The organism is Clavibacter michiganensis (genome assembly GCF_002151125.1).
In the GTDB taxonomy this organism is placed as follows: Bacteria; Actinomycetota; Actinomycetes; order Actinomycetales; family Microbacteriaceae; genus Clavibacter; species Clavibacter michiganensis_C.
In genome coordinates this window covers 223,376-276,909 of record NZ_MDJZ01000017.1, presented here as the reverse complement: position 1 = coordinate 276,909, position 53,534 = coordinate 223,376, and the positions used below count along the sequence as shown (strand labels likewise).

Annotated in this window: 62 protein-coding genes (1 of these 62 cut by a window edge); 29 read left to right on the top strand and 33 right to left on the bottom strand. The window is 74.3% G+C overall.

Features of this window, described 5'->3' with window-relative positions:
* Positions 1-35 precede the first annotated feature (35 nt).
* From BFL37_RS13265 to BFL37_RS13250, 4 genes are all read right to left on the bottom strand, one after another.
* On the bottom strand, positions 36-497 hold the full coding sequence (locus tag BFL37_RS13265) for a MarR family winged helix-turn-helix transcriptional regulator (RefSeq protein WP_086515563.1): 462 nt from the start codon (positions 495-497) through the stop codon (positions 36-38).
* Positions 498-610: 113 nt separating this feature from the next.
* Positions 611-1,327, bottom strand: coding sequence for an HAD family hydrolase (locus BFL37_RS13260; protein WP_086515562.1), 717 nt, complete (start codon positions 1,325-1,327; stop codon positions 611-613).
* Between the two features lie 55 nt (positions 1,328-1,382).
* Complete coding sequence (gene nucS, locus BFL37_RS13255) at positions 1,383-2,078, bottom strand: endonuclease NucS (protein WP_086515561.1); 696 nt, start codon at positions 2,076-2,078, stop codon at positions 1,383-1,385.
* 9 nt (positions 2,079-2,087) lie between these two features.
* A complete protein-coding gene (locus BFL37_RS13250; RefSeq protein ID WP_241534099.1) occupies positions 2,088-3,050 on the bottom strand; it encodes a DMT family transporter in 963 nt (320 codons plus the stop codon).
* Between the two features lie 173 nt (positions 3,051-3,223).
* Between BFL37_RS13250 and BFL37_RS13245 the strand changes: the two genes are divergently transcribed.
* Positions 3,224-3,742 (top strand): GNAT family N-acetyltransferase, encoded by a 519-nt coding sequence (locus BFL37_RS13245; protein WP_086515559.1) that lies wholly within the window; start codon positions 3,224-3,226, stop codon positions 3,740-3,742.
* Here the strand turns inward: BFL37_RS13245 and BFL37_RS13240 are convergent.
* Positions 3,739-4,299, bottom strand: a complete 561-nt coding sequence (locus BFL37_RS13240; RefSeq protein WP_086515558.1) for a GNAT family N-acetyltransferase — start codon at positions 4,297-4,299, stop codon at positions 3,739-3,741. The two genes, BFL37_RS13245 and BFL37_RS13240, sit on opposite strands and share 4 nt — an antisense overlap.
* Positions 4,300-4,384: 85 nt before the next feature.
* Here BFL37_RS13240 and BFL37_RS14780 point away from each other — a divergent pair, with 85 nt between their 5' ends.
* From BFL37_RS14780 to BFL37_RS13220, 5 genes are all read left to right on the top strand, one after another.
* On the top strand, positions 4,385-4,561 hold the full coding sequence (locus BFL37_RS14780; protein WP_241534083.1) for a hypothetical protein: 177 nt from the start codon (positions 4,385-4,387) through the stop codon (positions 4,559-4,561).
* Between the two features lie 11 nt (positions 4,562-4,572).
* On the top strand, positions 4,573-4,977 hold the full coding sequence (locus BFL37_RS13235) for a hypothetical protein (RefSeq protein ID WP_241534082.1): 405 nt from the start codon (positions 4,573-4,575) through the stop codon (positions 4,975-4,977).
* A 49-nt stretch (positions 4,978-5,026) separates the two neighbouring features.
* Positions 5,027-5,542 carry an ASCH domain-containing protein gene (locus BFL37_RS13230; protein ID WP_086515557.1) on the top strand — a complete coding sequence of 172 codons (516 nt, stop codon included), beginning with the start codon at positions 5,027-5,029 and terminating at the stop codon, positions 5,540-5,542.
* A gap of 79 nt (positions 5,543-5,621) precedes the next feature.
* The gene (locus BFL37_RS13225) at positions 5,622-5,978 is read left to right on the top strand and encodes a hypothetical protein (protein WP_086515556.1); all 357 of its coding nucleotides are present in this window, start codon (positions 5,622-5,624) and stop codon (positions 5,976-5,978) included.
* A 31-nt stretch (positions 5,979-6,009) separates the two neighbouring features.
* Complete coding sequence (locus BFL37_RS13220; RefSeq protein WP_086515555.1) at positions 6,010-6,861, top strand: aldo/keto reductase; 852 nt, start codon at positions 6,010-6,012, stop codon at positions 6,859-6,861.
* A gap of 94 nt (positions 6,862-6,955) precedes the next feature.
* Here BFL37_RS13220 and BFL37_RS13215 read toward each other — a convergent pair whose 3' ends face one another.
* From BFL37_RS13215 to BFL37_RS13205, 4 genes are all read right to left on the bottom strand, one after another.
* The gene (locus BFL37_RS13215; protein ID WP_172403820.1) at positions 6,956-7,408 is read right to left on the bottom strand and encodes a Panacea domain-containing protein; all 453 of its coding nucleotides are present in this window, start codon (positions 7,406-7,408) and stop codon (positions 6,956-6,958) included.
* Positions 7,409-7,473: 65 nt separating this feature from the next.
* The gene (locus BFL37_RS14525; protein ID WP_143331608.1) at positions 7,474-8,322 is read right to left on the bottom strand and encodes a GAF domain-containing protein; all 849 of its coding nucleotides are present in this window, start codon (positions 8,320-8,322) and stop codon (positions 7,474-7,476) included.
* A gap of 189 nt (positions 8,323-8,511) precedes the next feature.
* The gene (locus tag BFL37_RS13210; RefSeq protein ID WP_241534081.1) at positions 8,512-9,840 is read right to left on the bottom strand and encodes an MATE family efflux transporter; all 1,329 of its coding nucleotides are present in this window, start codon (positions 9,838-9,840) and stop codon (positions 8,512-8,514) included.
* Positions 9,841-9,926: 86 nt separating this feature from the next.
* Positions 9,927-11,756, bottom strand: a complete 1,830-nt coding sequence (locus tag BFL37_RS13205; RefSeq protein WP_086515553.1) for a MinD/ParA family ATP-binding protein — start codon at positions 11,754-11,756, stop codon at positions 9,927-9,929.
* A 123-nt stretch (positions 11,757-11,879) separates the two neighbouring features.
* Between BFL37_RS13205 and BFL37_RS14835 the strand changes: the two genes are divergently transcribed.
* On the top strand, positions 11,880-12,365 hold the full coding sequence (locus BFL37_RS14835; protein WP_086515552.1) for a MarR family winged helix-turn-helix transcriptional regulator: 486 nt from the start codon (positions 11,880-11,882) through the stop codon (positions 12,363-12,365).
* A gap of 37 nt (positions 12,366-12,402) precedes the next feature.
* On the opposite strand, the gene BFL37_RS13195 is transcribed toward BFL37_RS14835, so the two are convergent.
* The 4 genes from BFL37_RS13195 to BFL37_RS13180 all read right to left on the bottom strand — a co-directional run bounded on the left by BFL37_RS13195 (position 12,403) and on the right by BFL37_RS13180 (position 16,426).
* On the bottom strand, positions 12,403-13,140 hold the full coding sequence (locus tag BFL37_RS13195) for a ZIP family metal transporter (RefSeq protein WP_086515551.1): 738 nt from the start codon (positions 13,138-13,140) through the stop codon (positions 12,403-12,405).
* A gap of 59 nt (positions 13,141-13,199) precedes the next feature.
* Positions 13,200-13,805 carry a hypothetical protein gene (locus tag BFL37_RS13190; RefSeq protein ID WP_086515550.1) on the bottom strand — a complete coding sequence of 202 codons (606 nt, stop codon included), beginning with the start codon at positions 13,803-13,805 and terminating at the stop codon, positions 13,200-13,202.
* Positions 13,806-13,840: 35 nt separating this feature from the next.
* A complete protein-coding gene (locus BFL37_RS13185) occupies positions 13,841-14,203 on the bottom strand; it encodes a biopolymer transporter Tol (RefSeq protein WP_172403819.1) in 363 nt (120 codons plus the stop codon).
* Positions 14,204-14,350: 147 nt separating this feature from the next.
* Positions 14,351-16,426, bottom strand: a complete 2,076-nt coding sequence (locus tag BFL37_RS13180) for a PhoX family protein (protein WP_086515549.1) — start codon at positions 16,424-16,426, stop codon at positions 14,351-14,353.
* A gap of 192 nt (positions 16,427-16,618) precedes the next feature.
* Here BFL37_RS13180 and BFL37_RS13175 point away from each other — a divergent pair, with 192 nt between their 5' ends.
* The 4 genes from BFL37_RS13175 (at position 16,619) to BFL37_RS13160 (ending at position 20,502) form a co-directional block, all read left to right on the top strand.
* Complete coding sequence (locus BFL37_RS13175) at positions 16,619-17,371, top strand: SDR family NAD(P)-dependent oxidoreductase (protein WP_086515548.1); 753 nt, start codon at positions 16,619-16,621, stop codon at positions 17,369-17,371.
* A gap of 146 nt (positions 17,372-17,517) precedes the next feature.
* Positions 17,518-18,516 (top strand): LacI family DNA-binding transcriptional regulator, encoded by a 999-nt coding sequence (locus BFL37_RS13170; protein ID WP_241534098.1) that lies wholly within the window; start codon positions 17,518-17,520, stop codon positions 18,514-18,516.
* Complete coding sequence (locus BFL37_RS13165; RefSeq protein ID WP_086515546.1) at positions 18,509-19,399, top strand: carbohydrate kinase family protein; 891 nt, start codon at positions 18,509-18,511, stop codon at positions 19,397-19,399. Before BFL37_RS13170 ends, BFL37_RS13165 begins: the two co-directional genes overlap by 8 nt.
* Positions 19,400-19,632: 233 nt before the next feature.
* Positions 19,633-20,502 carry an NAD(P)H-binding protein gene (locus BFL37_RS13160; RefSeq protein ID WP_086515545.1) on the top strand — a complete coding sequence of 290 codons (870 nt, stop codon included), beginning with the start codon at positions 19,633-19,635 and terminating at the stop codon, positions 20,500-20,502.
* Positions 20,503-20,530: 28 nt separating this feature from the next.
* On the opposite strand, the gene BFL37_RS13155 is transcribed toward BFL37_RS13160, so the two are convergent.
* From BFL37_RS13155 to BFL37_RS13145, 3 genes are read right to left on the bottom strand one after another with little or no spacing between them, the layout of a single operon-like run.
* Positions 20,531-20,887 carry a DUF202 domain-containing protein gene (locus BFL37_RS13155; RefSeq protein ID WP_086515544.1) on the bottom strand — a complete coding sequence of 119 codons (357 nt, stop codon included), beginning with the start codon at positions 20,885-20,887 and terminating at the stop codon, positions 20,531-20,533.
* Positions 20,884-21,252 (bottom strand): YidH family protein, encoded by a 369-nt coding sequence (locus BFL37_RS13150; RefSeq protein WP_086515543.1) that lies wholly within the window; start codon positions 21,250-21,252, stop codon positions 20,884-20,886. Before BFL37_RS13150 ends, BFL37_RS13155 begins: the two co-directional genes overlap by 4 nt.
* Entirely contained in the window at positions 21,249-22,226 is a 978-nt protein-coding gene (locus BFL37_RS13145) for a DMT family transporter (RefSeq protein WP_241534080.1), read from the bottom strand. The genes BFL37_RS13150 and BFL37_RS13145 overlap by 4 nt, the downstream gene beginning before the upstream one ends.
* A 71-nt stretch (positions 22,227-22,297) precedes the next feature.
* On the opposite strand from BFL37_RS13145, the gene BFL37_RS13140 reads away from it, so the two are divergent.
* Complete coding sequence (locus BFL37_RS13140; protein WP_086515732.1) at positions 22,298-23,239, top strand: LysR family transcriptional regulator; 942 nt, start codon at positions 22,298-22,300, stop codon at positions 23,237-23,239.
* Between the two features lie 16 nt (positions 23,240-23,255).
* On the opposite strand, the gene BFL37_RS13135 is transcribed toward BFL37_RS13140, so the two are convergent.
* From BFL37_RS13135 to BFL37_RS13100, 8 genes are all read right to left on the bottom strand, one after another.
* Positions 23,256-23,822, bottom strand: coding sequence for a TetR/AcrR family transcriptional regulator (locus BFL37_RS13135; protein WP_086515542.1), 567 nt, complete (start codon positions 23,820-23,822; stop codon positions 23,256-23,258).
* Positions 23,815-24,669: an alpha/beta fold hydrolase gene (locus tag BFL37_RS13130; RefSeq protein ID WP_086515541.1), complete on the bottom strand. Its 855-nt coding sequence runs from the start codon at positions 24,667-24,669 to the stop codon at positions 23,815-23,817. The genes BFL37_RS13135 and BFL37_RS13130 overlap by 8 nt, the downstream gene beginning before the upstream one ends.
* Positions 24,670-24,750: 81 nt before the next feature.
* Positions 24,751-25,617 carry an oxidoreductase gene (locus BFL37_RS13125; protein WP_086515540.1) on the bottom strand — a complete coding sequence of 289 codons (867 nt, stop codon included), beginning with the start codon at positions 25,615-25,617 and terminating at the stop codon, positions 24,751-24,753.
* Between the two features lie 226 nt (positions 25,618-25,843).
* Positions 25,844-26,779, bottom strand: coding sequence for a M23 family metallopeptidase (locus BFL37_RS13120; RefSeq protein ID WP_086515539.1), 936 nt, complete (start codon positions 26,777-26,779; stop codon positions 25,844-25,846).
* A gap of 85 nt (positions 26,780-26,864) precedes the next feature.
* Positions 26,865-27,449, bottom strand: a complete 585-nt coding sequence (locus BFL37_RS13115) for a DUF305 domain-containing protein (protein WP_086515538.1) — start codon at positions 27,447-27,449, stop codon at positions 26,865-26,867.
* Positions 27,450-27,550: 101 nt separating this feature from the next.
* Positions 27,551-28,036, bottom strand: a complete 486-nt coding sequence (locus BFL37_RS13110; protein ID WP_086515537.1) for a hypothetical protein — start codon at positions 28,034-28,036, stop codon at positions 27,551-27,553.
* A 260-nt stretch (positions 28,037-28,296) separates the two neighbouring features.
* Positions 28,297-29,595: an MFS transporter gene (locus tag BFL37_RS13105; RefSeq protein ID WP_086515536.1), complete on the bottom strand. Its 1,299-nt coding sequence runs from the start codon at positions 29,593-29,595 to the stop codon at positions 28,297-28,299.
* 76 nt (positions 29,596-29,671) lie between these two features.
* A complete protein-coding gene (locus BFL37_RS13100) occupies positions 29,672-30,052 on the bottom strand; it encodes a winged helix-turn-helix transcriptional regulator (RefSeq protein ID WP_172403825.1) in 381 nt (126 codons plus the stop codon).
* Between the two features lie 113 nt (positions 30,053-30,165).
* On the opposite strand from BFL37_RS13100, the gene BFL37_RS13095 reads away from it, so the two are divergent.
* The gene (locus BFL37_RS13095) at positions 30,166-31,029 is read left to right on the top strand and encodes an NAD(P)H-binding protein (protein WP_086515534.1); all 864 of its coding nucleotides are present in this window, start codon (positions 30,166-30,168) and stop codon (positions 31,027-31,029) included.
* A gap of 86 nt (positions 31,030-31,115) precedes the next feature.
* Here the strand turns inward: BFL37_RS13095 and mmuM are convergent, their stop codons facing one another.
* On the bottom strand, positions 31,116-32,018 hold the full coding sequence (gene mmuM, locus BFL37_RS13090; protein ID WP_086515533.1) for a homocysteine S-methyltransferase: 903 nt from the start codon (positions 32,016-32,018) through the stop codon (positions 31,116-31,118).
* Positions 32,019-32,147: 129 nt separating this feature from the next.
* Between mmuM and BFL37_RS13085 the strand changes: the two genes are divergently transcribed.
* Both BFL37_RS13085 and BFL37_RS13080 read left to right on the top strand, forming a co-directional pair.
* Complete coding sequence (locus tag BFL37_RS13085; protein WP_086515532.1) at positions 32,148-32,657, top strand: MarR family winged helix-turn-helix transcriptional regulator; 510 nt, start codon at positions 32,148-32,150, stop codon at positions 32,655-32,657.
* 44 nt (positions 32,658-32,701) lie between these two features.
* Positions 32,702-33,400: an HAD family hydrolase gene (locus BFL37_RS13080; protein ID WP_086515531.1), complete on the top strand. Its 699-nt coding sequence runs from the start codon at positions 32,702-32,704 to the stop codon at positions 33,398-33,400.
* Between the two features lie 3 nt (positions 33,401-33,403).
* Here the strand turns inward: BFL37_RS13080 and BFL37_RS13075 are convergent, their stop codons facing one another.
* On the bottom strand, positions 33,404-34,090 hold the full coding sequence (locus BFL37_RS13075) for a GntR family transcriptional regulator (protein ID WP_086515530.1): 687 nt from the start codon (positions 34,088-34,090) through the stop codon (positions 33,404-33,406).
* A gap of 148 nt (positions 34,091-34,238) precedes the next feature.
* On the opposite strand from BFL37_RS13075, the gene BFL37_RS13070 reads away from it, so the two are divergent.
* Positions 34,239-35,615, top strand: coding sequence for a purine-cytosine permease family protein (locus BFL37_RS13070; protein WP_086515529.1), 1,377 nt, complete (start codon positions 34,239-34,241; stop codon positions 35,613-35,615).
* The gene (gene biuH, locus BFL37_RS13065) at positions 35,612-36,343 is read left to right on the top strand and encodes a biuret amidohydrolase (RefSeq protein ID WP_086515528.1); all 732 of its coding nucleotides are present in this window, start codon (positions 35,612-35,614) and stop codon (positions 36,341-36,343) included. Before BFL37_RS13070 ends, biuH begins: the two co-directional genes overlap by 4 nt.
* A gap of 81 nt (positions 36,344-36,424) precedes the next feature.
* Here biuH and BFL37_RS13060 read toward each other — a convergent pair whose 3' ends face one another.
* The 3 genes from BFL37_RS13060 to BFL37_RS13050 form a co-directional block, all read right to left on the bottom strand.
* Positions 36,425-37,708, bottom strand: coding sequence for a uracil-xanthine permease family protein (locus BFL37_RS13060; RefSeq protein ID WP_086515527.1), 1,284 nt, complete (start codon positions 37,706-37,708; stop codon positions 36,425-36,427).
* Positions 37,709-37,824: 116 nt separating this feature from the next.
* Positions 37,825-38,226, bottom strand: a complete 402-nt coding sequence (locus tag BFL37_RS13055; RefSeq protein WP_086515526.1) for a hypothetical protein — start codon at positions 38,224-38,226, stop codon at positions 37,825-37,827.
* On the bottom strand, positions 38,210-38,407 hold the full coding sequence (locus tag BFL37_RS13050) for a helix-turn-helix transcriptional regulator (RefSeq protein ID WP_086515525.1): 198 nt from the start codon (positions 38,405-38,407) through the stop codon (positions 38,210-38,212). Before BFL37_RS13050 ends, BFL37_RS13055 begins: the two co-directional genes overlap by 17 nt.
* Positions 38,408-38,509: 102 nt before the next feature.
* Here BFL37_RS13050 and BFL37_RS13045 point away from each other — a divergent pair, with 102 nt between their 5' ends.
* The 5 genes from BFL37_RS13045 to BFL37_RS13025 all read left to right on the top strand — a co-directional run bounded on the left by BFL37_RS13045 (position 38,510) and on the right by BFL37_RS13025 (position 43,749).
* Entirely contained in the window at positions 38,510-40,492 is a 1,983-nt protein-coding gene (locus BFL37_RS13045) for a M13 family metallopeptidase (protein ID WP_086515524.1), read from the top strand.
* A gap of 11 nt (positions 40,493-40,503) precedes the next feature.
* The gene (locus BFL37_RS13040; protein ID WP_086515731.1) at positions 40,504-41,412 is read left to right on the top strand and encodes a serine hydrolase; all 909 of its coding nucleotides are present in this window, start codon (positions 40,504-40,506) and stop codon (positions 41,410-41,412) included.
* A 96-nt stretch (positions 41,413-41,508) separates the two neighbouring features.
* Complete coding sequence (locus BFL37_RS13035; RefSeq protein ID WP_086515523.1) at positions 41,509-42,261, top strand: histidine phosphatase family protein; 753 nt, start codon at positions 41,509-41,511, stop codon at positions 42,259-42,261.
* Between the two features lie 118 nt (positions 42,262-42,379).
* Positions 42,380-43,360, top strand: a complete 981-nt coding sequence (locus BFL37_RS13030; protein WP_431305861.1) for a 1,4-dihydroxy-2-naphthoate polyprenyltransferase — start codon at positions 42,380-42,382, stop codon at positions 43,358-43,360.
* A 119-nt stretch (positions 43,361-43,479) separates the two neighbouring features.
* Complete coding sequence (locus BFL37_RS13025; protein ID WP_241534078.1) at positions 43,480-43,749, top strand: hypothetical protein; 270 nt, start codon at positions 43,480-43,482, stop codon at positions 43,747-43,749.
* Between the two features lie 10 nt (positions 43,750-43,759).
* Here BFL37_RS13025 and BFL37_RS13020 read toward each other — a convergent pair whose 3' ends face one another.
* Positions 43,760-44,146 (bottom strand): DUF4229 domain-containing protein, encoded by a 387-nt coding sequence (locus tag BFL37_RS13020; protein WP_086515522.1) that lies wholly within the window; start codon positions 44,144-44,146, stop codon positions 43,760-43,762.
* Between the two features lie 139 nt (positions 44,147-44,285).
* Between BFL37_RS13020 and BFL37_RS13015 the strand changes: the two genes are divergently transcribed.
* Positions 44,286-44,708: a PLD nuclease N-terminal domain-containing protein gene (locus BFL37_RS13015; protein WP_086515521.1), complete on the top strand. Its 423-nt coding sequence runs from the start codon at positions 44,286-44,288 to the stop codon at positions 44,706-44,708.
* Between the two features lie 93 nt (positions 44,709-44,801).
* Positions 44,802-46,472, top strand: coding sequence for a 2-succinyl-5-enolpyruvyl-6-hydroxy-3-cyclohexene-1-carboxylic-acid synthase (gene menD, locus BFL37_RS13010; protein ID WP_241534097.1), 1,671 nt, complete (start codon positions 44,802-44,804; stop codon positions 46,470-46,472).
* Between the two features lie 27 nt (positions 46,473-46,499).
* Here the strand turns inward: menD and BFL37_RS13005 are convergent, their stop codons facing one another.
* Positions 46,500-47,234 carry a tyrosine-protein phosphatase gene (locus BFL37_RS13005; RefSeq protein WP_086515519.1) on the bottom strand — a complete coding sequence of 245 codons (735 nt, stop codon included), beginning with the start codon at positions 47,232-47,234 and terminating at the stop codon, positions 46,500-46,502.
* A 67-nt stretch (positions 47,235-47,301) separates the two neighbouring features.
* Positions 47,302-48,576 (bottom strand): isochorismate synthase, encoded by a 1,275-nt coding sequence (locus tag BFL37_RS13000; RefSeq protein WP_086515518.1) that lies wholly within the window; start codon positions 48,574-48,576, stop codon positions 47,302-47,304.
* 159 nt (positions 48,577-48,735) lie between these two features.
* Between BFL37_RS13000 and ubiE the strand changes: the two genes are divergently transcribed.
* The 5 genes from ubiE (at position 48,736) to BFL37_RS12975 (ending at position 53,448) form a co-directional block, all read left to right on the top strand.
* A complete protein-coding gene (ubiE, locus tag BFL37_RS12995; protein ID WP_086515517.1) occupies positions 48,736-49,470 on the top strand; it encodes a bifunctional demethylmenaquinone methyltransferase/2-methoxy-6-polyprenyl-1,4-benzoquinol methylase UbiE in 735 nt (244 codons plus the stop codon).
* Between the two features lie 33 nt (positions 49,471-49,503).
* A complete protein-coding gene (locus tag BFL37_RS12990) occupies positions 49,504-50,577 on the top strand; it encodes a polyprenyl synthetase family protein (protein ID WP_086515516.1) in 1,074 nt (357 codons plus the stop codon).
* A 90-nt stretch (positions 50,578-50,667) separates the two neighbouring features.
* Positions 50,668-52,038 carry an FAD-dependent oxidoreductase gene (locus BFL37_RS12985; RefSeq protein ID WP_086515515.1) on the top strand — a complete coding sequence of 457 codons (1,371 nt, stop codon included), beginning with the start codon at positions 50,668-50,670 and terminating at the stop codon, positions 52,036-52,038.
* 123 nt (positions 52,039-52,161) lie between these two features.
* The gene (locus BFL37_RS12980) at positions 52,162-52,845 is read left to right on the top strand and encodes a prepilin peptidase (protein ID WP_086515514.1); all 684 of its coding nucleotides are present in this window, start codon (positions 52,162-52,164) and stop codon (positions 52,843-52,845) included.
* A gap of 123 nt (positions 52,846-52,968) precedes the next feature.
* Positions 52,969-53,448 carry a MarR family winged helix-turn-helix transcriptional regulator gene (locus BFL37_RS12975; RefSeq protein ID WP_086515513.1) on the top strand — a complete coding sequence of 160 codons (480 nt, stop codon included), beginning with the start codon at positions 52,969-52,971 and terminating at the stop codon, positions 53,446-53,448.
* A gap of 20 nt (positions 53,449-53,468) precedes the next feature.
* Here the strand turns inward: BFL37_RS12975 and cls are convergent, their stop codons facing one another.
* Positions 53,469-53,534, bottom strand: partial view of a cardiolipin synthase gene (cls, locus tag BFL37_RS12970; RefSeq protein ID WP_086515512.1) — the 3' end only. 1,404 nt of this gene lie beyond the right edge of the window; the window shows 66 of its 1,470 coding nt (coding positions 1,405-1,470); its start codon lies beyond the right edge, outside the window — the gene reads right to left on this strand; it ends in the stop codon at positions 53,469-53,471.

Here is a 53,534-nt window from a genome sequence, read left to right as displayed (position 1 = left end):
CGGTGGTGCGGGTGATGCGGGGCGGCCGGATCCGCTCAGATGGTCTCGGGGAGCGCCTTCGCGTTGTCGATGACCTGGCTCAGCACGCCCTTCAGGCTCTCGAGCTGCTCCTCCGTCATGGAGAGGCGGTCGCGGATCTGCTGCGGGATGGCGACGGCCTTCTCGCGGAGCTCGCGGCCCTGGTCGGTGAGGCCGATCTCCAGCACGCGCTCGTCGGTGGCCCGGCGCACGCGCCACACGTGGCCCATGGCCTCCAGCCGCTTGAGGAGCGGGGAGAGCGTGGCGCTGTCGAGCTGGAGCTCGTGGCTCAGGTCCTTGACCGAGCGGGGCCCGCGCGCCCAGAGGGCGAGGAGCACGAGGTACTGGGGGTGGGTGAGCCCCAGCGGGTCGAGGATGGGTCGGTAGAGGGCGGTCACGCTGCGGGCGGCGACGACGAGCGAGTAGCTGACCTGCCTGTCGAGCGCGAGCGGGTCCTGCAGGTCCTGCGGTGTTGACATGGTTCCTCCGCGGGTCATTCTGTCACTCCGTGTTGCTAACCCCGGGGCGAACGGGGGTCTGCAGCCGGATCTGTGGAAAGGCTCCTGCTTGTGAGGGATTCGGAGTCGGGGGCTCAGGCGGCGGGTCGCGCGGCCGCGGGGACGAGGATCGCCTCGAGGTCGGCGGCCGTCTCGACGACCGCGATGGTGCCCGCGGCCTCGGCCGGGCCGCCGTATCCCCAGCCGACCATCACCGTCGGGATCCCGTGGGCCGCGGCCCCGAGCACGTCGTGCTCGCGGTCGCCCACCATCACCACGTTGCCGAGGTCGACGCCCGCCGCGCGGAGCCGACGCAGGGCCTCGTCGATGACGTCGGCCTTCGCGGATCGCACCTCGTCCTCGCTCCCGCCGCAGATCTCGGCGAAGAGGTCGGTGAGGCCGTAGTGGTCGAGCACGCGGCGGGCCTGCGACTCGGGCTTGCTGGTGGCGAGGGAGAGGGGGATGCCGGCGGCGTGGATCGCGCGCAGCACCTCGGGCACGCCGGCGTAGACCGAGCTGTCGAAGACGCCGCCGCCCGCGTAGCCCTCGCGGTAGTGGGCGAGCGCGCGCTGCTGGGCGGCGTCGTCCATGCCGGCGAGGTCGCGGAACGAGTTGAGGATGGGCGGGCCCACGTACTCGAGCAGGTGCGCGGGGGAGGGCACGGGCAGGCCCATGAAGACGAGCGTCCTCGCGAGCTGCGCGGTGATCCCGGGGGCGGAGTCGGTGATGGTGCCGTCGAGGTCGAAGAGGATGCAGCTCCAGGGCGCGGAGCCCGCGACGGGGGACGGCGTGGACGTGTCGGGTGCGGTCACCCGCCCACCCTACGAGGGTCGATCGGGTGCCCGCCGCGAGCGCCCCGAGACCGGATCAGAACAGGCGGGAGTGCCCGTCGTCCATCCCGCGCATGGCGTCGTAGTCGAGGAGCAGGCAGCGGATGCCGCGGTCCTCGGCGAGCGTGCGGGCCTGCGGCTTGATCTCCTGCGCGGCGTACACGCCCGTGACCGGCGCGAGGTGCGGATCCCGGTTCATCAGCTCGAGGTAGCGCGTGAGCTGCTCGACGCCGTCGATGTCGCCGCGGCGCTTCAGCTCCACCGCGACGGACCTGCCGGATGCGTCGCGCGCGAGGATGTCGACCGGCCCGATGGCCGTCATGTACTCGCGGCGCACGAGCTCGTGGCCGTCGCCCAGCAGGTGGATCTGCTCGGCCAGCAGCTTCTGCAGGTGCGCCTCCACGCCGTCCTTCACGAGGCCCGGGTCGATGCCGAGGTCGTGCGCGGTGTCGTGCAGCACCTCGTGGATCGAGACGACGAGCATGTCGGCGGTCTTCGGCTGCACGACGCGCCAGATCTCGCGGACGCCCGCGAGCGCCTGGTCGTCGTCGGGCTCGATCTCGACGATCGTGCAGGGCGGGCTCATCCAGTTGAGCGGCTTGTAGGAGCCGCCGTCCGAGTGGACGAGGAGGCTCCCGTCGGCCTTGACCATGAGGAGGCGGGTGGCGAGGGGGAGATGCGCGCTGAGGCGGCCGGCGTAGTCGACGGAGCAGCGGGCGATGACGAGACGCACCCGGCGAGCCTATCCGGGCGTCGGCGGGGTGCGCGTCGCGGCGGAGTCCGAGGCGGCGGCCGGTGCGGCGGTAGCGGCGGCACGGGCGGCGGATCCGCGTCCGCCGCGCCGCAGCCCCTGGGAGAGGAGCACCCCGAGGAGCACGAGGACGGCGCCGGCGGGCTCGTTCCAGTGCAGGGTCTCGCCGAGCACGAGGATCCCGAGCGCGACGCCGACCACGGGCGTGATGTACGTGACGGTCGAGGTGGCGGTGGGGCCCCAGGCGAGGAGCACGTTCATGTTCCAGAGGTAGGCGAGGCCGGTGCCGACCACGCCGAGCGCCACGAGGCTGAGCACCACGGGGAGGTCGAGCGACACGGGGCCGGTCGCGAGGAACGGGGTGGCGAGGATCATCGCGGCGGCGCCCATGCCGATCTGCATGAAGGCCGTCACGACGCCGGGCATGCCGCGGTGCGTGAGGAAGCGGCGGAGGTAGCTGAAGGTGATCCCGTAGCAGACGGCCGCGCCGAGGCACGCGAGCTGACCGGCCAGCTCCAGCAGGGGCTCGCCGGACGCGGCGGCCTCCGCGGACGGGGCCAGGCGCCACGGTCCGATGATCACGACGACGCCCGCGATGCCGAGCGCGATGCCCGCGAGCTGACGACGGCCGAGCCTCTCGACGCGGAACGCGAGGGTCGCGAGGAGCGCGGTCATGATCGGCGTGGTCGCGTTGTAGATGCTCGCGACGCCCGACGTGACGTGCTGCTCGGCCCACGCGAACAGCGAGTAGGGGATGGCGGATCCGACGACGCCCACCACCGCGAAGTGCAGCCAGACGACGCGCTCCTTGGGAAGCGGCAGGCGGCGCCAGGCGACGATGAGGCCGAGCGCGATGGCGCCGAGCACCAGCCGCGTCCACGCGACCTGGCCGAACGAGACGCCCTCGAGCGCGACCTTCATGAAGAGGAAGCTCGCGCCCCACACCGTGCCCATCGCGGCGAACTGCACGGCGACGCGGCGGCCGCCGGGGACCGCGAGGGTGGACGCAGGTGCGGCGGATGCGGAGGGCGTCGGGGCGCCGCGGGGGGTCACGTCGTCAGCGTATCGGCGCGTGCGGCGGCGGGCGTCGCCGGGTGGGTCGGCCCGACGCGTGGCAGGCTCGGGCGATGACGACGTCGCCGGCCCCCGTGCTCGTCACGGCGCGGTTCGCGCTCGAGCCGCTCGTGGTCGCGCACGCGCGGGAGATGGTCGGGGTGCTGGCGGATCCGGCGCTGTACCGCTTCACCGGGGGCGAGCCGCCGACGCCCGCCGTGCTCGAGGCCCGGTTCGCGCGGCAGGCGGCGGGGCGCTCGCCGGACGGGTCCGCGCGGTGGCTCGTGTGGATCCTCCGCGACCGTTCCTCGGGACGCGCGGCCGGGTTCGTGCAGGCCACCGTGACCGAGGAGTCCGGGGCGCGTGCGGCCGAGGTCGCGTGGCTCGTGGGGACCGCGGCGCAGGGATCCGGCGCGGCCGCCGAATGCGCGGCGGAGGTGGTCGCGTGGCTGCGGGAGGGCGGCGTCGGGACCGTCCGGGCGAACATCCGTCCGGATCACGCGGCGTCGCAGGCCGTCGCCCGGCGGCTCGGGCTCGCGCCGACGGACGTGCGCGTCGAGGGAGAGATCCGCTGGGAGCTGCGGGCGGGCTAGGTGCCGTCGGCGGACGGATCGCGGAGGTCGCGGGTCATCCACACGGTGTCGCCGTGCTCGGGATCCGTCGTGACGCGACCGCTCTCCGCGAAGCCCGCCTTCTCCAGAACGCGGAAGGAGGCGGTGTTCCATCGGCGGACCGTCGACCACAGCCGGGTGCGGCCGGTCGCGCGCGCGGCGTCGACGACGGCGCACGCCGCCTCCGTCGCGATGCCCCGGCCGTGTACGTCGCGCAGCAGCTCGAAGGCCATCTCCGGCTCCTCGACGGACGCGCTGCCCACGACCAGCCCGCAGTACCCGACGACGCCCGGCTCGTCCCGCCGCTCGACGGCGAGCAGCCCGATCCCCGTGCGGAGCGACTCCTCCGCCTGCACCGTCAGGCGGTCCAGGACCTCGTCGCGCGACGGGCGCCCCTCGGCGTCGATGCGGCGGTGCGGCGGATGGCGCGGGTCGCGCTCGGCCCAGAGGCGGTGCACGACGTCGACGTCGGACGGGCCGAGCGGCCGCAGCCGCAGCCGGGCGGTCTCGAGGAGCGCGGGCAGCGGGGACGCGGTCATCTCCTCACGGTACGTGGCGGTCCCGGCGGGTCGGCTGCGAGCCTCAGGGAGCGGATAGGTGGACGCCCCCCGATACCGTCGGAGCGTGCCCGACCTCGATCCCCGCCTCGTCGCGCTCTACGACGGCGACAACCCCGACGGACCCGACCACGACTTCGACCGGGCGCTCGCCGAGGAGGTCGGCGCGGCGGGGACGCGGTCGAGTGGATCCACGGCGACAGCCGCGCCCTCCCCGCCGGCCCCTTCGACATCGCGTTCCTGACCGGCAACGTCGTGCAGCACATCCCCGATCCCGAGTGGATCCGCACCCTCGCCGACCTGCGCCGCGCCCTCCCGGGCGGCACGCTCACCTTCGAGAGCCGGAACCCCGCGGATCGCGCATGGGAGCGCTGGGCGGGGCCCGCCACCACGCGCGACACGGCGCACGGCCCGCTGGAGGAGTGGGCGGACGTGGAGGAGACGGGCCCCGGATCCGTCCGGGTGGTCTTCCGCAGCCGGTTCGTCACGACGGGCGAGGTGGTCTCCGACGTCCAGCCCTTCGCCTTCCGCGACCGCGCGACCCTGGCCGCCCAGCTCGAGGCGGCCGGCTTCGACGTGGACGCGGTGCACGGCGACTTCGCGCGCGGACCGCTCACGGAGTCGTCGCGCGTGATGGTGTTCGTGGCGCGGGCGCGCTGACGGTCGGCGCACGCCGGCCGGCGTCGACCGGCGTGGGAGCATCGGATCCATGAGCGATGCGACCGCGCCCGTCTCCCCGCCCGACCTCCCGGCGGCCGCCCGGATGTGGGAGGCGTACGCCGTCGCGCACCCGCAGGCCGTCGCGGCCGGGCCCGAGCACACGGTCGAGCACTTCGGGGACCACGCACGCCTCGCCGACGAGCTGCTCGGGATCGTGCTGTCCGGGCGGAAGCGCGCCACCGCCGAGCTCGTCGCCGACTTCCTCGCGCGCGGCGACGACGTGCCGCGGATCGGCTCGCACTGGATCGCCTGCGACAGCACCGGGACGCCGCGCATCGTGATCCGCAGCACCGAGCTCCGCATCGGCCCCTTCACGAGCGCCGACGCCGCCTTCGCGCGCGACGAGGGCGAGGACGACCTGTCCCTCGAGAGCTGGCGCACGCAGCACCGCGTCTACTGGGAGCGCGTGAGCGCGGCCCGCGGCGTGGCGTGGTCGGAGGACGACGAGATCGTCTTCGAGCGCTTCTCGGTGGTGTGGCCGCCGGAGCACGCGGACCCGCGGTGACGGGGGAGGTGGCGGCGCGGCGGCGGCGGGCGCGACCGCGGCGATCCTGCTGATGGGCGGGCTCTCCGGGTGCAGGGCGGTGACGGCGGATCGCTGCCTGCCCGCTCCGCTCACGGCGTCGCCCGAGACGGTCGCGCCCGGCGGCACCGTGACCGTCTCGAGCCCGGCCGTCGACTGCGACCTGGGCTACGGATCCGGCCGCACCTACACGATCGGCATCGCGTCCGAGGCGCTCGCCGACGACGGCAGCAGCACCTTCGTGGAGGGCGAGGGGTTCGCGGTCGCGGCCGACGGATCGTTCCGCCGTGAGGTGGTCGTGCCCGCCGAGCTGCGTGCGGGACCGGCGTACGTGAGCATCCGGGGCAGCGCGTTCGACGACTGCGATGACGGCGAGTCGTCGTGCGCCGCCTACGTGGTGACGTTCACGGTCGAGTGACGTCCGCGCCCGACCGGCGCAGGATGGAGCGATGGCTGACACCGAGATCCCCCGCACCGCATTCCCCGACGGCCGCAGCGCGGTCGCCCTCGCGCAGGGCACCTGGAACATGGGCGACGAGCCCGCGGCCCGCGCGACCGAGCTCGACGCCCTGCGCGCCGGCATCGACGCCGGGCTCACCGCGATCGACACCGCCGAGATGTACGGCAGCGGCCGATCCGAGGAGCTGGTCGGCGAGGCGATCGCCGGCCGCCGCGACGAGGTCTTCCTCATCAGCAAGGTCCTGCCGTCGAACGCGTCCCGCCGCGGCACGGGCGAGGCGGCCCGCCGCAGCCTCGCGCGCCTCGGCACAGACCGGCTGGACCTCTACCTGCTGCACTGGCGCGGATCCCACCCGCTCGCCGACACGGTCGCCGCCATGCAGGAGCTCGTGGAGGAGGGCCTCGTCCGCGCGTGGGGCGTCAGCAACCTCGACGCCGTCGACCTCGACGAGCTGGCCGCGATCCCCGGGGGCACCGAGGCGCAGACCGACCAGGTGCTGTACAACCTGGCGCAGCGCGGGCCCGAGCGCGACGTGATCCCGTGGGCGCGTTCGCGCCGCATGCCCGTCATGGCGTACTCGCCGCTCGACCAGGGCCGGCTCGCGACGGATCCGACGCTCGCGGCCCTCGCCGAGCCCCTCGGCGTCAGCGCGGGCCAGCTGGCCCTCGCCTGGGTCGTCCGCCAGGCCCCGCACGTCTTCGCGACCGCCAAGGCCGCGACGGCCGCGCACGTCGCCGAGAACCGCGCGGCGCTCGACCTGGTGATCCCGGAGGAGACGCTCGCGGAGCTCGACCGCGCGTTCCCGGGGCCGACGCGGTCGGGCCCGCTCGCGATGTACTAATGGGCTTACCCCTATATCACGCAAACTTTCTGCGGAGCGTGACACATCGCAGCCGACTTAGCCCGCCAAGCCTATATTGCCCCTTCGAAGCCCTTCAGCGAGATGGCGTAAGTGTCTCGGTAAAGTAATCGCGCATCAGTTCTTGAGTTATAACTGCTCTTGATGGCGCGCCCTCTGGAACGTTGTGCTCAGATCGCGTCGTGCTCCAGGGTGTTCCGGGCTGATGAGTAAGTTCGCTGAGCTGAAGACCCGAAAGTGCGGCGAAGTTACTCAGCATAGCCTCTATGACGCGCTGCTCGGGCTTGGTTAGACTGTTCGCGTTGCCGTTCCAAGACGACACGTCACGGCGACCTTTGTGCCTCTCAAATAGTGGGTAGCAGACGGGTCCGCCCCTCCAGGCCTGAAATTCTTCCTCGAAAAGCGGTTTTTCCTGTAGCGCAAGAGACCACCCCTGCGCAAAAAAGCACAGTTTTTGAAGCTTCATTGTGGAGATGTTTTGGCTGAAGTGACTCGTAATAAATGCCGCAACATCGTGGACATTTGCCATAGCCATCCCTTTCCTTCTTAAGTGTAATCTGAGTATACACGTTATTGCTAATTATACAAATAAATTTACTGACTGCGAGAAAGTCCCAGATCAGAGACGGCTCGCGTTACTTCGGGACGTGTTTCAGTCGCCGCCTCAACAAGTTCTTCCATTCCGAGGACAACTAGTCTGGCGACGGTCTGGCCTACAGCGACATCCTCCGCAGTAAACCGTGTCCTGCCCCGCGTATCAATAGTCAGCATGCCTCGGGATGAACCTGAGCCCCGGAGTGGGATCAAGAAGAAGGACTTCCAGGAGGCGTTAGGTTCCCGTTTTACAACATGATCCGAATTGTCTGGATCATGAACGCAAATCGCGCCCGTTCCCTTGGCGGCATTGATGGCAGACTTTCCATGAGGAGAAGTGTTCTCGAACGACTCTCTTGCCAGATCAGCCCGCCCTCCCTTGCCAACAAGTCGTAGATACTCGTCGTCACCCACGGGGCCGTCTTCGGACTCTCTTGAGTCAAGCTCGTATATGCACACCCGGACGCCCTCCAAGGAAAACAATTTGTCAGCGCCGTGCACAATGGCATCAAAAAACACTTTGCGTTCTTCGTTGCCGCGCTTAGATTTGAGTAGCGTACTCAGCGCGGAGTGAATGGAGCTGAGGGAGTCGTTAAACAGCGTTATGCCTTTGGCGCGCTTGGTCTCATTGCGTTTGCTACTCGCTTGCACGGCAATGCCCAGGCCGATGCCACCAAATGTCCCTATGATGCCCAGGGTCAAGAGCGGTTCGCCTAGCGGCTCCGTGGCACGCAAGGCGTAGCCGAGAGCCAAGCTGCCGCCGATCGAAAGGATGGCAGTTATGGCTGGGGCGATCCATGTCCACCAGAGAGAGTTCCTCTTGGCGACAGGCAGGTTTGTGTTTCGCACGGCATCCTTCTGTGGCGAGCGGAGGCGTACTTCGACGCGCCCTTATGAAGAGCTTGCCTGGATGCAGTCTGGTTGGGAGCCCCCAGTACGGGTGCGTATAGCGAAGGTCGCTGGAGCATCACCCTGGCGTTGGGGCGGACTGAACATGGCTATTTAAGCGGGGTGAAGGGGCTCACCAGAAGCAGCGCGTCAGGCCCGCGCGACCCCCGTGACGATCCACCGGTCGCCGCGCGCCCGGAGGCCCAGCGTGAGGGCGCGCGCGCCGATGTAGACGAGGCCGAAGGCCGCCCACAGCGCGAGGAGCGCGGGGGTGGCGGCGACGCGGCCGGTCCCGGTGAGCCAGGCCACGAGGATCAGCGCGGGGGCGTAGATCGCGAGGTTCACGAGCCCGGCGAGCGCGAGGTACCGGGCGTCGCCGGCGCCGATGAGCACGCCGTCGAGCACGAACACGTACCCGGCGACGGGCAGGCCCACCGCGAGCACGAGGGTCACGGCGGTGAGCATGCGGTGGATCCCCGGATCGCCCGTGAAGACCGGCCCGAGCAGCGGCGAGAGCGCGGCGAGCACGAAGCCGAGGATCACGCCGAGGCCCACGCCCCACTGCACGAGCCGGCGGGCGACGGCCCGCACGCGCGGCACGTCGTCGGCGCCGAGGCCGTGGCCGACGAGCGCCTGGCCGGCGATGGCGAGCGCGTCGAGCACGAACGCGACGGTCGAGAAGAGCGTGAGCGCGATCTGCAGGGTCGCGAGCCCGGTCACGCCGAGGCCCGCGCCCACCGCGACCGTCGCGAGGATCGCCGCCCGGAGCGAGGCCGTGCGCACGAGCAGCCAGCCGCCCGACGCCGCCGAGCGCGCGACGCCGCGGATGCCGGGCCGCAGGGTCGTGCCGGTCGCGCGGGCGGCGCGCACCGCGATCACGACGAAGACCGCGGCCATGCCCCACTGCGCGATGACCGTGCCCCACGCGGATCCGGCGATGCCGAACCCGAGGCCGTAGATGAGGAGCGCGTTCAGCGCCGCGTTCGCCGCGAAGCCCGAGACGGCGACGACGAGCGGGGTGCGCGTGTCCTGCAGGCCGCGGAGGAGGCCGGTCGCGGCGATCACGAGGAGCATCGCGGGGATCCCGGCGAGCGAGATGCCGAGGTAGGTGCGCGCCGCGTCGACCACGGCGGCGGTGGCGATGGGATCGACGTCGGCGCCGCCGGTGTCGGCGAGGGCGCGCACGAGCGGATCCGCGAACAGGAGGCCCAGCACGAGCACCACGGCCCCGAGCGCGAGCGCGAGCCACAGGCCGTCGATGCCCGCGCGGATCGCCCCCGGCCGGTCGCCCGCGCCGAGCCGCCGCGCGACCGTGGGCGTCGTCGCGTACGCGAGGAAGACGAGCAGGCCCACGATCGTCTGCAGGATCACGCTCGCGATGCCGAGCCCGGCGAGCGGTGCGCTGCCGAGGTGCCCGACGAGCGCGGTGTCGGTGAGGAGGAACAGCGGCTCCGCCACGAGCGCGCCGAGCGCCGGCACCGCCAGCGCGAGGATCTCGCGGTCGAGCGGGCGGCGGATCCGCGGGCCGCGGCCGGCGGATCCGGCCGCGGGCTGGGACGCGTCCGTCAGCGGACCGCGTGCGCCAGGCGCTGCACGACCCCGGCGGTCGCCGCCGTGAACGCGCGCGCGACCACGGGGTCGAGCGACGCGAGCGAGATCGGGCCGCGCTCCGCGATGTGCGCGTCGTACGGGACCGTGAAGATCTGCGCCGGTCGGGCGTCGTCGAGGATGCGGTCGATTCGCGCGACGACCGCGGGATCCTCCGGGCGTCCGTCGTGCAGGCGGATGATGACGGCGTTGTCGGCGAGCATGGCCGCGTGCCCGCCGAGCTCGCGCAGGAAGTCGAGCAGCGCGACGGCCTCGAGCACCGCGTCGCCCGCGTTGAGCACGGGCACGACGAGCACGTCGGTGACCTCGATGGCGCCGCGGAAGGCGGACGACGACGGCTGGTTCCCGGAGTCCATGACCCGCATCGCGTAGTACTCGTCGATGAGGCGGGAGACGCCGATCACGTCGTCGCCCGTGAGCTCGCGGCGCGGCCCGACGGACGCGACGACGGAGGCGAAGCTCGTCTGCGGCGCCGTGTAGCCGGCGAGCTGCCCGGCGCTGTGGATCTCGTCGCGGTCGCGCACGAGCTCGCCGAGGCCGCGCTGCGGCTGGCCCTCGGCGCGGTAGCCGAGCGCGCCGGGATCGTCGGTGACCTCGACCACCGCGACGGATCCGCCGCGGACGGAGCCGAGCACGCCGCCGAGGATGAGGGAGGTGGGCGTCTTGCCGACGCCGCCCTTGCGGTTCGCGACCAGGACGCTGACGGCGCGCGACCACGTGGCCTGGCGGATGATGCGCTCGTCGCCCTCGCGACGCGCGACCTCCGCGTTCGCGGCGGCCTCCTCGGCGCCGGGACCGATCTTGAAGACGCCGCCCGTGACGGTGTTCACGAAGCCGCGGAAGCCCGTGCGCGCGATCGCGGGGCCGCGCGGCGCGCGCTGGCCGGTCTGCTCGGGGAAGAGGGTGAGGGCGCTCGACGCCGCGTCGGCGCGCGGGGTGCGCATGGCGTAGCGCTGCGGATCCGCGTCGGGGAACGCCGTGAGGTCGGTGCCGGGGCGGCGGGCGTCGGCGGGAACCTCGTCCTCGTCGGGAGCGGCCGGGAGCGACGCGACCGGGGTCGGCTCGGGGGCTGCGGCGGGCTCGGGCGCGGCGACGGGCTCGGGGCCCGCGGGGGTGATCGGGGCGTGCGGGGCGGCGGCCTGCGCGGAGGAGGCGCCGTCGTCCGTGCCGGGGACGACCGCCGAGTCGGCCTCGACCTCGGTCGACGGGCGCAGCGGCATGCGGAAGGGGTGCGCGTTCACGACGTGGGGCGCGGGGACCGTCCACGCGGATCCGACCGCCGGGGCGACGACCGCGTCGAACGCGGAGGGGGCGGCGGTGTCGTCCTGCGCGGGCGCGGGGAGCTCCTCGGCGGTGTCGTCCGCGTCCTCCGCGGCATCCACCTCGGCCTCGCGCTCGTCGTCGACGAACAGCTCGTCGAACGCGTGCGTGCCGACGACCTCGACGCCGTCGGTGCGCACGTCCTCGTCCTCGGTCTCGGAGCCCTCGGGGGCGCCGGGCACCAGGTCGTCGATGCCGTCGGCCTCGTCGTCGCCGGACGACGTGCCCTCAGCGGGAGCGGCGGCGGGGGATCCGGGACGCACGCGGTCGGGACCGAACAGGCCGCCCTCGGAGGTGCGGGGCACGGCGGGGAACGGATCCACCCAGCGGTGCGCGTCGCCGGAGTCGCCGGAGGACCGGTTCTGCTCCATCTCCTGCTGGCGGCGACGCAGCTCGCGTCGGCTGAGGATGGGGGGCTCGGACGTGCCCCCGCCCTGGGGGCCGGTCTCGTGCGTGTCGTCGGTCATGTGGCTCGCCTTCGTCGTCCCCGCCTGCGCGGACGAGGCTACCAGGGGAGCTCACAGGGCCCGGAACCGGGCGGCGGGGCCTCGGCGGCGGGGATGCGGATCCGCGTCGGTTAGGGTCTCCCCGTGATCCACGGAACCGCCGACGCGCCCGCCGCCGACGACCGCTCGGCCGCGGTCTCCTCCGTCGCCGCGGAGCTGGGCGAGGTCCTCGTGTCGATCCGCTCGCTCCGCCTCGAGCAGGCCGCCATCTTCCACCCCGGGCTGCAGCCCGGCGCCTTCGCCGTCGCGCGCTGGCTCGGCCAGGCCGGGCCGTCGTCGGCCGGCGCGGTCGCCACGGGCCTGCTCATGGACAAGAGCTCGGTCAGCCGCCATCTGCGGGTGCTCCGCGAGGAGGGCTACGTGCGGGACGAGCCGGATCCCGAGGACCGCCGCTCCACCATCCTCAGCCTCACGCCCCGCGCCGAGGACCGCCTCGCGGAGGTCCGGGCCCGCACGCGCGTGCGCCTGCAGAACAGGCTCCACGCCTGGGACGTGGAGGACGTGGAGCAGCTCGCCGCGATGCTGCATCGCTTCAACGCGTCGCCGCGCGACCCCGCCCCGGAGGACTGACGGCCGACGCCGCCCTCCGGCGGTCGCACCGCGGATCTCACCCCGCCTGGTGCACCGCGTAGCTCGCCACGAAGCCCAGCACCGTCACGAGCCCGGTGAGCGCCTGCGCCTTGCGGAACGCCTCGGGGATCATCGTGTCGCAGATCATGGCGAGGATCGCGCCGGCCGCGAACGCCATCACCACCGACTGCCCGCTCTCCGGCAGGCCTCCGAGCAGGGCATACCCGCCGAGCGCGGAGAGGGCGCAGACGAGGGCGATCCCGCTCCACAGCCCGAACACGTAGCGGGCGCTCCGGCCGCTCCGCTTGAGGTCCGCGGTGCTGGACATGCCCTCGGGGAAGTTCGAGATGACGACCGCGACGAGCACGCCGATGCTCAGCGCGCCGCCGCCCGTGAGGCTGAGGCCCTGCACGGCCGTCTCGGGCACGCCGTCGAGCAGGGCGCCGAGCGCGATCCCCACGCCGGTGCCGCCTCCGCCGCCCGCCTTCCCGTGGTGCTTCCTCCGGAACCCGCCGTGCTCGAGGACCTGGTCGAGCACCACGTAGACCACCGCGCCCGCGACGAAGCCGCCGAGGGTGGGGATCACGCCGCCGCTCGTCGCCGCCTCGTCGACCAGGTCGAACGACAGCGCCGAGATGAGGACGCCGGCGCCGAACGCCATCACCAGCGCGACGACCTCCCGCGGGACCTTCACGAACCACGCGACGAGGGATCCGACGACGAGCGAGAGCCCGGACAGCAGGCCGGCGAGACCGGCCAGGAGGAGAGGCGACATGGCTTCGAGGATGCTCCTCGTGCGGGGTGGTCGTCACCCCGACCACGCCGTCCCCGGGATCACCGCCCCGTGGAGACCCCCGCGTCGCGGAGCGCCAGGTCGGCGAGCTGGCGGACCACGCGCGGGTCGCCCGCGCGCCAGGCGGCGACGGGATCCGGGTGCGCCTTCAGCAGCGCCGCGGGCTTCCGCGACGAGAGCGCCCGCAGCGCGAGCAGCTCGGTGCCGCCGGGCGTCGCGGCGAGCGAGCGGGCGACGGCCGCGCGGCGCGCGAACGATATCCGGCGCAGCAGCCAGTACCGCACGATGAACGCGATCGGCACGAGGGCCACGAGCAGGCCGAGCACGAGCGCGACGGTCCCGACGAGCGACTGCTGGTCGCGGCCGGCCTGCACGAGGCCGGATCCGATGCCGCTCGCGTCCTCGAACGGCCCGCGCGCCGCGTCGCCCACGAGCGGCAGGCCGCCGAGCGCGTCGGCGGCGTCGGTCATCGCGCCGCTGAGCCGCGTGCCCGAGGTCTCCATGCTGCGGCCGAGGTCGCCGAGCGGGCGGATCAGCGCGGCCACCGCGATCCCCATCAGCACCGACACGACGATGCCCGCGAGCGCCGCGGTGTCGGCCGCGATCTGCCGGGCGCGGACGAGGGGGAGCGCGGAGTAGGGCTGCATGCGTCCAGCCTGGCCCGCGGGCCGACGGACGCGCGTCAGCTCGCCGGGTCGTCGAGCGCGTCGAGCTCCCGCAGCGCCTCGCGCGCCCGCTCGAGCCGCGCGTCCTCCGGCTCGTCCCACCAGCGCGGGCCGCGCTCGCCGAGGCCGTGCTTCGCGAGGCCGATCCGCTCGCGGGCCGCCGTCACCGCGTCGTCGTCTCCCGCGCGCCTCGCCGTGCGGACCCCCGAGCGCCCGCGGCCGAGGTGGGACGTCAGCGCGTCGACCATGTCGGCCGGCAGCGACGGATCCGTGCGCGGCCAGCGCCGACCGTCGACGACCAGCCAGCGCTCGTCCTCGATCGCGGCAGCCGATGCGGCCGACGCGGCCTCGTCGTCGGGATCCTGGGGGCGGTCGGTCATGATCCCGACGCTAGCCCCGGCCTCGGCCGGCGGCCGGCCGCGTGCGGCGACCGGCCATGCGCGAGGGCCGGGGCGCACGCACGCCCCGGCCCTCCGATCGGCCCCCCGATCAGCTCAGCGGGTCACCCCGCGAGCAGCTTGCGCAGGTCAGCCCCGCCACACCTGGACGACCGACGGACGCGGTCCGCGCCAGGCGCCCTTGGGCGGGGTGGCGCCGGCGGGCACGTAGTCCGGGAAGAAGGAGTGCTGCTCGGCGAACGAGCCGTCCTCTCCCGGGTGCTGCACGGCGACGAAGACCATGCCCTCCTTGTCGTGGATGACCGGGCCGCAGGTCTCCGCCTCGGTGGGCACGGAGAGGAACTGCTGCACGTGGCCGCGCTCGGACCCCTCCAGCGGCACCTTGAACAGGGCGTCGTTGAGGCCGATGGTGCTCGGGGCGCCGTCGGTGGAGATCCAGAGGTTGCCCTCGGAGTCGAACGCGACGTTGTCCGGGCAGCTGATGGGCGAGACCTTGTCCTTCGGGAAGCCCGCGAAGTAGGTGGACTCGTTCTTCGCCGGGTCGCCCGCGACGAGGAGCAGGTTCCACGTGAAGGTCGTGGAGCGGAGGTCGCCGCCGTCCTCGGTGATCTCGACGATGTGGCCGTCGCGGTTGGTCGTCCGCGGGTTCATCTCCGTGGCGCCCTCCTTGCCGGCCTTGCCGCGGTCGGTGTTGTTGGTGCACGCGACGTAGATCTTGCCGGTGATGGGGCTGGGCTCCACGTCCTCGCAGCGATCCATCTTGGTCGCGCCCACGGCGTCGGCCACGAGGCGGGTGCGGATGAGCGCGTCCTCGATGGTGAAGCCGGGGACGGGGCAGACGCCGTCGACCGCGATCGGGATCCACTGGCCGATGCCGTCGAACTGGCCGTCGGAGGGGAGCTGGCCGGTGCCGGTGATCTCCGCGACGGGCGAGTCGCCCGTGAAGCGCGCCACGTAGAGCGAGCCGCGCGTGAGGAGCTGCTTGTTCTTGCGGCGGTCCTGGCGCGAGGTGCCGGTGACCATCGTGTCGTGCGAGACGAACTTGTAGAGGTAGTCGAAGCGCTCGTCGTCGCCCATGTACGCGGCGACGTGGCCGCTCGTGCCGGCGATGACGTTCGCGCCCTCGTGCTTGAAGCGGCCGAGCGCGGTGTGCTTGACGGGCGCCTCGCCGGGCTCGAACGGGTCGACCTCGACGATGTAGCCGAAGCGGTTCGGCTCGTTCTCGTAGCCGGGGGTGCGGGCGTCGAAGCGGGGGTCGATGGACTCCCAGCCGCGACCCGTGGCCTTGTCGGCGAGGCCGTAGCGCTTGTCGGCGGCGGAGGTGCCGGCGGTGCGGAAGTAGCCGTTGAAGTTCTCCTCGCCGGAGAGCACGGTGCCCCACGGGGTGGTGCCGCCGGCGCAGTTGCCGAGGGTGCCGAGGATCGTGGTGCCCTTGGGGTCGTCCTTGGTGCGGAGCGCGGCGGATCCGGCGACGGGCCCGGTCACGGTGAAGGGCGTGTCCGCGGTGATGCGGCGGTTGCGGTGGTGGCCGATCGTGTAGGTCCACGGCTGGCCGACCGTCTTGCGGCGGAGCGCGACGACGGACATGCCGTGCGAGGCCTTGCCGATGCGGCGCTGCTCGTCGCGCTCGGCGTCGTCGGCCGCGGGCGGGAACATGATGTTCTCGTTCGTGTACTCGTGGTTGGCGACGAGCAGCGCCTCCTTGTTCCGGTAGTTGACCGGGATGATGTCGACGTAGTCGTTGTTGTAGCCGAACTGGCGCGCCGCGAGCTTGGCCGTCTGGTTGTCGGCGTCGAAGTCGTCGGCGTAGCTGAAGATCGGGTCGCCCCAGCGGATGATCGGCGCCCAGCGGTACCCGGTGGGCACGTCGAACTGGTCGACGGAGGCGTCGACGGGCGTGATCGGGGTGAAGGGCAGGTTCGACGCGGCCTGCGCGGCGGCGGCCTCGGCGCCGGGGGCGGCGGCGTTCTGCGCCACGAGGATCGCGAGGGCACCGGCGCCCGCGCCGCCGAGCAGCGTGCGGCGCGAGAGGGCGCGGCCGGCGATGTCGCGGAAGTAGGCGTTGTCGGTGACGTTCGGCACGGGCTTCGTGCACGCGTCGTCGCACTTGAGGTGGCAGGTGACGGTGCTGCGCTTGCCGCGGGCGTGGGGATCGCGCGACAGGATCGGCAGCAGCCGGTGGTGGGTCTCACGGGTGAGGGTCATGTGGGGTCTCCATCGATCTCGGGCGTCTCCTCCGGGCACGGCGGACGCATCACACTCGAAAGGTATTGACGCCCCCGGGCGCGCCCCCGACTCGTGGGTGGACGCCGGGTGAACCGGGGATGGCCGGATCGCGCGGGCGTACCGTCGAGGTGCGGCGCGGATCCGCGTCGCCGACACCCGAGGAGGATCCCCATGGCCAGGTTCGACACGAAGACCGCTCTCGTGACAGGCGGTGGCAGCGGCATCGGCGCCGCGATCTCCCGCGCGCTCGCCGCGGAGGGCGCGTCGGTCGTCGTCACCGACATCCGGCTGGAGGCGGCCGAGCGCGTCGTCGCCGAGATCGAGGCCGCCGGCGGCACGGCCACCGCGTTCCGCCAGGACACGTCGAAGGCGGAGGACTCGGAGGCCGCGGTCGGCCACGCGGTCACCACCTACGGCGCCCTGCACCTCGCGGTGAACAACGCGGGGATCAGCGCGCCCGCGGCCGACATCGGCGAGTACGACATCGCGGCGTGGGACCGCACCCGCGCGGTGGACCTCGACGGCGTCTTCTACGGCCTCCGCTACGAGCTGCCCGCGATGGTGGAGGCGGGCGGCGGCGCGGTCGTCAACATGAGCTCGGTGCTCGGATCCGTCGGCTTCGCCCAGAACGCGGCCTACGTCGCGAGCAAGCACGCCCTCGTCGGCCTCACCAAGGTCGCGGCGCTCGAGTACACGGCGCGCGGCGTGCGCACCAACGCGGTCGGCCCGGGCTTCATCGACACCCCGCTCGTGCGCTCCTCCCTCTCGGCCGACGCGCTCGCGTTCCTCGAGAGCCAGCACGCGACCGGCCGCCTCGGCACCGACAAGGAGGTCTCCGCGCTCGTGCTGTTCCTGCTCAGCGACGACGCGTCCTTCGTCTCGGGCAGCTACCACCTGGTGGACGGCGGGTACTCGGCGCGCTGATCCGCGGGTGACGGCGAAGGCGACGTCGTCGGGAGCGGCTCCGGCGGGTGCGAGCGGCTAGGGTCGCCCCATAGCGCAGAGAGCGAGACCGATCCATGACGGCGTCACCACCGCCCGGAGCGCCGCCCGCCGCGCCCCGCCCCACGATGAAGCACGTGGCGGACCTCGCGGGCGTGGGCATCAAGACCGTCTCGCGCGTCGTCAACGGCGAGCCCAACGTCTCCGCGGAGATGACCGAGCGGGTGCGGGCCGCGGTGGAGCAGCTGCAGTACCAGCCCGACCTCCACGCCGGCAGCCTGCGCCGCACCGACCGGCGCACCCGCACGCTCGGCCTCCTCGTCGGCAGCGTGGCCAACCCGTTCTCGGGGGCCGTGCACCGCGCCGTCGAGGAGGTGGCGAGGGAGCGCCGTGTCGCCGTCTTCGCCTCGAGCCTCGACGACGACCCCGACCGCGAGCGCTCCTCCGTCGACGCGTTCCTCGCCCGCCGGGTCGACGGGCTCATCCTCACCACCATCGCGCCCAGCCAGGCGTACCTCGGCGTCGCGGCGTCGCGCGGCACCCCGCTCGTGTTCGTCGACCGCGTGCCGGTCGGGCTGGAGGCCGACGCGGTCATCGTCGACAACGCGGACGGCGTCTCCCGGGCCGTGGCGCACCTCGCCGACCGGGGGCACCGCCGCATCGCGTTCCTCGGCGACCGGCCGGGGATCTCCACGGCCCGGGAGCGCGAGCGCGGCTTCGTCGACGAGATGGGCCGGCGCGGCCTGCCCGTGCTGCCCGGCCACGTGCTCGACGGCGCGTCCGACGAGCGCGTGGCCGCTGCGCTCGCCGAGCGCCTGCTCGCCCTGCCCGAGCCGCCGACCGCGATCGTCAGCGGGCAGAACCTCATCACCATCGGCGTGATCACGGCCCTCCGGCGGCACGACGCCCAGCGGCGCATCGCGCTCGTGGGCTTCGACGACCTGCCCATGGCGGCCCTGCTGGATCCGGCCGTCACCGTGATCGCGCAGGACCCGTCGGGCATCGGCCACGCCGCCGCCGAGCGCGTCTTCGCCCGGCTCGACGGCGACACCGGCCCCGCGCGGACCGTCGTCGTCCCCACCACGCTCATCGTCCGCGGCTCCGGAGAGGTCCCCGTCCATGGATGACCAGCCCATCGTCGTCGTCGGCGACGCCCTGATCGACCTCATCCGCGAGGACGGCGAGGAGACCGCCTTCGTCGGCGGGGCGGCGCTCAACGTCGCCGTCGGCCTCGCGATCCTCGGCCACCGCGTGCAGCTCGTCGCGATGGTCGGCGACGACGCGCACGGCGCCCGCATCCGCGCCGAGCTCGACGCGCACGGGGTCGAGCTGATCGCCACGGTCGGCCCGTCGGGCACCTCCGTGGCGGTCAGCGAGCGCGAGGACGGCGAGCCGCGGTACTCCTTCAACGAGGCCGCGTGGAACCGGCGCGTGCGCATCGGCGACGCGGAGCGGGCGGCGCTGGACGCGGCGTCGCTCGTGGTCGTCAGCTGCTTCCCCTACGACGACCACGAGCAGGCCGACGAGCTGCTGGCCGCCGTGCGGGATCCGCGCGCGCGCCTCCTCGTCGACCCGAACCCGCGCGCCGGCATGCTCCACGACGCCGCCCGGTTCCGCGCCGGGTTCGCGCGCGCGGCGGCGGAGTCGCTGCTCGTGAAGATCGGCGACGACGACACCGCGCTCCTCGGCCTGGGCGCGCTGGCCGACGCGCGCGCGGCGCTCCACGACGCGGGCAGCCGCCTCGTGCTCGCGACCGAGGGATCCCGGGGCGCCTCCGTGCAGCTCGAGGACGGGGCGGTGGTCGCGGCGGGCATCACGCCGGATCCGCGGCCCGTCGTCGACACCATGGGCGCCGGCGACGCGTGCCTCGCCGCCGCGGCCGACGCCATCGCGCGCCGGGGTGCGCCCGGCACGCCCGCGGAGGGCGAGGCGATGCTCCGCACCTGCATGGCGATCGCCGCGGCCACCTGCCGCGAGCACGGCGCGCTGCTGCGGATGCCGACGGCCTGAGGCGGGCGCAGGGCGCAGGGTACCGGTGCTCGGGGCCGTGCGATCCGGCTCCCGCGTGCGGCGTAGCGTCGACGCGAACGAATCGATCGAACCGCCGAGTGGGACCCTCTCGGCGGCGGTGCTCGAGCAGGTCAGCGCCGTCCTCCGTGACGCGTCTGCCGGCGACACCCTTCCTCGGCAGGCGGCAGCGGGCCCTGCGCCGCGCACCGATGGAGCAGACGAGGAGGATCACCATGAGCGATCCACGAACCCTGATCATCGGCGGGACCGGCACGGTCGGCTCGGCCGTCATCGCCGAAGCCCTCCGCCGGGGGATGACCGGGCTGAGGGTCATGAGCCGCGACCCGCGTCGGCTCGCGGACCTCCCCGGCGGCGTCGAGGGCGTGGTCGGCGATCTGGGCGATCCCTACGACGCGATGCCGGCGTTCGAGGGTGTCCAGCAGATGTTCCTGGCCCTGACGGGGACACGCACCGAGCTGTACGAGACGACCGTCGCGGTGGACCACGCCGTGGCGGCGGGGGTCCGCCGGATCGTCTACCTGTCCGTCCAGGACCTCGACCGGGCGCCGCAGGTGCCCCACAACTCCGCGAAGCTCGCGGTGGAGTCCCTCCTCGAGAAGAGCGGCGTCGAGGCCTGCTTCCTCCGGGTCAACAACTTCTTCCAGAACGACGTCTGGTACCTCGACGCGATCCGCGATGGCGTCTACCCGCAGCCCCTCGGCGGGGCGGGAGTCTCACGGGTCGATGTGCGCGACATCGCGGAGGTCGCGGTGAGCGCCCTGACCCCGGGGACGGAGCTCGCCGGTCCGATCGACGTGGCCGGCCCGACCGCGTGGACCGGTGAGGCGACGGCCGCGGCCCTGTCCGAGGCCCTCGGGACGACCGTGACCTACGGAGGAGACGACCTGGCGGCCTGGCGCGAGGCGTCCCTGGCCTCCATGCCCCCCTGGCTCGTGTACGACTACGAGCGCATGTACTCCGGCTTCCAGCGCGACGGCCTCGTCGGGAGCCCCGAGGCCATCGAGCGTCTCAGCGCGATCCTCGGGCATGCGCCCCGGTCCTACGAGGACTACGTGCGCGAGCTGCTGGGGTCCGCCGCGTAGGGCGGTGCGCCCCGGATCCGCCGCCGGCTCAGCGCGTGAGCGCGAGGGCGAGCGCGGCCAGGCCCACGCACGCGGTGAGCGCGGCGACGAGCGCGGGGAGCGCGCCGCCGGGGAGCGCCTCGGTGCCGGGCCCGGTGGATCCGGAGGTCAGGATCCGGTGCACGCGCCGGTACCGGCGGTGCGCGGTCGCGAGCACAACGAGGGCGGCCGCCACGCCGACCGCGGCGACCACGATGCCGGCCGGACCGAGGAGCGCCGGGAGCACGCGCAGCCCGAGCAGGGATCCGGCCACGAGCGCCAGCGCCGTGCGCCGCCAGGCGAGGGCGGTGCGCTCGGGCTGGAGGCCGGGGTCGAAGGGGTGCGCGGCCGGATCCGGGGCGCTCACGCCGTCAGCACGCCCAGCAGCACGAGCACGCCGGCGGCGACCACGGCGATCCCGAGGGGCAGGGACAGCGCGGCGGAGGGCAGCGGGCGGTCGCGGCGGAGGGCGCGCTCGGTGCGCATCCAGCCGATCCACGCCTGCGCCGGCGCGGTGATCCCGGCGACGATCAGCACGAGCGAGGCCGCGAGCCGGAACCCCGGCTGCAGCCCGAGCGCCAGCGCCTCCAGCGCGACGCCGCCGGCGAGGAGCGCGAGCGAGGTGCGGATCCACGCGAGGAACGTGCGCTCGTTGGCGAGCGTGAACCGCACGTCGGGCTCGACGCCCTCGCGGTAGACGCGGCGCGGGAAGCGGCGATCGGGGGCGGTCATGCGGCGGGATGGCGCACGGTCGGCACCGCGTCGGGCTGGGGCATGCGCCCATTCTCGCGGGATCCGGCGAGGGCGGCGTCGACGGACGCACGGTGCCGACGCTCGATCGCCTGGCCCGCGTAGCTCGCGGCGACGATGAGGGCGGCGCCGCACGCGCCCGCCGGCCCGATCGCCTCGCCCGCGACCACGACGCCCACCAGCAGCGCCCACACCGGCTCCGTGCCCATGAGGATGCTCGCCCGCGACGCCGAGGTCCGCCGCACGGCCCAGAGCTGCACCGCGAACGCGAACAGCGAGCACAGCACCCCGAGGAAGAGGACGCCCGCCCAGCCCCGCGCGTCGAGCGAGGCGGCCGCGGCGGGCAGGTCGGGCCCCGCCATCGCGGAGAAGAGGGCCGCGCACACGCCCATCTGCACGAGGACCACGCCGAGGGATCCCTCGCTCCGCCCGCGCGTGAGGTGCCCGCTCGCGGTGACGTGCACGGCCCGCACGACCGCCGCGGCGATCACCAGCCCGTCGCCCGGCGTCGGCGCGCGCAACCCGCCCTCGGAGACGAGCAGGGCGACGCCGACCACGGCAGCGACCGCCGCGACGAAGTACGACCGCGGCAGCCACGCGCGCGACGCGGCGCCCTCGAGCACGGGCGTCATCACGAGCGCCAGGCTGATCAGGAGGCCCGCGTTGGTCGCGCTCGTCAGGTGCACGCCCCAGGTCTCGAGGCCGATGACCGCGGCCTGCGAGCAGCCGAGCGCCGCCGCGATGAGGAGGCCGCGACCGCGGGGCAGCCGCTCGCGCCGGGCCAGGCAGACGAGCCCGGTCGCGACGGCCGCGACGAGGAAGCGCAGCGCGACGGCCGCGGGCACGCCCGTCTCCGCCGCGAGGTCCTTGGCCGCCAGGAAGCTCGCGCCCCAGACCGCGGCGACGGCCAGGAGCAGCAGGTCGACGACGGGCTCGGGGCGGGTGCGGGAGGTCACGCCCCCACTTTCCGGCAGTCGACCCGGAAGATTGACGGGCATCGTCTTCATCGATGCGTTAGACAGTGCTCATGGATCCCGCCCGCCTCCGCCTCCTCCGCGAGCTCGGCGACCGGGGCAGCGTCGCGGCCGTGGCGGTCGCGATGCACGTGAGCGCGTCCGCCGTCTCGCAGCAGCTCGCCGCGCTGCAGGCCGGCGTCGCCGTGCCGCTGACCACCCGGCGCGGTCGGCGCCTGGTGCTCACGGAGGCGGGGGAGGCGCTCGCCGCGGCGTCGGTGCGCGTGGACGAGGCGCTCGCCGCGGCCCGCGACGCCGTGGGGTCGTTCCTCGAGCACGACTCCCGGGCCGTCCGCGTCTCCGCGTTCCACAGCGCCGGGCTCGCGCTGTTCGGACCGCTGCTCGCCGAGCTGGCGGGGGCCGAGGGATCCGCCGCCGGGGTCCGCGTCGCGCTGGCCGACGCCGACGTGGCGCAGGGCGACTTCGCGGGCCTCACCGCGGATCACGACCTGGTCGTCGCGCACCGCCTCCCGCACGACCCGTCGTGGCCGACCGCCCGGCTCGTGGTCGTGCCGCTCCTGGTGGAGCCGCTCGACATCGCGCTGCCCGCCGGGCACCCGCTCGCCGCCTCCTCGGGCATCGCGCCGGACGCGCTCCGCGACGAGCGGTGGATCTCCACCCACGCGGGGTTCCCGCTCGCGGGCGTGCTCGAGCACCTGGGCGCGCTGATCGGGCAGGCGCCGCGCATCGTCCACCGCGTCAACGAGTTCTCGGTGGCGGCGCAGATCGTGCGGAGCGGCGACGCGATCGCCGTGATGCCCCGGACGACCGGCGCCCCGCTCGCGGTCGACGGGCTGGTGCTGCGGCCGGTCGTCGGCGCGACGCTGGTGCGCCACGTCGACGTGCTCGCCCGCCCGGACGCGCTCGCGCAGGCGCCCGTCCGCGCCGTGCTGGCGGCGCTGCGGCGGGTGGCCGATGCCGCGGCGGAGGCCGCCGAGCGGACCGCCGCGACCTGAGCCGTCGCGCCACGGGTCACGCGCGGTCCCGGAGCCCCCGGTCGATGAAGTCGAGCACCCACGCGAAGCTCTCCTCGATGTCGGTGCTCATCTGGAAGCTGTCGGACGCCTCGAGCGTGGCGAAGCCGTGCAGCACGCTGCGCAGGGTGCGGAGGGCGTGGATCCGGTCGGCCTCGTCGAGCCGGTACCCGTGCAGCACGGTGCCGAGCGCCTCGAGGGTGCGGTCGCGGGCGGGGATCAGCGGGTCGTCGTCTCCCACGGGCCGGGCGCGCACGCCCGCGGCGTACCGGCCGGGGTGCTGCCGCACGTAGTCCCGCAACGAGTGCGCCGCGCCCGCGAGCGCGTCCACGCCCGCCCGGCCGCGGGTCGCGTCGCCCATGGACGCGGCCACCTCGGTCGCGCCGAGCACGGCGATGCGGTGGACGAGGTCCGCCAGCGACTCGACGTGCTTGTAGAGCGACGGCGTCCGCACCCCGAGCCGCTCGGCGACGGCGCCCATGCTCAGCCGGTCGAGTCCGATCTCGTCGGCGAGCGTCGCGCCCGCCTCGGTCACGGCGGCGGCGTCGAGGCCGGCCCTAGGCACGGGAGTCCGGGGTCGCGGTGCGCAGCGTGCGGTCGAGGAAGGGCAGCAGCAGGTCGACGACCCGGTCGGGCGTCTCGGTGTGCGGGTAGTGCCCGGCGCCGTCGATCACGGCGAGCTCGCCGAGGCCCGCGGGCAGGTCGGCCAGGATCCGCTCGCCCTCGGCGCGGGGGTCGGCCCAGTCGGGATCCGCGCTCCCCTCGACCACGAGCACGGGGCAGCGCACGTCGGCGAGCTGCCGGCCGGCGTCGGCCGGGCTCATCTTCGCCATCGCGCGCAGGGTCGCCATGCGCTCGGGCCGCGTGAGGGCGCTCCGGATGAGGGAGCTCTCGGAGTCCCAGTCCGCGGGCTTCGTCGGGAACGCGAGGTCGAGGTACCGCATCCACGCGGTGAGGCTGCCGGTGAGGAGCACGCGGCCGAGCTGCACGGTCGCGGCGCGATGGGTCCGCACGCGGAGGAGCCCGCGGAGGTCGGCCGACTGGGCGCGCGTGAAGGGCGCGAGCTCGACGACGCCGGCGATGAGGTCGGGCGCGGTGGCGGCCGCGATGGTCGCCGCGCCGCCGCTGATGGACTGGCCGACGATCACGGCGGGTCCGCCGAGGTGGCGCACGAGGGCGACCAGGTCGCCGGCGATGTCGGTGCGGCTGTACCCGGTCCAGCCGGTGCTCGACTCGCCGCAGCCGCGGATGTCGACGTTCGCGACGCGGTAGCCGGCGGCCACGAGGGCCGGCACGACGAAGCGGTAGGAGCGGCGGCTGTCGCCCATGCCGTGGGCGAGGACGACGAGCGGGCCGTCGCCCTCGAGGTCGTAGGCGAGGGTCTCCGCGCCGATGCTCAGTGCCTGGATCATGTCGTCCTCCGAAGTGGCTAATGGGAATAGCCATAAGCTAACACCATTAGCCGCGGTGCGCCAGGGGCACCAGGATCCGGCTCAGCCGCCGATGCCCTCCAGCTCCGCGAGCGCGTCCTCGGGCAGTCGGATCCGGGCGCCCGCCACGTTCTCGCGCAGGTGCTCGACCGACGACGTGCCCGCGATCACGAGCACGTTCGGCGACCGCTGCAGCAGCCACGCGAGCGCGACGGGCAGCGGCGCGGAGCCGAGATCGGCCGCCACGCGCGCCAGCGTCTCCGACTGCAGCGGCGAAAAGCCGCCGAGCGGGAAGTACGGCACGTACGCGATGCCGTCCGCGGCCAGCTCGTCGATGAGGGCGTCGTCGTCGCGGCGGGCGAGGTTGTAGTGGTTCTGCACGCTCACGATCGGCGCGATGGCTCGGGCCTCGGCCACCTGCGCGGGGCTGACGTTGCTCACGCCGAGGTGCCGGATCAGGCCCTCCTGCTGCAGCTCGACCAGGGCCGTGAACGGCTCCTCGACGGATCCGTCGGTCGGGCTGTCGAACGCGCCGACGCGGAGGTTCACGACGTCGAGCACGTCGAGGGTCAGGTGCGTGAGGTTGTCGTACACGGCCTGGCGGAGCTCGGCCGCGGAGAGCGCCTGCGGCCAGCGGCCCTTCGCGTCGCGCAGGGATCCGACCTTCGTGACGATGTGCAGGCGCTCGGGATACGGGAACAGCGCCTCCTCGATGAGCGCGTTCGTGTGGCCGGGCCCGTAGAAGTCGGCCGTGTCGATGTGCGTGATCCCGAGTGCGACCGCCTCGCGCAGCACGGCACGGGCGGCGTCCGGATCCGCGGGCGGCCCGAACACGCGCGGCCCGGCGAGCTGCATGGCGCCGTAGCCGAAGCGCGTGACGGTGAGGTCGTCGGCGAGGGGGAAGAGCCCTCCGGGCAGGTCGGTCGGCATGGCGATCCTCTCGGGTGGCGCGGCGGGCGGCGTGCGCCGGGCGATGTGCGCCCACTCTCCCGCGGGGGCCCGCTCCGGCGCCCGCACTCGCAGGAGCCCGTGAGCGGATCCGTGCGCGAGTGCGGGCCGCGCCGCTGAGCGTCGTCGGAGGGCGAGCGCTCCGCATCGGCGGGCGAGGTCGAGGTCCGTGCGGGCCCGCCGGGAGGGGGCCCGCAGGGACTCGGGCTCATCGGACGTGGGTGCTGAGCCACCGGTAGGGGTCGATGCGCGTGGACCCGTAGGCGAGCTCGAAGTGCAGGTGCGGGCCGGTGCTGGCACCGGTCGTGCCGACCCGTCCCACGGGGGTGCCTGCCTCGACGACCTGGCCGGCGCGCAGGGGGACGGATCCGGACTGCATGTGGGCGTACGTGCTGCTGATCCGCGTCCCGTCGACCTCGTGATCGATGACGACGTGGACGCCGAGCCCCGAGTTCGAGCTCACGACCTGTCGGACGACGCCCCGAGCGATGGACTGGATGCCGGCGCCGTTCCCGGGGTCGAAGTCCAGGCCCTGGTGGTTGGACGAGCAGCCCGAGCACGGCGACGCACGTGGGCCGTAGGGGCTCGAGATGCGCATCGACGACGGGATCGGCCAGCGCACCTCGGTGCCCCCGGGGACGGCGGACGGCGCGGCGCCGGCGCCGGACGTGGTGCCGAGCGTCTGGACGGGGACGACGGGCGGGGGCGGCGGAGGCGGCGGCAGCGTGACGGAGAAGCCGGGCTCGCTGGTGACGGTGTACGCGGCTCCGTCCACCTGCAGGGTCTGGATCTCACCGGTCGCGGGGTCGTGCACGGTCACGGCACCGCCGGCGATGTCGTCGGGAACGGCGTAGGCGGGGAGGCCGTGGGTCACGGCGATCGCGCCGGCGGCGAGCATCGCGCCGAGCGCGGTCTTCCACGGGCTGGTGCTGCTGCGCCGCGCGTCGGTCGCCGGCGTGGTGTGCGCCTGGATGGTGCGGGCGCGGCGGCGTGCCTCCTGCTGCCAGGTGAGGGGCCGACGGGCGATCGGGGCGGGTTCGGGCTGTTCGAACGTCGCGCGTCGAGGAGAGGTGACGCGAGCCGGCGGCGCGACGCGGGCACGGCGCCCGTTCGATCCGTGCGCGGAGGGTGTCTCGGTGTGCACTGGGGCCTTTCAGGGTGCAGGCGGGCATGACGGCATCACGGTGCGGCCGTCTGCGCCGCGGAGAGCGGAAGAGGAGGAGCGGACGTCAGGAGTCGAGCAGCGCGCGCATGCGGGAGATCTCGTCCTCCTGCGTGGCGACGATGCCTTCGGCCATCTCGATGGCGTCCAGGTCCTGGCCGTCGTCGATCTCGGTCTGCGCCATCTCGATGGCACCGGTGTGGTGCTCGATCATCCGGGTGAGGAACAGCCGCTCGGCCTCGGCACCCTCGGCGGCGTCGAGCTCCTGCATGTCGGAGTCGGACATCATGCCGGCCATGCCGTGGTCCATGCCGGACATCGGATCGATGCCCCACCGGTCCGCCCAGCCGGACAGCTGCTCGATCTCCGGGACCTGCGCCTCCGTGATCTCCGTCGCCAGGGCGGTCACCTCGGGGCTGATGCCGGTCTTGCCGAGGAGCATGTCGCTCATCTCGATGGCCTGCTCGTGGTGCGGGCGCATCATCTGGACGAACATCTCGTCCGCAGCGTTGACCTGCGTGCTGGTGGCCTCGGCGGGCGCGGAGGCGCTCGTCGCAGGTGTCGTCTCGGCGCCGCTGGTGGCGCAGCCGGTCAGCGTCAGCGCGGCCGCGAGGGCGACGCCGGCGCCGAGCAGGGGGGTGGTGTTCTTCATCGTCTGTCTCGTCCTGTCCATGCGATCGGGATGGCAGGGCCGGATCCGTGCAGCGCACGGCGCCGCGGATCAGCCCGGGTCTCTGGTCGATGCAGGACGGGTCAGATGCGGAAGACGGACAGCGAGGCGGGTGAGGGCGGGGCCGGCGACCACGCGCCGTCGGACGCGATGCGGGGAAGGACTCGACGACCGAGCGGGTCGTCGACGTGAGGGGCGAGGCGGAGCATCCGGAGGAGGGCGAGGCCGAGGGCGCCGAGGAGCATGAGGGTGGCCGATGCCACCAGGACCACGCCGCCGAGCATGGCTGCGGAGGGGAAGTCGGATGCGGACGCCTCGGCGACGAAGGCGGGCTCCATCGCGATGTCGGGGCGGCTGTCGCCCACACCGTGGCCGGTGCCGTGGGCATGCAGGTCACCGGCGGAATGCACATGCGGCGTACCCGGGGACTCACCCCAGCCCTGCGCGGTCGGGCTCATCACGACGAGGCCCACGACGACCGCGATCAGGGCGACCAGCTTCACCAGGAGCCCGAGGAACGGGGTCGCCGCGAGGCGGTCGTGCAGGGTCGGAGTCGACACGGTGACCATGCGGACTCCTTCCTGTCGCCGCGGGTACTCGGCGTACGTTACCCGATCGTGATGCGGAAACCACGCGGACCGCAGGTGTTCGCATCCACTCGCCCGCTGCTCGCCACCGCCCCTCGCGCGGGGTGATGCCGGCTGGCCGACGGATCCGCACGCGGACCCCGGGGGGAGCATCCGGATGCCCCGGGGGAGGGGGGCCCTCGGCGGTCGGTCCGCACGGGCAGGGCGACGAGGCGCTCGGAGCGGATCTGCGTGCGGTCGCCCTAGGAGGAGGCGGCGGGTCCCGTCCCCGGCGCCGCCTGCGCCGCCGGGTGCGCCCTCCGCGTCGCCAGCACGCGCGAGAACACGAGCACGAGGAGCCCCGCGGCCGGGATGAAGATCAGGCCGAAGCGGAGCGACGAGGCGTCCGCGATTGCGCCGACGACGGGCGGCGAGACGAGGAAGCCGAGCCGCAGCAGCCATCCGACGATCGTGAGGCCGGTGCCGGGCTTGAAGCCGGGCAGCTCGTCGGCTGCCTGCATGGCGGCGGGGATGAGGGTCGCGACGCCGAAGCCCGCGACGCCGAACCCGACGATCGTGCCGACGATGCTCGGGAACGCGAGCGCCGCGCCCATCCCCACCAGCACGAGCACGCCGCCGAGGCGGGCGATGGCGCGCTGCCCGAAGCGGTCGACCATGCGGTCGCCGAGCATCCGGCCGATGAACTGCATGCCCTGCAGCGAGATGAAGCCGAGGCCGGCGACGAACGCCGAGGATCCGAGATCGCGCGAGAGGTAGATGGCCGACCAGGTGCTGCCGGCGTCCTCGACGATGGCGCCGCCGGACGCGATGATCACGAGCGCGAGCAGCACGCCGTACTTCGCGACGAGGCCGAGCGCGCGGGGGGAGGCGGCGCGCGCGAAGTCGCCCTCGGGATCCGGCGCGTGCGCGTGCGCGGCGCCGCCCTCGCCGGGCTCCGGCTCCGGCCCCTTCAGCAGCCACGCGAGCGAGGCGACGGCCAGCGCGCTGAAGACGACCGCCGAGATGGAGAGGTGCACGACGAGGGGCAGGCGGATCTGCGCGGCGGCCGCGCCCATGAGCCCGCCGGCGACCGCGCCGATGGACCACACCGCGTGGAAGGAGTTGATGATCGACCGCCCGTACAGCCGCTGCACGCGGAGCGCGTGGGAGTTCTGCGCCACGTCGGTGATGGAGTCCATGGCGCCCGCGAGGAACAGGGCGCCCGCGAGCACGAGCCAGCCGGGCGCGAGGCCGGCCAGGAGGATCCCCATGGAGGCCACCACGGTCGCCGCGACCGCCACGCGGGCCGAGCGGAACCGGCGGATGAGGACGCCCGCGGCGAGCCCCGCGATGAGCGCGCCGAGCGGCGACGCCGCCACCGCGGCCCCGAAATCGAGGTTCGCGAGCCCGAGCTCCGCCTTGATCGACGGGTACCGCGGCAGCAGGTTCGCGAAGATCGCGCCGTTGGTGAAGAAGAGGATGCCGACGGCGACGCGCGCGCGGCGGACGTCGCGGGTCGGGGCGGGCGTGCGCGACAGCGTCGGCGCGGACGGGGAGGGCATCGTCGGTCTCTCTCTGGCCGGGTGGCGCCGTGGCGCGAGGCGGGTCGGCGCCGGTCCCTCGGCTGCCGGGACAAGCCTAGGGTCGGCGGGACGCGAGCGGGGACGTGTCCTCGGTGACGTCCATCACGAGGTCCATGAGCGGCACGAGCCGGGCGCTCACCTCGTGCCCGAGCTCGGTGAGCCGGTAGTCGACGCGCGGCGGGATGGTGGGCTGCGCCTCGCGGAGGACGAGCCCGTCGTCGGCCAGCGTGCGGAGCGTCGACGCGAGCATCTTCTCGCTGATCCCCTCGACCTCGCGCCGCAGCTCGCCCCAGCGCCTCGACCGCTCGCCGAGCGCGAGCAGCACGAGCACGCCCCACTTGCTGGTGATGTGGTCGAGCAGGGTGCGCGACGGGCAGTTCGCGGGGTATCGGCCGTCGGTCACGCCGGGTCGTTCGCGGGTGACGCGGAAGCTCATGTCGGGCATCCACCCAACTTACCGGAAAGTGGGTACCTCCCTGTGGGAAGGTACTCGGCGGCGGGGCCGTTGTCCCCGGCAGCACCGCACACCATCGACTCGAAAGGCATCCCATGACCATCGTCGTCACCGCCGCCACCGGCCGCCTCGGATCGCGCATCGTCGCGTCCCTCCTCGCCCGCGGCGCCGCCGCCTCCGACGTGCTCGCCACCGCGCGCCGCCCCGAGGCCCTCGCCGACCTCGCGGCGCAGGGCGTGCGCACCGCGCGCCTCGAGTACACGGACGCCGAGAGCGTCACCGCCGCGATCCAGCCCGGCGACACGCTCGTGCTCGTCTCCGGCAGCGAGGTCGGCCAGCGCGTGCCGCAGCACACCACCGTCATCGAGGCCGCGAAGGCCGCGGGCGTCGGCCGGATCCTCTACACGAGCGTCCTCCGCGCCACCACGACGGAGCTCTTCATCGCGGGCGAGCACAAGGCCACCGAGGAGGTGCTCGCCGCCTCGGGCGTGCCCGTCACGCTCCTCCGCAACGGCTGGTACACCGAGAACTACGCGGGCACGGTGGACTCCGTGAAGCAGTCCGGCGGTCTCCTCACGAGCGCGGGCGACGGCGTGGTCGCGAGCGCCACCATCGCCGAGTTCGCCGAGGCCACCGCGGTCGCGGCCCTCGACGACTCCCTCGCCGGGCGGACCCTCGAGCTCGCGGGCGACCAGCGCTGGACGCAGGACGACCTCGCCGAGGCGATCTCCGGGATCCTCGGCCAGCCCGTCCCCGTGTCGCAGGTGTCCGCGGAGGAGCACGCGCGGATCCTCGGCGACGCCGGCCTCGACGAGGGCACCGTCGGCTTCGTCGTGGGCCTCGACGCCGCGACGCGCGCCGGCCAGCTCGACGACACCACGGGCGACCTGTCACGCCTGCTCGGCCGCCCCACCGCGTCGCTCGCCGAGGGCCTCCGCCAAGCGGTCGCCGGCGCCTGATCCCGCCCGGATCCGCGCCCGAGGCGGATCCGCACGCCACGACGGCCCGTCCCCTCGCGGGGCGGGCCGTCGTCGTGCGCGCGGCCTCAGCCCAGCGCGTCCCGCATCCGCCGGATCTCGTCGGGCCCGACCCGGCAGCAGCCGCCGACGAGGGACGCGCCCGCCCGGATCCACGCGCCCACATCGGGTAGCGCCGGGTCGCCGCCCCAGGCGCGCGCGACCGCGTCCCAGCGCTCGCCGGAGTTCGGATAGACGACCACCGGCCGGTCGGTCACGCTCCGGGCCGCGGCGATCGCGGCGGGCACCTCCTCCGGGTGCGCGCAGTTGATCCCCACGGCCACGATCTCGTCGGCCTCCTCGGCGAGCCGGAACCCCTCGGCCATCGGCTCGCCCGACCGCAGCCGCCCGCCGGCCACCGTGAACGCGAGCCACGCGGACGCGCCCGAGCCGCGCGCGAGGTCCACGAGGGCGCGGCCCTCGTCGAGGCTCGGGATCGTCTCGCACGCGAGCAGGTCGGCGCCCGCGTCGGCGAGCACGGCGAACCGCGGGGCGTGCCAGCGGCGGAGCTCCGCCCGCGAGAGCCCGCTGGATCCCGCGTACTCCGAGCCGTCGCCGAGCGTGGCGCCGTGGGGGCCGACGGACGCGGCGATCCACCGGTCCCGCGGTGCGCCCGCGTCGTCGCGCGCCACCTCGTCCCGCGCCTCGGCCGCGAGCCGCACGCTCGCCCGCAGCAGCGCCTCCGTGTCGGCCGCGCTCAGCCCCCGCGCCGCGAACGCCTCGAAGCCCACCTGGTACGACGCCGTGATCGCCACGTCCGCCCCGGCGCGGAAGTACTCGGCGTGCGCCGCGCGGACCGCGTCGGGCTCGTCGGCGAGCACGCGAGCGCTCCACAGCGGATCCGTGAGGTCGTGCCCGCGCGCCTCCAGCAGCGTGCCGAGCCCGCCGTCGAGCACCAGCGGGCGGTCGGGCAGGGGGAGCGGCCGGGTCATGCGCACATCCTGCCGGAGCCCGCTCCCGGATCCACCGTCCGCGACGCCCCGCGGCATCGGCCGTCGCCGCGGGACCGGCCCGCGACGTGCCGGAGCCCGGGTAGCGTGGACGCGACGGTGGGAGTCCCGATGAAGGATGACGACGACGTCGACCTGGTGATCGACGCGTGGGGTGCGGCCATGCCCGACGTCGACTTCGCGCCGCTCGACGTGGTGTCCAGGCTCCGGCGCCTGCTGCCGCAGATGCAGCGCATCCGCGAGGGCGCGTTCGCCGCCGAGGGCCTCACCACGAGCGAGTTCGAGTTCCTGTCCGTGCTCCGCCAGCAGGGCGACGCGGGCCTCACGCGCGCCGGGCTCGCCGAGCGCCTCGGCACCGACACGGGCAGCCTCGTGCACCGGGTGAACCGGCTGACCGCGCGCTCCTTCATCACGCGCGAGGAGGATCCGGCGGGCGGCCGCAGCCGGCTCGTGGTGCTCACGCCGTTCGGCATCGAGCGCGTCGACCGGGCGATGCGCCGCCTCGTCGCCGACGAGGACGAGGTGCTCGCCGACCTCAGCCGCGAGCAGATCGCGACCCTCATCGACAGCCTGCGCGTGATCGCCCGCACCACCGAGCGGCTGCGCACGCGCCGGTCCTGACCTCGGGCAGGTCGCGCGGAGGTCCGCCGGAGCACGATGGACGGATGGCAGATACCGCACCCCTCCCGCCCGCCGTCCTCTTCGACATCGACGAGACCCTCATCCACACCGGCGGATCCGGCACCCGCAGCTGGGCCATGGCCTTCCGCGACGTGCACGACGTCGCGGCCGACATCGGCGAGCACTCGTCGGCGGGGGAGACGGATCCGCAGGTCGGCGCCGCCACGTTCCGCGGCGTGATGGGCCGGGATCCCGAGCCCGCCGAGCTCGCCCGCCTCTACGCCTCCTACCTCCGGCACCTCGCCGACGACATCCGCGTCTCCGAGGGCTACCGCGTGCTCGACGGCGCGGAGGCGCTGCTCGACCGGCTGGCCGACGCGGGCGTCGTGCTCGGCGTCGTCTCCGGCGCGATGGAGGGCGCGGCCCGCACGAAGATGGAGCCCGCCCGGCTCGGCCGGTTCTTCGTGTTCGGCGCCTACGGATCCGACGCGCCCGACCGCGTCGACGTCGTCCGCCGGGCCATCGCCACCGCCGGCACCCTCCGCGGCGCCGAGCCCGCGCGCGGCGAGGTCCTCGTCGTCGGCGACACCCCGAACGACATCACCTCCGCGCACGACGCGGGCGCGACCGCCGTGGGCGTCGCGAGCGGCCACTACTCGGCCGACGAGCTGCGCGACGCGGGCGCGGACCTCGTGCTCGACTCCCTGGAGGACCCGGCGCTGGAGCGGCTGCTCGGGCTCTGAGGCCTAGCCCGCGGTCGCGGCCGCCGCGGCCTCCTCGCGGAGCAGCGCCTCGAGCGCCGCGCACGCGTCCACGCGCGTCGCGTCGATGTGCCGGCGCGCGAGATCCGCCGCGCGCTCGCCCTCGCGCCGCTCCACCAGCGCCAGCAGCTCGCGGTGGTCGGCGAGCGAGTCGGGCCTGCGCGCGCTCGCGGCGGGCAGGTAGTGGAAGCGCACGTGCTTCGACATCGACACGACGACCTCGGCCAGCGCGCTGTTGTGCGCGGCGCGGGCCAGGGCCACGTGGAAGTCGTGGTTGAGGCGCGCGAGGTCGGCGGGATCCGCGCTCCGCTCCTGCAGCCGGATCACCCGCTCGAGCTCGCGGAGGTCGTCCGACGTCCGGCGTCCCGCGGCGAGCTCGACGGCCCGCGGCTCCACGAGCGCGCGCGCCTCGAAGAGGTCCACCAGCTCGGACAGCACGCGCGGCCGCACCGACATGCCCTCGTGCGCCCGGTGCACGACCCAGCCGTCGGTCTCGAGCGCCCGCAGCGCCTCGCGCACGGGGATGTGGCTGGTCCCCATCCGCTGGGCGACCTCGTCGGCCTTCACGCGGGATCCGGGGGCGATGACGCCGCCGAGGATCTCCTCCTCGAGCATCACCCGCACGCGCTCCGCGGCGCCGAGACGGGCGGGGACCAGGGCGGGAGCGGGCACCGTCCGATTATAGGATCCGCGGCCGAGCCACCACCCAGACGTGTTTCACATCCCGGAAACACGGTAGAAACGCACGCGTGGCGGCGCCCTGTTCCTATAGGACGCAGCCGGATCCCCACCGGCGTCCCTGACCCGCCGAGGAGGCCCCATGTCGCACCCCGCCGCTCCGCCGGCCGCGCGAACCGCCGTCGATCCCGAGCCCGACCCCGACGCGCGCGCCGCCTTCTCCGAGTACGAGTCGGAGCCCGTGCCCCCGCACGCCCGCCGCCGCACCGCCTCGGTCGCCGCCGTGTGGCTCGGCTTCCCGATGATCCTCACCTGCGCCGTGTTCGGCGGCCTCGTCGTCCACTCGCTCGGCTTCTGGCCGGGCATGGGCGCCATCGCGGTCGGCACCCTCGTCCTCATGGTCTACGTCGGGGCGCTCAGCTACCTCGCCGGCCGCAGCGGCGAGAGCTTCGCGCTCATGGCCATGCGCACGTTCGGGGCGAAGGGGTACGTCGTGCCGGCGGGCTTCCTCGCCACCGTGGTCATCGGCTGGTTCGCGTTCCAGACCGGGCTCACCGGATCCACGCTGCACGGCAGCCTCGGCTGGGACCAGACCGGCACCACGCTCGCGGCCGGCCTCCTCTTCGTCGCGGTCACGCTGCTCGGCATCCGCGCGCTCTCCTGGATCGGCGTGGTCGCCGCGCCCCTGTACCTCGTGCTCGGCGCGGTCGCCGTCGTCATCGTCGCGACGCGGCCGGGCGGCGCCGAGCTGCAGACGGCGCCCGCGGCGGGAGCCGGTGCGCTCAGCTTCGGCGCGGCCGTGACCCTCGTCGTGGCGCTCTTCGCCGACTCGGGCACCATGACCGCCGACTTCACGCGCTGGGCGCGCTCGGGTCGGCAGGCCGTGCTCGCGACCCTCGCCGCGTTCCCCTTCGGCAACGCCGTCGCGCTGGCGGTCGGCGGCCTCGTCGTCGCGCTGGGCGGCGCCGCCGAGCCGGGGACGGCGGGCGGCGACTTCCTCGGCATCCTCGTCGCGCAGGGCGGCGCGCTGGTGCCGCTCGCCGTGCTGTTCGTGGTGGTGAACCTCGGATCCGTGTGCGCCCACTGCCTCTACAACGGCGCCGTCGGCTGGAGCCAGCTCACCGGGATGCGCATGCGCCGCACGACGCTCGTGCTCGGCGCGGTCGGCGTCGTCCTCGCGGTCGCCGGCATCTGGTCGTACTTCGAGACGTGGCTCAACCTGCTGGGCGTGATCGTGCCGCCCATCGGCGTCGTGCTCATCGTCGACCAGCTGGTGCTCGCGCCGCGACGCGCGGCGGCCGGATCCGTCGGCGCGCGCGGTGCCTGGCGCGCCCCCGCCTTCGTCGGCTGGGCGGTCGGCGCCGCGGTCGCGCTCGTGGCCCACGCGTACGCCGACTTCCTGTCGACGGCCGTCGTCGGCATGGTCGTCGGCGCGGTCGTGCTCGTCGTCGCGGACGCCGCTGGGCGGGCGCGCGCCCCGCTCGGCGCGGCCGTCGAGGCGGGGGAGGCCCGCTCGTGAGCGCGGTCACCGTGCCCGCGACCGTCGCGGGCACCACGGCCGTCGCGGCGGATCCGTACGCCTGGCCCTACGACGGCGCCGTCGACGTCGCCCGCACCGCCGTGGTCTGCATCGACTGGCAGGTCGACTTCTGCGGCGTCGGCGGCTACGTCGACCGCATGGGCTACGACCTCGCCCTCACCCGCGCCGGCCTCGCGCCCACCGCCCGCCTGCTCGCGCGGGTGCGGGCGCTCGGCATGACGGTGATCCACACCCGCGAGGGCCACCGCCCCGACCTCTCCGACCTGCCCGCGAACAAGCGCTGGCGGTCGGAGCGCGCGGGTGCCGAGATCGGGAGCGTCGGCCCGTGCGGGCGGATCCTCGTGCGCGGCGAGCCCGGCTGGGAGATCGTCCCCGAGGTGGCCCCGCTCGCGGGCGAGCCCGTGATCGACAAGCCGGGCAAGGGCGCCTTCTACGCGACCGACCTCGACCTGCTGCTGCGCTCGCGCGGCATCGACCGGCTGATCCTCACGGGCATCACGACCGACGTCTGCGTCTCCACGACCATGCGCGAGGCGAACGACCGCGGCTACGAGTGCCTGGTGCTGTCCGACTGCACGGGCGCCACGGATCCGGCGAACCACGAGGCGGCGCTCCGGATGGTCACGATGCAGGGCGGCGTGTTCGGCGCGGTCGCCACCTCCGACGACGTGCTCGCCGCCCTCGGTGGGGCGGCGCCGCGCTCCTGACGGGCGGGATCCCGTCGACCGCCTCCGCGCGGGGCGGGATCACCCGCGGACGCCGGGCCGAGGGTGGGCGGCCGCTGCCCGCTAGTCCGTCCCGCGCAGCCGCGCGACCGTGTGCATCACGTGGTAGATCACGATGGCCGCGATGGTGCCGAGCGCGATGCCGTTGAACGAGACGGTGCCGAGCGTGAAGGTGAAGGGCGCGATCGCGACGATGAGCGCGGTCGCCGCGGTGAGCTGGTTGACGGGCTTCGAGAAGTCCACCTTGTTGTCGAGCCAGATCTTCACGCCGATGATCCCGATGAGGCCGTACAGCGCGGTGGTCACGCCGCCGAGCACGCCCGGCGGGATCGTGTTGATGACCGCGCCGACCTTGGGCGAGAGGCCGAGCAGCACGGCGAAGGCGCCGGCGACCCAGTAGGCGGCGGTCGAGTAGACGCGCGTCGCGGCCATCACGCCGATGTTCTCGCCGTAGGTCGTGGTGCCGGATCCGCCGCCGAGGCCCGCGAGCACGGTCGCGATGCCGTCGGCCAGCAGCGCGCGGCCCGTGAGCTTGTTGACGCTCGCGTCGGTCATCTGCGCGACGCCCCGGATGTGGCCCACGTTCTCGGCGACCAGCACGAGCACGACCGGCAGGAACGCGGGCAGCAGCGACCAGAACTGCGGCGTGATCTCGGGCGCGTGGAACTCGGGCAGCCCGATCCACGCGGCGGCCTCGATCTTCGAGAAGTCGATCTCCTGGCGGATCGCGGCCACGACGTACCCGACGACCACACCGAGCACGATGGAGAGCCGGCCGAGGATCCCGCGGAACAGCACGGTCGAGAGGATCACCGCGGCGAGCGTGATGGTCGCCGTCACGGGCGCGACGACGAAGTTGTCGCGGGCGGCGGAGGCGAGGTTGAAGCCGATGAGCGCGACGATCGCGCCGGCGACGACGGGCGGCAGCAGCGCGTCGATCCAGCCGGTGCCGGTGAGCTGCACGATGCCGCCGACGACCGCCAGCATCACGCCCACCGCGACGATGCCCGCGAGGGCCGCTCCGATGCCGCCCCCGCCCGAGGCCGTCGCCGCGTTGGCCGCGAGGATCGGCGCGATGAACGCGAACGAGGAGCCGAGGTAGCTGGGCAGCCGGTTCTTCGTGATGAGGAGGAAGAGGATCGTCCCGATCCCGGAGAAGAACAGCGTGGTCGTGGGCGGGAAGCCCGTGAGCACCGGCACGAGGAACGTCGCGCCGAACATCGCGACGACGTGCTGCATCCCGAGCCCGACGGTGCGCGGCCAGGTGAGGCGCTCGCCGGGGCCGACGACCGCGGAGGCGTCCACCGCCCGTCCGTCGCCGTGGAGGGTCCAGATCTGTCGGGCCATGCTCGCCTGCTTCCGCGCGGGTGTGTGGGGAGACGCCCCGATCCGCGAGCGTAGCGAGGCCGTGTTGCGGTGGCGTTTCGCGGGGCGGATCCGGCGGCGGTCCGGTGCGCGCTGCGTCAGCTGCGGCGGACGACCACCGAGTTCGCGATGCCCCACACGATGGCCAGCGCCATCGTCTGCCCCCAGATGAACCAGTCGATCCGGCCCATCAGCGTCGTGACCACGAACGCCGCGACCGAGATGACGAGCGCCGCGACCCCCACGACCGCGAAGCCCTGCTGCGCCAGGCGCCCGTCCCGCTCGTCGCGGTACTCCAGCCCGTTGATCCTGGTGACGTCGCGTGCTCCCGGCCGGGCCGCGTACAGGGCCCCCGCGAGGCCCAGGACGCCGAAGACGGTCAGCACGACCGCTCCGGGCACGTTGCCGGTCACCGCGCAGATCAACGCACCGGCGCCGAACACGGACACCAGGATCACGTTCACGCGGGAGATCCCGCGGCGTTCAGTCGTCTTCGACATGGAAGACCTCCTCGACGGATCGGTGGAAGAAGCGGGCCGTCCTCACGGCGAGCGCGAGCGACGGGTCGTAGCGGCCCGTCTCGATGGCGTTGATCGTCTGGCGGGAGACGCCGAGCTCCGCGGCGAGGGCCTGCTGGGAGAGGCCGGCCGCCGTCCGGAGCTCCCTCACCTCGCTGCGCATGGATGACAAGCTAGCTTGACACCCCGGGAGTGTCAAGCGCGCTTGTCACCGTGGCCGCAGGCTCCCGGCGGCGGCAGGGTCGACGCGCCTAGGCTCATGCCCATGAGCGCCGAGACACCTCCGACCGGGATCCGCACCGACGAGCTGGACGAGGGGGTCCGGCCGCAGGACGACCTCTACCTCCACGTGAACGGCCGCTGGCTCGACCGCACCGAGATCCCCGACGACAAGGCCCGCTGGGGCTCGTTCCACCAGCTCGCCGAGGCGGCCGAGGACGCCGTGCGGGTGATCATCGAGGAGGCCGTCGACGCCGAGCCCGGCACCGAGGAGCGGAAGACCGGCGACCTCTTCACGAGCTTCATGGACGAGGAGCGCGTCGAGCGCCTCGGCGTCGAGCCGATCCGCGACCAGCTCGACGCGGCGGCCGCCGTCGCCGACGTCCCGTCCTTCCTCGCGACCCTGGGCCGCCTCGAGCAGACCAACGTCAGCGGCCTGCTCGGCCTCTTCGTCGACAACGACCCGGGCGACCCCGAGCGCTACATCGTCCAGGTCGAGCAGGGCGGCATCGGCCTCCCCGACGAGAGCTACTACCGCGAGGCGGGCCACGCGGCCGTCCGCGACGCCTACCGCGCCTTCGTCGAGAGGATGCTCGGCCTGGCGGAGCTGGACGATCCCGCCGGCCGCGCCGACCGGATCCTCGACCTCGAGACCCGCATCGCCGCCGCCCACTGGGACAACGTCCGCACCCGCGACAGCCAGGCCACCTACAACCTCGTCACCTGGGCTGACCTCCGCGACCTCGTCGCGAAGGCCGCCGGCGCCGACCTCGACGTCTGGCGCGACGCCCTGGAGGCGCCCGCCGCCGCGCTCGACGAGCTCGTGCTCCGCGAGCCGTCGTTCGCCGAGGGCCTCGGCGCGCTGCTGACGGACGCCGAGGTCCCGGCGCTCCGCGACTGGCTCACCTGGCAGGTCGTCCGCTCCAACGCGGCCCTCCTCCCCAAGGCCTTCTCGGAGGCGTCGTTCGACTTCTACGGCCGCACGCTCACGGGCGCGCCCGAGCAGCGCGTGCGGTGGAAGCGCGGCGTCTCGCTGGTCGAGGGATCCATGGGCGAGGCCATCGGCCGCATCTACGTCGACCGCCACTTCTCCCGCACCGCGAAGGCCGAGATGGACGTGCTCGTCGGCCACCTCGTCGAGGCGTACCGGCAGTCCATCTCCGGCCTCGACTGGATGACCGAGGAGACCCGCGGCCGGGCGCTCGAGAAGCTCGAGAAGTTCACCCCGAAGATCGGCTTCCCGGACACGTGGCGCGACTACTCGGCGCTCGAGATCGACCCGACCGACCTCGTGGGCAACGTCCGCGCGACCGCCCGGTTCGAGACGCGCCGCGAGCTCGCGAAGATCGGGGCCCCGCTCGACCGCGACGAGTGGTTCATGACGCCGCAGACCATCAACGCGTACTACAACCCCGGCTTCAACGAGATCGTGTTCCCGGCCGCGATCCTGCAGTTCCCGTTCTTCGACGAGGCGCGGGATCCGGCCGCGAACTACGGCGCGATCGGCGCGGTCATCGGCCACGAGATCGGCCACGGCTTCGACGACCAGGGCTCGCGCTACGACGGCGACGGCCGCCTCACCGACTGGTGGACCCCGGCCGACCGGGCCGCGTTCGAGGAGCGCACGGCGTCCCTCATCCAGCAGTACGACGCCCTGGTGCCCGCGCAGCTCACGGCCGAGGACGCGCCCCACGTCAACGGCGCGCTCACGATCGGCGAGAACATCGGCGACCTCGGCGGCCTGTCCATCGCGTGGAAGGCGTACCTCCTCTCGCTCGAGGGCGCCGAGCCGCCGGTCATCGACGGCCTCACGGGTGCCGAGCGCTTCTTCCTCTCCTGGGCGCAGGCCTGGCAGCAGAAGGGCCGCGACGCCGAGGTGATGCGCCTGCTCGCCATCGACCCCCATGCGCCGAACGAGTTCCGCTGCAACCAGATCGTCCGCAACATCGACGCGTTCTACGACACGTTCGACGTGCAGCCGGGCGACGGCCTCTGGCTCGACGAGGGGGCCCGCGTCACCATCTGGTGACGCGCCGCGCGATGGTCGCCGCCGGCGAGGATCCGCGCCGCCGCCCCCGCCACGCCGGGGGCGGTCCGGCGCGCCACGCGGGGGAGGAGCCCACCGACGGCTTCCGCCCCGCCTTCCGCGCGCTCGGCGGCCTCGCCCTCGACGGGATGCGCGTCGCGGCCCGCGCGATCGACCTCGACTCGGGCGAGGTCGTGCTCGAGGTCGACGACCACGTCGCCCTGCCCGCCGCGGGCCTCGGCCGCGTGCTCCTCCTCATCGAGCTCTCCGCGCGCATGACCGGCGGCGACCTCTCGCCGCTGCACCTCGTCGACCGCGGACCCGACGACGAGGGCGGCACCGCGGGCCTCTGGCGCCACCTCGTGGTGCCGTCGCTGCCCGTCACGGACCTCGCGTCGCTCGTCGGCGCGACCGGCGACGCGGCGGCGACCAACGCGCTCCTCGGTCTCGTCGGCCTCGACGCCGTCCGCACGCGCGCCGAGTCCCTCGGCCTCCGCCGCACGGCGCTGCTCGACGTGGCGCGCGGCACCCGCGGGCCGGACGACGCCCCGCAGCTCTCCGTGGGATCCGCCCGCGAGCTCGCGTCGCTCTTCGCCTCGCTCGTGCACGGCGAGGTCGTCGACGAGGAGACGAGCACGCGCGTGGTCGGCTGGCTCGCGCTCAACACCGACCGGTCGCTGGTGGCCGCCTCCTTCGGGCTGGATGCGCCGGTGGGCCGCGGCGGCGAGCACGGCATGGCGCTGGTCGACTGCACGGGTGTCGACGCGGGCGTGCGCGCCGAGGCGGGCGTGCTCCGCGGGCCGCGCGGCGCGGTCGCGTACGCGGTGATGGTGCACTTCGACGACGCCGACCTCCGCGCCCGGCTCGCCGTCCGCGACGCCCTGGGCGTGGTCGGGCTCGACCTGCTGGAGCACGTGCACTGAGCCCCGCGGATCCCGTCGCCCATCGGCCGCGGATCCGCCCGGGCGTAGAGTCGGTTGTCGTCCGCCACCCGCCCGGACGACGGAGGAGACCCCCGCATGACCGGCATGAACCCCGCCACCGCCAAGCGCCTCGCCCGCGACGACGTCGCGCCCGTCTACGCGGAGGTGGATGCGGCCATCGCGCGCGCGGAGATCCCCGGCACCCCGGAGTGGCAGGAGAAGGTCCGCGGCCGCATCGTCATGGTGCGCCACGGTCAGACCGAGTGGAGCGTCAACGGGCGCCACACCGGCACGACCGACATCCCCCTCACCGAGACGGGCGAGGAGCAGGCGCGCGCGGTCGGCGAGGTGCTCGCCGGCACGGAGTTCGGTCTGGTGCTCGCGAGCCCCCGGGCGCGCGCGCAGCGCACGGCCGAGCTCATCGGCTACGGCGACCAGGCCGAGGTCGACGACCGCCTGGTCGAGTTCGACTACGGCGCGTACGAGGGCCGCACGACCGCCGATATCCAGTCCGAGCGCGGCCACTGGGACCTCTGGACCGACGGCGTCCCCGCGGGCGACACCCCGGGGGAGACGTCCCAGCAGGTCCGCGACCGCGTGCTCCAGGTGCTCGAGCGCGTGCTGCCCGTGCTCGAGTCCGGCCAGGACGTGCTGCTCGTCGCGCACGCCCACGTGATCCGGTCCCTCGCCGTCGCGTGGGTCGGCCTGCCCGCCGAGGCCGGCGGCATCCTCACCCTCTCCACCTCCACGCTCAGCGAGCTCGGCTTCGAGCACGGCCGCCACGCGATCATGCGCTGGAACTGCCCGGCGGACGGCTGGGCGCCGTCGCCCGTGGGCGGCAGCCGCTAGCCGCCGGCCGCCCGGGTCGTCCCGCGGGCCTGCCCGGTCGCGCGTCGGCCGCCCGCCCGAGTGCGGACCGATCGCCCGGCGCGGTCGGGCAGGGGCCCGGCGCGTAGGATCGCCCCTCGTGGCACAGAAGAAGAAGCGCATCCGGCAGGCCCCCTCGTCCGCAGCACGGACCCGTCCCGGATCCCCGGCCAAGGCCCGCTCCGGCAACCCCGCGCAGGTGCGGAAGGCCACCGCGGGCGACTGGATCTCCGGCGCCCGCATCCGCACCCTCCCGCTCGCCGTCGCCCCCGTCGCGATCGGCACGGGCGCCGCGCGCGCGATGGGACCCGACGGCCTCGACCTCGGCCTCGCGCTCCTCTGCCTCGCCGTCGCGGTGCTGCTGCAGATCGGCGTGAACTACGCCAACGACTACTCCGACGGCGTCCGCGGCACCGACGACGTGCGCGTCGGCCCCGCCCGCCTCACCGGATCCGGCGCCGCGAAGCCCCGCACCGTGCTCACGGTGGCGCTCACGTTCTTCGGCCTCGCGGCGGTCGCCGGGCTCGTGATCGTGCTCATCACCGGTCACTGGTGGCTGCTCGCGGTCGGCGCCGTCGCCATCGTCGCGGCCTACTTCTACACGGGCGGGAAGAAGCCGTACGGCTACGCCGGGCTGGGCGACGTCGTCGTCTTCGTGTTCTTCGGCCTGGTCGCGACGGCGGGCACGCAGTTCATCCTCATCGGCCGGATCACGGGCGAGGGCTGGCTGGGCGGCGTCGCGGCCGGCGGCTTCGCGTGCGCCGTGCTCATGGTCAACAACATCCGCGACATCGAGCAGGACGGCAAGGTCGGCAAGCGCACCCTGGCGGTGCGGCTCGGCCCGCGCGGCTCGCGCATCGTCTACTGCATCGAGATCGCCGTCGCCTACGGCATCGTCGTCTTCTTCTTCCTCTTCTACCCGAAGGCGCTGCTCGTGCTGTTCACGCTCGTGCTGGCGCTGCCGGCCGCGATCATCGCGTGCACGGGACGCACCCCCAAGGAGCTGATCCTGTCGCTGCAGCTCACGAGCATGGCCGCGCTCACGTTCGGCCTGGGGCTCGGCGCCGCGTTCGCGTTCTGAGCGCGGCGGATCCCGACCTCGTCCGGGCGCTCGCCGCGGACCACGAGACCTGGACCACCGACGACCCCCGGCTGCTCGCCCTGCGGCAGCGTGAGGGCGCCCGGCGTCGAGCGGTCCTCGTGGTCGACGCGGCACTCGGCGCGTGGTGGGCGGAGCGGACGGCGGCGGATCCCGAGCGGGCGGCCGCCGCGCTGGCAGCCCGCGTCGCGCGGGCGATCGCGGACGCGGACGCGGGAGCGGGGGAGAGGTACCTCGTGCTCGACAGCGGTCGCCTCACGCCGTCGACCCGCACCACGCCGCCCGCGGTGCGCGACACGACGCCGTCGAAGGGCGGCCGGTGGGTCGCCTACGTGCCCCTGGAGCGGGACGGCTCCGCGGACCCGGCCTGACCCGCGCGCCTCAGCTGCGCTCGGCCTCGCCGTCGGCGCGCGGGGCCGCGGAGGCGGTGTCGGCGGATCCGGCGCCCGGCGTGCCCGCGACCCCGGTCGCGACGTCCGGGGCACCCGCCGTGCGCGCCCGGCGCTCGGCCGCGTCGACCGCGGCGTCCTCGGAGTCGTCGTCCTCCACGGGCTTGCGGCGCCCGGCGGCGACGGCCGCGAGATCCGCCGCCATGGCCTCGCGCTGCTTGCGCAGGAAGATGTAGGACCCGCAGAACGACACCACCGCGCCGATGACGGCGGCCAGCGGCCAGAAGTCCGGGCTCACGGCGACCACCAGCCCGAACGGGACGGCGAACAGGAGGATGCGGACGACGGTGTAGACGAGCCAGTAGCGACGGGAACTCACCGGGCAAGCATAGGTCGGGCGCCTGTGCGGGCCCCTCGCCCGTGGGGTGCACCACCGCCCAGCCCGGGTCCGGCCCGCGCCCTCTTCCCGCTCGCTGGACGCCCGGCGTCCTCCCCGGTTGCGGAGCTACCATCGGGAGATGCCCCGCCTGCTGATCGGTCTCGCCGTCGTGATCGTGTTCTTCACGGTCTTCGTCATCGTGGACACCTCCCTGACGCCGCGGACCCGCATGCGCGGTCTCCCGAAGCCCGCCTGGATCGCGGTGGTCGTCCTGGTGCCCGTCATCGGCGGCATCCTGTGGCTGACCGTCGGCAAGGACCGCACCGACCTGGCCCGTGCGTCGGGCCGCCGTCTCGGCCCGGACGACGACCCCGACTTCCTCTCCGGCCTCGGCCGCACCCGGTCGGAGGAGGAGCGGATCCGCCGCCTCGAGCAGGAGCTCGCCGACCTCGACAGCGACGGCACCGGTCCCGACGACCCGCAGGAGCCCGGCACCGCGGGCGGCCCGACCCGGCCGAACCGCGACGACGACGACCGCGCGCCCGGCCGCCGGGACGCCTGACCGCCGGTGATCGAGACCCGCTCCCACCTCGCCCACCAGCCGTCCTCCACCTCGCCCCGCACGGGCAACCCGTCCACGGATCGCGCGCTCGCGATGCTGCTGGCGCTCGTGCGCGAGGGCGTCACCGACGTCGTCCTCTGCCCCGGATCCCGCTCCCAGGCCCTCGCGCTCGTCGCGGCGGAGCTGGAGCGCGTCGAGGGCGTGCGCCTGCACGTCCGCATCGACGAGCGCGCCGCCGGGTTCCTCGCGCTCGGCCTCGGCGTCGAGTCCGGCCGCCCGGCGCCCGTCATCACCACCTCCGGCACGGCCGTCGCGAACCTGCACCCGGCCGTGCTCGAGGGCTGGCACTCGGGCGTGCCGATGCTGCTCGTCACGGGCGACCGCCCGGCCGAGCTCCGCGGCATCGCGAGCAACCAGACCACCCGCCAGCCCGGCATGTTCGGCGACCGGGTCGCGTGCGTCGACGTGCCCGCGCCCGAGGAGACCGACGACGACCTCGCGCGCGACGCGGGTCTCGCGCGCGACGCGTACCGCCGGGCCCGCGACGGGCGCACACCCGTGCACGTCAACGTGGCGTTCCGGGATCCGCTGTCCGTCGCCGTGCCGGACCTGACGGACGCCGTCGCGGAGGCGCGGGCCGCCGCCTCGGTCGCCGACACCGCCGACACGGCGCCCGCCGCCGACGTCCTCGACCTCCCGCACGGCCCGCGCACGCTCGTCGTCGCCGGGCACGCCGCGGGCGAGGCCGCCGAGGAGCTCGCGCGCGCCGGCGGCTGGCCGCTCGCCGCCGAGATCTCCAGCGGATCCCACTTCGGCCCGAACCTCGTCGTCTCGTTCCGCGAGCTGCTCGCCCGCGAGGGCTTCGGCGACCGGGTCGAGCGCGTCATCGTGTTCGGCCACCCCACGCTCACCCGCGAGGTCCCGCTGCTCGTGGGGCGCGAGGACGTGGAGGCGATCGTCGTCGGATCCACCGGCGGCGAGGACTACGACCCGCGCCACCGCGTCACCGCCCACCCGGCCGCCGTGCGCGTGGTGGGCGAGCCCGAGGATCCCGCCGACGCCCGCCGCTGGCTCGGCACCTGGGTGCAGGCGAGCCGCGCGATCCTCGACGAGGCCACCGCGGCCGAGTCCGCGCCGCTGCTGCCCTCCGGCACCACGCCCGCCGAGCGCCGGGACTTCGCGCGCGCCGAGCTCGCCGCCGTGCGCGCCGACGTCACCCGCCGCCACCTCGTGCGCGCGCTGTGGCAGGCCACCTGGCCGCACGACCGGCTCGTGCTCGGGGCGTCGCGCCTCATCCGCGAGGCCGACCGCGCGCTCCCCGGCAAGCGCGTCCGCGTGCACGCCAACCGCGGGCTCGCCGGCATCGACGGCACCGTCTCCACCGGCCTCGGCATCGCGCTCGCGTCGCAGGCGGGATCCGGCAGCGCGGCCGCCGGGATCACGCGGGTGCTCGTCGGCGACCTCACGCTCCTGCACGACGTCGGCTCGCTGCTCATCGGCACGGGCGAGCGTATGCCCCGGATCCAGGTCGTCGTCGGCAACGACGGCGGCGGCACCATCTTCGACGGCCTCGAGGTCTCCCGCACGGCCGCTCCCGACGCCGTCGACCGCGTGATGTTCACCCCGCAGCGGGTGGACCTCGAGGGCCTCGCCCGCGCCTACGGATGGGCGTACCTGCGCGCCGCGACGCACGGCGAGCTGGAGGCGGCCCTCACGACCGCGTCCGAGGCGCCGCTCCTCATCGAGGTGCCGCTGGCCCGGTAGCGGACCCGCGCCCGCGCCGCTCCGCGGTCAGGCCGGGATCGCTCCGCGCCACGTGCGCAGCAGCTCGCGCTCGGAGCCGGTGAGGTCGGCCGCGTCGAAGAGCGCGTCGAGGTCGATCCCCGCCATCGCCTCCCGGAACGCCGCCTCGCTCGTGGTGCCGCGCTCGGCGAGGAAGGCCTCGATCGCCGGCTCCATGTCGGGCTGGCCGGTGTTCGTCGACCGCTCGGGGCCGCGACGGATGGACTCGAGGTAGTCGTCGACGATGTCGTCCTGCTCCGCGCCCGCCGCGAGCAGCAGGAGGAGCGCGACGAGGCCCGTGCGGTCGCGACCGGCGCCGCAGTGGAAGAGGACGCCGCCGGCGGGGGCGTGCGCGATCGTGCGCAGCGCGGCGCCGGCCCGGTCCGGCAGCTCGGCGAGGTGCGGCAGGTAGTAGAGCGGGGTGCCGACGAGGCCCGTGTCCCAGTACGGCACCCAGAACGCGGGGTGGTCGTCGAGGCCGTCGAGGTCGACGTGCACCACGTGGATCCATCCGGGGCGCGGATGCGTGTCCCGCGCGCGCTCGGCCGGCTGGCGGAGGTCGAGCACCGTGCGGTAGCCGAGCTCGCGCAGCCGCTCCCAGCCGGCGTCGGCGATGAGGTCGGCGTCCTCGCAGCGGGCGAAGGCGCCGGTGGGCGTCGTGCCGCCGTCCCGGAGGCGGATGCCGCCGAGGTCGCGGGCGTTGACGAGGCCGTCGATCGGGAGGGTGCGGTCGGATGCGGTCATCGTCCGAGTCGAGCACGCCGGCGCGCGGGCACGCGTCCGACGAGGGAGTGATCCTCGTCTTCCGGACCTAGCCGAGCGCCTCCACCACGGGCCGGAACTTCATGGCCGTCTCGGCGCGCTCGCGCTCCGGGTCGGACCCCGCGACGATGCCGGCGCCCGCGTGCGCGACGATGGCGCCGGACGGATCCACCTGGGCGCCCCGCAGCGCGATCGCCCACTCGCCGTCGCCGTCGGCCGCGACCCAGCCGACCGGGCCGGCGTAGCGCCCGCGGTCGGCGGGCTCCAGCTCGGCGATGAGCGACAGGGCGGCGGCCGTCGGGTGCCCGGCGACCGCGGCCGTCGGGTGCAGCGCGCCCACGAGGTCGAGCGAGGAGGATCCGTCGCCGAGCGTGCCCGTGACGTCGCTCGCCAGGTGCCACAGGTTCGGCAGCTTGAGGGTGAAGGGCGCGTCGGTCGTCGACAGGTCGCGGCTGTGCGGGCGGAGGGCGTCCAGCACGCTGTCGCGCGCGAACGCGTGCTCCTCGTTGTCCTTGGGGCTCGCGGCGAGGCCGGCGGCCGCCGCCGCGTCGGCCCGCGCGTCGGTGCCGCGCGACACGGTGCCGGCGAGCACGCGCGCGCCGACGGTGCCGCCGCCGACGCGCACGAGCGTCTCGGGGCTCGCGCCGATCAGGCCGTCGACCGCGTAGGTCCAGCAGTCGGGGTAGCCCAGCGCGAAGCGGCTGAGGGCGAGGCGCAGGTCGCCGCCGAGGGGGAGCCGGCCGATGAGGTCGCGCGCCAGCACGACCTTCTGCAGGTCGCCGGCGTCGATCGCGGCGACGGCGCGCGCGACGGCGGCCTCGTAGTCGTCGGGGCCCATGGATCCGGGGCGCAGGTGCAGGCGGTACTCGGCGCCGGAGCGCTCGGGCACGGGGACGGAGCCCGCCGCAAGAGCGTCGAGCGGGGAGGCGACGTCGCCGGCCTCCTGGTCGGCCAGCCGGATCCGCGTCACCCACGACACCCCGTCGCGCCGCCCGACGACGACGCGCGGCACCACGAGGACGCTCGCGGCCTCCGAGTCGTCCGCGAACGCGAAGGCGCCGAACGCGATGAGGCCGGTGCCGGGGATCCCGAGCGGGTCCGTCACGGTCGCGGCCGCGGCCACCTCGCGCCACGCGGCGGCGGCGTCGCGCACGCGGTCGGGCCCGCGGAACTCCAGCCGGAGGGCCTCGCCGATGCCGCCCATCCCGGATCCGTGCCGCAGCCACAGGAGCGGGTGCCGGGCGTCGAGGAGGGGGACGAGCCGGGCGATGGAGTCGACGGGGGTGGTGTCGACGAGCAGCGCTCGGACGCGGGATGCGGTCACGGATGCCAGCCTACCGCCGGGGATCCGGGCCTCCCCGGGGCCCGCGACGGCCCCCGGTGCCCCAGCCCGGCGCCCGCCGCCCCCGTCCTCTGATCGGCCCCTGGGCATCCGGCCGCCGCCCACCGCGTGCCCAGCGCGCCCGAATAGACTGACCGCGTGATGCGAGCAGACCTCAGCAAGAAGCCCGGCCAGGTGTCGGCCATGTTCGACGAGGTCTCGAGCGCCTACGACCGCACGAACACCCTCCTCTCGGTAGGCAACGACCAGCTGTGGCGCGTCGCGACCACGCGGGCCGTCGCCCCCGTCGCCGGGGAGCGGATCCTCGACCTCGCCGCCGGCACGGGCACCTCGAGCGCGGCGCTCGCCGCATCCGGCGCCCACGTGGTCGCCGCCGACTTCTCCGAGGGCATGCTCGAGGTCGGCCGCCGCCGTCACGCCGGGAACCCGCGCATCGAGTTCGTGCACGCCGACGCCACCGACCTCCCCTTCGACGACGACTCCTTCGACGCCGTCACCATCTCCTTCGGCCTCCGCAACGTGGTGGAGCCCCGGAAGGGCCTCGACGAGCTGCTCCGCGTGCTCAAGCCCGGCGGCCGCATCGTCATCTGCGAGTTCAGCACGCCGCCCGTCCCGCTGGTCCGCCGCGGCTACGACCTCTACATGAAGGCCGTCGCGCCGTCGCTCGTGAAGCTCGTGAGCTCCAACGCCAGCGCGTACGAGTACCTCAACGAGTCGATCCAGGCCTGGCCCGACCAGGAGACGCTGTCGTCGTGGCTCCGCGAGGCTGGATTCGCGTCGGTCGAGCACCGTAACCTCACTGCGGGGATCGTGGCGCTGCACCGCGGCGTCAAGCCGGCCGGCCGTCACGCCGCTCCCCGTCCCGCCGCGTCCTGACCGCGCGTGAACCCACAGACAAGGACGCCGAACATGAGTCCGAGCATCCCGCTCGCCCGCCGCGGCACCTCCGTCGCCTCCCACGCCAGCATCACCGAGCGCCTCTTCTCGTCCTCGGGCGACCGCCGGATGGCGCGCAGCATCGACGACGGGCTCGCGCTCGTCGAGGAGCAGCTCCTCCGCGAGGTGCGCTTCGCCGACGACGTGGCCGACGTCACCACCCGCTACCTGCTCGACGCGGGCGGCAAGCGCGTGCGCCCGATGCTCGCGCTCCTCATCGCCCAGCTCGGCGAGGGCAACACGCAGCAGGTGGTCGACGCGGCCGTCGCCATCGAGATCACGCACCTCGCCTCGCTGTATCACGACGACGTCATGGACGAGGCGGACATGCGCCGCGGCGTCCCGAGCGCGCAGGCCGTCTGGGGCAACTCCATCGCGATCCTCGCGGGCGACCTCCTCTTCGCCCGCGCCAGCAAGATCGTCGCCGACCTCGGCCCCCGCGCCATCCGGCTGCAGGCCGCCACGTTCGAGCGCCTCGTCCTCGGCCAGCTGCACGAGACCATCGGCCCGCGCGAGGACCAGGACCCCATCGAGCACTACCTCGACGTCCTCGCCGACAAGACCGGCTCCCTCATCGCCTGCGCGGCGCAGATGGGCGTCATCTACTCCGGCGCGGATCCCGAGCTCGAGTCGGCCGTGCTGGCGTTCGGCGAGCGCACGGGCGTGGCCTTCCAGCTCGTGGACGACGTGCTCGACCTCGCCGACCAGCCCGAGGAGACCGGCAAGCTCGCCGGCACCGACCTCCGCGCCGGCGTCTCCACGCTCCCGCTGCTCTACCTGACCCGCCTCGCGGCCACGGACCAGGACGCGGCGACGCTGCTCGCCCGCATCCAGCGCGACGTCGAGCACGAGGAGACGCCCGAGTCCGAGGCCGACCTCACGGCGGCCATCGCCGAGCTCCGCGACCACGAGGTCACGGCCCGCACCATCGCGGAGGCGCACCGCTGGGCCGCCGAGGCGGTCGAGGCGCTCGCCCCGCTCCCCGAGGGCCCGGTCAAGAAGGCGCTCACGCGCTTCGCCGACACCATCGTCGAGCGCACGCGCTAGCTGACGCTCGTCCCCGCCGGCTCTCGCGGGGATCCGCACCACCACGCCCCCGACGGCCGGCACGGGGACGACGACGAACCGGAGACACCAGTGACCAAGCTCAGGCTGGCCATCGTGGGCGCAGGGCCCGCGGGCATCTACGCGGCCGACATCATCCTGAAGGCCGAGAAGCAGTTCGACGTCTCCATCGACCTGTTCGAGCGCCTCCCCGCGCCGTACGGCCTCGTCCGCTACGGCGTCGCGCCCGACCACCCGCGCATCAAGGGCATCGTCAACGCGCTGCGCGACGTGCTCGACCGCGGCGACATCCGCATCTTCGGCAACGTCGACTACGGCCGCGACATCACGCTGGAGGACCTGCAGGAGCACTACAACGCGGTCATCTTCTCCACGGGCGCGATCCGCGACGCCGAGCTCGACATCCCCGGCATCGACCTGCCGGGCTCCTACGGCGCGGCCGACTTCGTCAACTGGTTCGACGGCCACCCCGACTTCCCGCGCGACTGGCCGCTCGACGCGCGCGAGGTCGCCGTCATCGGCAACGGCAACGTGGCGCTCGACGTGGCGCGCATGCTGTCCAAGCACGCCGACGACCTGCTGCCCACCGAGATCCCGGACAACGTCTACACGGGCCTCAAGCGCTCGCCCGTCACCGACGTGCACGTCTTCGGCCGCCGCGGACCCGCGCAGGTGAAGTTCACGCCGCTCGAGCTGCGCGAGCTCGGCGAGGTGCCCGACGTCGACGTGGTCGTCTACGACGAGGACTTCGGCGTGGATCCCGCCGCCGAGGAGGCCGCGAAGACCAACAAGCAGGTCATGGTCATCAGCCGCGTGCTGGAGAAGTGGCGCACGCGCGCGGCCGGCACCGCGTCCCGCCGCCTGCACCTGCACTTCTACTCCCGCCCCGCCGAGGTGCTCGCGTCCGACGACGCCGAGCCGCGCGTCGCGGGCCTGCGCATCGAGCGCACGCGCCCCGACGGCCTCGGAGGCGTCGAGGGCACGGGCGAGTTCCGCGACGTGCCCGTGCAGGCGATCTACCGCGCGGTCGGCTACTTCGGCTCGCCCGTCGACGGGATCCCGTTCGACGAGCGCCGCGGCGTCATCCCGAACCACGAGGGCCAGGTCCTCGACATGGACAACGCACGCATCCCCGGCGTCTACGCCACGGGCTGGATCAAGCGCGGCCCCATCGGCCTCATCGGGCACACCAAGTCCGACGCCATGGAGACCGTCTCGCACGTGCTCAACGACCAGGGCGACTGGTGGACCCCCGGGGCGCCCGAGGAGCAGGCGATCGTCGACCTCCTCACCGAGCGCGGCATCGAGTACACCGACCTCGCCGGGTGGCACGCGCTCGACGAGCACGAGATCGCGCTGGGCGAGCCGCACGGCCGCGCCCGCATCAAGGTGGTCGAGCGCGACGAGATGCTCGAGGCGTCGCGCACACGCCAGTCCGTGTGATCCGCATCCCCTGATCGACGCCGACGGGCGTCCGCGGTCCTCCCGCGGTCGCCCGTCCGTCGTCCGTCCCCAGCCGCGCGCCGGGTCCCCTCGCGGCCGGGCCGCTCCCTCTAGGGTCGCCGCGTGATCCCCGACGCCTCGCCCGTCCTCCTCGTCGCGACCGGGCTCGCCGGTGCCGCCGTCGGCGCCGCCTCCCCGGCCCTCGCCCGCGTCGCCCTCGCGGGAGGCCGCCGCCCCGACGGCCTCGACGCCCGCCCGCTGGATCCGCTCCCCGGCCTCGGCCGCGCCGCCGCGGTCGTCGCCGCCCTCGTCACGGGCATCCTCGCGGCCACCGTCGTCGCCGAGACGCCGCCCGCGCGGATCCCCGTGGCGCTCCTGGTCGTCGCGGTCGGCCCGGTGCTCGTCCTGGCCGACCTCGCCGCGCACCGCCTGCCGGACCGGGCCACCGGCCCCGCGGCGGTGGCGGCGGCCGCGCTCGCGCTGGTCGACGGCGGATCCGGTCTCCTCGTCCAGGCCGCGGCGTGCGGCGCGGGCGCGTTCCTCCTGCTGGCGCTCCTCCGGGCCGCGACGGGCGGCGGCCTCGGCGCGGGCGACGTGAAGCTCGCCGGCGTCGTCGGCCTCGCGCTCGGCCAGCTCGGTGCCGCGCAGGTCGCGCTGGGACTCGCCGCGGGCACGCTGCTCGGCGGCGTGGCGGCCACGGCGCTGCTCGTCGCCAGCCGCGCCCACGCGTCGACCGCGGTCCCGTTCGGCCCGTGGCTCGTGCTGGGCGCGCTCGTCGTGGTGTCCGCTCCCCGTACGCTCGCATGAGCGTGCGACGACCCCGGCCGATGGTTGCCTGTACGCGCGGTCCCCCTCGCCCCGACAGGCGTACGGTGGAGGAAGTGTCCAAGACCCCGGCATCGACGTACTGACGAGCCAGAGGAGAGAGACATGGCACAGAGATCGCTCACACTGCTGCAGGACGAGACGGGCGTGCTCCTGGCCGCCGCCTCGCGAGCGGTGGTCTCGCTCTACCGGCCGCTGCTGCAGCCGCTCAACCTGACGCATCCGCAGTACCTCGTGCTGCTCGCGCTCGACGAGGAGGAGCCGCAGGCGGTCGTCGACCTCGCCGAGAAGCTGCACCTCACCCCGGGCACGCTCTCGCCGCTGCTCAAGCGCCTCGAGGTCTTCGGCTACGTCACGCGCTTCCGCGACACAACGGACGAGCGTCGGCTCTCGGTCGGCCTCACGGACACCGGGCGCGAGATGCTCCCCGTGATCTGGCGGGTCGGCGACCAGGTCCGCCGCGACATCGCGGGCGAGGAGACGGGCGACTCGGCCCTCCGCGACCTCCTGCAGGACGTGCTCGACCGCGCCACCGCGCAGGAGCGGGCCGCCGAGCACGCTGACGAGGCGCCCGACCGCGACTGATCCGCTCCGCGGGCTCGCGCCTACTGCACGCCCGAGGTGAGGCGCGCCAGGTTGTCGAGCACCGTGCTGGTGCGGGTGCGTCGGCT

Excerpts from the sequence above, each read along its gene's own strand:
- BFL37_RS13095 (WP_086515534.1), top strand. The coding sequence starts at position 30,166 with ATGACCATCGTCGTCACCGCCGCCACCGGCCGCCTCGGATCGCGCATC.
- BFL37_RS13070 (WP_086515529.1), top strand. The coding sequence starts at position 34,239 with ATGTCGCACCCCGCCGCTCCGCCGGCCGCGCGAACCGCCGTCGATCCC.
- BFL37_RS13265 (WP_086515563.1), bottom strand. The coding sequence starts at position 497 with ATGTCAACACCGCAGGACCTGCAGGACCCGCTCGCGCTCGACAGGCAG.
- BFL37_RS13055 (WP_086515526.1), bottom strand. The coding sequence starts at position 38,226 with ATGTCGAAGACGACTGAACGCCGCGGGATCTCCCGCGTGAACGTGATC.
- BFL37_RS13045 (WP_086515524.1), top strand. The coding sequence starts at position 38,510 with ATGAGCGCCGAGACACCTCCGACCGGGATCCGCACCGACGAGCTGGAC.
- BFL37_RS13125 (WP_086515540.1), bottom strand. The coding sequence starts at position 25,617 with ATGCCGACCGACCTGCCCGGAGGGCTCTTCCCCCTCGCCGACGACCTC.
- BFL37_RS13250 (WP_241534099.1), bottom strand. The coding sequence starts at position 3,050 with ATGGGCACGGTGTGGGGCGCGAGCTTCCTCTTCATGAAGGTCGCGCTC.
- BFL37_RS13060 (WP_086515527.1), bottom strand. The coding sequence starts at position 37,708 with ATGGCCCGACAGATCTGGACCCTCCACGGCGACGGACGGGCGGTGGAC.
- BFL37_RS13080 (WP_086515531.1), top strand. The coding sequence starts at position 32,702 with ATGGCAGATACCGCACCCCTCCCGCCCGCCGTCCTCTTCGACATCGAC.
- BFL37_RS13195 (WP_086515551.1), bottom strand. The coding sequence starts at position 13,140 with ATGTCGCCTCTCCTCCTGGCCGGTCTCGCCGGCCTGCTGTCCGGGCTC.
- BFL37_RS13160 (WP_086515545.1), top strand. The coding sequence starts at position 19,633 with ATGAGCGATCCACGAACCCTGATCATCGGCGGGACCGGCACGGTCGGC.
- BFL37_RS13240 (WP_086515558.1), bottom strand. The coding sequence starts at position 4,299 with ATGACCGCGTCCCCGCTGCCCGCGCTCCTCGAGACCGCCCGGCTGCGG.
- BFL37_RS13015 (WP_086515521.1), top strand. The coding sequence starts at position 44,286 with ATGCCCCGCCTGCTGATCGGTCTCGCCGTCGTGATCGTGTTCTTCACG.
- BFL37_RS13100 (WP_172403825.1), bottom strand. The coding sequence starts at position 30,052 with ATGAGCTTCCGCGTCACCCGCGAACGACCCGGCGTGACCGACGGCCGA.
- BFL37_RS13140 (WP_086515732.1), top strand. The coding sequence starts at position 22,298 with ATGGATCCCGCCCGCCTCCGCCTCCTCCGCGAGCTCGGCGACCGGGGC.
- mmuM (WP_086515533.1), bottom strand. The coding sequence starts at position 32,018 with ATGACCCGGCCGCTCCCCCTGCCCGACCGCCCGCTGGTGCTCGACGGC.
- BFL37_RS13150 (WP_086515543.1), bottom strand. The coding sequence starts at position 21,252 with ATGACCGCCCCCGATCGCCGCTTCCCGCGCCGCGTCTACCGCGAGGGC.
- menD (WP_241534097.1), top strand. The coding sequence starts at position 44,802 with ATGCTGCTGGCGCTCGTGCGCGAGGGCGTCACCGACGTCGTCCTCTGC.
- BFL37_RS13170 (WP_241534098.1), top strand. The coding sequence starts at position 17,518 with ATGAAGCACGTGGCGGACCTCGCGGGCGTGGGCATCAAGACCGTCTCG.
- BFL37_RS13105 (WP_086515536.1), bottom strand. The coding sequence starts at position 29,595 with ATGCCCTCCCCGTCCGCGCCGACGCTGTCGCGCACGCCCGCCCCGACC.
- BFL37_RS13175 (WP_086515548.1), top strand. The coding sequence starts at position 16,619 with ATGGCCAGGTTCGACACGAAGACCGCTCTCGTGACAGGCGGTGGCAGC.
- BFL37_RS13050 (WP_086515525.1), bottom strand. The coding sequence starts at position 38,407 with ATGCGCAGCGAGGTGAGGGAGCTCCGGACGGCGGCCGGCCTCTCCCAG.
- BFL37_RS13040 (WP_086515731.1), top strand. The coding sequence starts at position 40,504 with ATGGTCGCCGCCGGCGAGGATCCGCGCCGCCGCCCCCGCCACGCCGGG.
- BFL37_RS13190 (WP_086515550.1), bottom strand. The coding sequence starts at position 13,805 with ATGCAGCCCTACTCCGCGCTCCCCCTCGTCCGCGCCCGGCAGATCGCG.
- BFL37_RS13110 (WP_086515537.1), bottom strand. The coding sequence starts at position 28,036 with ATGGTCACCGTGTCGACTCCGACCCTGCACGACCGCCTCGCGGCGACC.
- BFL37_RS12990 (WP_086515516.1), top strand. The coding sequence starts at position 49,504 with ATGAGTCCGAGCATCCCGCTCGCCCGCCGCGGCACCTCCGTCGCCTCC.
- BFL37_RS13230 (WP_086515557.1), top strand. The coding sequence starts at position 5,027 with ATGAGCGATGCGACCGCGCCCGTCTCCCCGCCCGACCTCCCGGCGGCC.
- BFL37_RS13245 (WP_086515559.1), top strand. The coding sequence starts at position 3,224 with ATGACGACGTCGCCGGCCCCCGTGCTCGTCACGGCGCGGTTCGCGCTC.
- BFL37_RS13215 (WP_172403820.1), bottom strand. The coding sequence starts at position 7,408 with ATGGCAAATGTCCACGATGTTGCGGCATTTATTACGAGTCACTTCAGC.
- BFL37_RS13115 (WP_086515538.1), bottom strand. The coding sequence starts at position 27,449 with ATGAAGAACACCACCCCCCTGCTCGGCGCCGGCGTCGCCCTCGCGGCC.
- BFL37_RS13130 (WP_086515541.1), bottom strand. The coding sequence starts at position 24,669 with ATGATCCAGGCACTGAGCATCGGCGCGGAGACCCTCGCCTACGACCTC.
- BFL37_RS13085 (WP_086515532.1), top strand. The coding sequence starts at position 32,148 with ATGAAGGATGACGACGACGTCGACCTGGTGATCGACGCGTGGGGTGCG.
- BFL37_RS13205 (WP_086515553.1), bottom strand. The coding sequence starts at position 11,756 with ATGACCGACGACACGCACGAGACCGGCCCCCAGGGCGGGGGCACGTCC.
- ubiE (WP_086515517.1), top strand. The coding sequence starts at position 48,736 with ATGCGAGCAGACCTCAGCAAGAAGCCCGGCCAGGTGTCGGCCATGTTC.
- BFL37_RS13185 (WP_172403819.1), bottom strand. The coding sequence starts at position 14,203 with ATGACCGACCGCCCCCAGGATCCCGACGACGAGGCCGCGTCGGCCGCA.
- BFL37_RS13165 (WP_086515546.1), top strand. The coding sequence starts at position 18,509 with ATGGATGACCAGCCCATCGTCGTCGTCGGCGACGCCCTGATCGACCTC.
- BFL37_RS13180 (WP_086515549.1), bottom strand. The coding sequence starts at position 16,426 with ATGACCCTCACCCGTGAGACCCACCACCGGCTGCTGCCGATCCTGTCG.
- BFL37_RS13220 (WP_086515555.1), top strand. The coding sequence starts at position 6,010 with ATGGCTGACACCGAGATCCCCCGCACCGCATTCCCCGACGGCCGCAGC.
- BFL37_RS12975 (WP_086515513.1), top strand. The coding sequence starts at position 52,969 with ATGGCACAGAGATCGCTCACACTGCTGCAGGACGAGACGGGCGTGCTC.
- BFL37_RS13005 (WP_086515519.1), bottom strand. The coding sequence starts at position 47,234 with ATGACCGCATCCGACCGCACCCTCCCGATCGACGGCCTCGTCAACGCC.
- BFL37_RS13035 (WP_086515523.1), top strand. The coding sequence starts at position 41,509 with ATGACCGGCATGAACCCCGCCACCGCCAAGCGCCTCGCCCGCGACGAC.